General features: G+C 38.8%; 58 protein-coding genes, 1 tRNA gene, 1 pseudogene and 1 riboswitch (2 of these 61 running past the window's edge). Of the genes and pseudogenes, 20 read left to right on the forward strand and 40 right to left on the reverse strand.

Going from position 1 to position 57,671, the window contains the following annotated elements:
- Both B7E07_RS16760 and B7E07_RS16765 read right to left on the reverse strand, forming a co-directional pair.
- Positions 1–373, reverse strand: partial view of a HelD family protein gene (locus tag B7E07_RS16760; RefSeq protein WP_080847676.1) — the start only. Its footprint begins 1,898 nt before the window's first position; the window shows 373 of its 2,271 coding nt (coding positions 1–373); its start codon is at positions 371–373; its stop codon lies beyond the left edge, outside the window.
- A 575-nt stretch (positions 374–948) separates the two neighbouring features.
- Positions 949–2,004: a cytochrome-c peroxidase gene (locus B7E07_RS16765; RefSeq protein ID WP_257391476.1), complete on the reverse strand. Its 1,056-nt coding sequence runs from the start codon at positions 2,002–2,004 to the stop codon at positions 949–951.
- Positions 2,005–2,353: 349 nt separating this feature from the next.
- Between B7E07_RS16765 and B7E07_RS16770 the strand changes: the two genes are divergently transcribed.
- A complete protein-coding gene (locus B7E07_RS16770) occupies positions 2,354–3,610 on the forward strand; it encodes a DUF5068 domain-containing protein (RefSeq protein ID WP_257391477.1) in 1,257 nt (418 codons plus the stop codon).
- 563 nt (positions 3,611–4,173) lie between these two features.
- Positions 4,174–5,988, forward strand: a complete 1,815-nt coding sequence (locus B7E07_RS16775) for a dihydroorotate dehydrogenase (RefSeq protein ID WP_080847680.1) — start codon at positions 4,174–4,176, stop codon at positions 5,986–5,988.
- A 4-nt stretch (positions 5,989–5,992) separates the two neighbouring features.
- Here the strand turns inward: B7E07_RS16775 and B7E07_RS16780 are convergent, their stop codons facing one another.
- Positions 5,993–7,648, reverse strand: coding sequence for a M20/M25/M40 family metallo-hydrolase (locus tag B7E07_RS16780; RefSeq protein ID WP_080847682.1), 1,656 nt, complete (start codon positions 7,646–7,648; stop codon positions 5,993–5,995).
- A gap of 296 nt (positions 7,649–7,944) precedes the next feature.
- Between B7E07_RS16780 and B7E07_RS16785 the strand changes: the two genes are divergently transcribed.
- Positions 7,945–9,246: an NCS2 family permease gene (locus B7E07_RS16785; RefSeq protein ID WP_080847685.1), complete on the forward strand. Its 1,302-nt coding sequence runs from the start codon at positions 7,945–7,947 to the stop codon at positions 9,244–9,246.
- Between the two features lie 297 nt (positions 9,247–9,543).
- On the opposite strand, the gene B7E07_RS16790 is transcribed toward B7E07_RS16785, so the two are convergent.
- Together B7E07_RS16790 and proC are read right to left on the reverse strand one after the other, a co-directional pair.
- Positions 9,544–10,932: an L-cystine transporter gene (locus B7E07_RS16790; RefSeq protein WP_080847687.1), complete on the reverse strand. Its 1,389-nt coding sequence runs from the start codon at positions 10,930–10,932 to the stop codon at positions 9,544–9,546.
- Between the two features lie 177 nt (positions 10,933–11,109).
- On the reverse strand, positions 11,110–11,913 hold the full coding sequence (proC, locus tag B7E07_RS16795; protein ID WP_080847689.1) for a pyrroline-5-carboxylate reductase: 804 nt from the start codon (positions 11,911–11,913) through the stop codon (positions 11,110–11,112).
- Between the two features lie 242 nt (positions 11,914–12,155).
- Between proC and B7E07_RS16800 the strand changes: the two genes are divergently transcribed.
- Positions 12,156–12,371 carry a hypothetical protein gene (locus B7E07_RS16800; RefSeq protein WP_257391478.1) on the forward strand — a complete coding sequence of 72 codons (216 nt, stop codon included), beginning with the start codon at positions 12,156–12,158 and terminating at the stop codon, positions 12,369–12,371.
- A gap of 442 nt (positions 12,372–12,813) precedes the next feature.
- Here B7E07_RS16800 and B7E07_RS16805 read toward each other — a convergent pair whose 3' ends face one another.
- Together B7E07_RS16805 and B7E07_RS16810 are read right to left on the reverse strand one after the other, a co-directional pair.
- Positions 12,814–13,437 (reverse strand): NUDIX hydrolase, encoded by a 624-nt coding sequence (locus tag B7E07_RS16805; RefSeq protein WP_080847692.1) that lies wholly within the window; start codon positions 13,435–13,437, stop codon positions 12,814–12,816.
- 98 nt (positions 13,438–13,535) lie between these two features.
- Entirely contained in the window at positions 13,536–14,495 is a 960-nt protein-coding gene (locus B7E07_RS16810) for an MBL fold metallo-hydrolase (protein ID WP_080847694.1), read from the reverse strand.
- Between the two features lie 300 nt (positions 14,496–14,795).
- Here B7E07_RS16810 and B7E07_RS16815 point away from each other — a divergent pair, with 300 nt between their 5' ends.
- The 9 genes from B7E07_RS16815 to B7E07_RS16855 all read left to right on the forward strand — a co-directional run bounded on the left by B7E07_RS16815 (position 14,796) and on the right by B7E07_RS16855 (position 20,817).
- Positions 14,796–14,969, forward strand: coding sequence for a YjfB family protein (locus B7E07_RS16815; protein WP_080847697.1), 174 nt, complete (start codon positions 14,796–14,798; stop codon positions 14,967–14,969).
- Between the two features lie 187 nt (positions 14,970–15,156).
- Positions 15,157–15,606, forward strand: a complete 450-nt coding sequence (locus B7E07_RS16820; protein WP_080847699.1) for a YrvL family regulatory protein — start codon at positions 15,157–15,159, stop codon at positions 15,604–15,606.
- Between the two features lie 189 nt (positions 15,607–15,795).
- Positions 15,796–16,704, forward strand: coding sequence for an EamA family transporter (locus B7E07_RS16825; protein ID WP_080847702.1), 909 nt, complete (start codon positions 15,796–15,798; stop codon positions 16,702–16,704).
- A gap of 76 nt (positions 16,705–16,780) precedes the next feature.
- Positions 16,781–17,242, forward strand: coding sequence for a GNAT family N-acetyltransferase (locus B7E07_RS16830; protein WP_080847704.1), 462 nt, complete (start codon positions 16,781–16,783; stop codon positions 17,240–17,242).
- Positions 17,243–17,300: 58 nt separating this feature from the next.
- A complete protein-coding gene (locus tag B7E07_RS16835; RefSeq protein WP_080847706.1) occupies positions 17,301–17,975 on the forward strand; it encodes an SOS response-associated peptidase in 675 nt (224 codons plus the stop codon).
- A 127-nt stretch (positions 17,976–18,102) separates the two neighbouring features.
- Positions 18,103–18,188, forward strand: a riboswitch (cyclic di-GMP riboswitch).
- Between the two features lie 35 nt (positions 18,189–18,223).
- Positions 18,224–18,589 carry a response regulator gene (locus B7E07_RS16840; RefSeq protein ID WP_080847708.1) on the forward strand — a complete coding sequence of 122 codons (366 nt, stop codon included), beginning with the start codon at positions 18,224–18,226 and terminating at the stop codon, positions 18,587–18,589.
- 59 nt (positions 18,590–18,648) lie between these two features.
- The gene (locus tag B7E07_RS16845; protein WP_176215230.1) at positions 18,649–18,948 is read left to right on the forward strand and encodes a DUF2642 domain-containing protein; all 300 of its coding nucleotides are present in this window, start codon (positions 18,649–18,651) and stop codon (positions 18,946–18,948) included.
- Between the two features lie 118 nt (positions 18,949–19,066).
- Complete coding sequence (locus tag B7E07_RS16850; protein WP_080847713.1) at positions 19,067–19,420, forward strand: hypothetical protein; 354 nt, start codon at positions 19,067–19,069, stop codon at positions 19,418–19,420.
- Between the two features lie 359 nt (positions 19,421–19,779).
- Positions 19,780–20,817 (forward strand): DUF3231 family protein, encoded by a 1,038-nt coding sequence (locus B7E07_RS16855; protein ID WP_257391479.1) that lies wholly within the window; start codon positions 19,780–19,782, stop codon positions 20,815–20,817.
- A 122-nt stretch (positions 20,818–20,939) separates the two neighbouring features.
- Here the strand turns inward: B7E07_RS16855 and B7E07_RS16860 are convergent, their stop codons facing one another.
- From B7E07_RS16860 to queG, 8 genes are all read right to left on the reverse strand, one after another.
- On the reverse strand, positions 20,940–21,455 hold the full coding sequence (locus B7E07_RS16860) for a DUF421 domain-containing protein (RefSeq protein ID WP_080847716.1): 516 nt from the start codon (positions 21,453–21,455) through the stop codon (positions 20,940–20,942).
- Positions 21,456–21,631: 176 nt separating this feature from the next.
- Entirely contained in the window at positions 21,632–22,804 is a 1,173-nt protein-coding gene (gene yhbH, locus B7E07_RS16865; RefSeq protein ID WP_080847720.1) for a sporulation protein YhbH, read from the reverse strand.
- Positions 22,805–23,138: 334 nt separating this feature from the next.
- Positions 23,139–23,327: a hypothetical protein gene (locus tag B7E07_RS16870; protein WP_080847725.1), complete on the reverse strand. Its 189-nt coding sequence runs from the start codon at positions 23,325–23,327 to the stop codon at positions 23,139–23,141.
- A 55-nt stretch (positions 23,328–23,382) separates the two neighbouring features.
- Entirely contained in the window at positions 23,383–25,278 is a 1,896-nt protein-coding gene (locus B7E07_RS16875; RefSeq protein ID WP_080847727.1) for a PrkA family serine protein kinase, read from the reverse strand.
- 964 nt (positions 25,279–26,242) lie between these two features.
- Positions 26,243–26,992: an oxygen-insensitive NADPH nitroreductase gene (gene nfsA / locus B7E07_RS16880; RefSeq protein WP_080847730.1), complete on the reverse strand. Its 750-nt coding sequence runs from the start codon at positions 26,990–26,992 to the stop codon at positions 26,243–26,245.
- A 76-nt stretch (positions 26,993–27,068) separates the two neighbouring features.
- Positions 27,069–27,542 (reverse strand): tRNA (uridine(34)/cytosine(34)/5-carboxymethylaminomethyluridine(34)-2'-O)-methyltransferase TrmL, encoded by a 474-nt coding sequence (trmL, locus tag B7E07_RS16885; RefSeq protein WP_080847732.1) that lies wholly within the window; start codon positions 27,540–27,542, stop codon positions 27,069–27,071.
- 69 nt (positions 27,543–27,611) lie between these two features.
- Complete coding sequence (locus B7E07_RS16890) at positions 27,612–28,484, reverse strand: amidase domain-containing protein (RefSeq protein ID WP_080847735.1); 873 nt, start codon at positions 28,482–28,484, stop codon at positions 27,612–27,614.
- A gap of 146 nt (positions 28,485–28,630) precedes the next feature.
- Positions 28,631–29,758 carry a tRNA epoxyqueuosine(34) reductase QueG gene (queG, locus tag B7E07_RS16895; RefSeq protein ID WP_080847738.1) on the reverse strand — a complete coding sequence of 376 codons (1,128 nt, stop codon included), beginning with the start codon at positions 29,756–29,758 and terminating at the stop codon, positions 28,631–28,633.
- An 86-nt stretch (positions 29,759–29,844) separates the two neighbouring features.
- Between queG and B7E07_RS16900 the strand changes: the two genes are divergently transcribed.
- Positions 29,845–30,510, forward strand: coding sequence for a B3/B4 domain-containing protein (locus tag B7E07_RS16900; RefSeq protein ID WP_080847740.1), 666 nt, complete (start codon positions 29,845–29,847; stop codon positions 30,508–30,510).
- A gap of 363 nt (positions 30,511–30,873) precedes the next feature.
- Here B7E07_RS16900 and B7E07_RS16905 read toward each other — a convergent pair.
- Positions 30,874–30,947: transfer RNA gene (locus B7E07_RS16905), tRNA-Gly, on the reverse strand.
- 565 nt (positions 30,948–31,512) lie between these two features.
- Here B7E07_RS16905 and B7E07_RS16910 point away from each other — a divergent pair.
- Positions 31,513–31,761 (forward strand): annotated as a pseudogene (locus B7E07_RS16910) (DUF5050 domain-containing protein); the annotation flags it as partial.
- A gap of 47 nt (positions 31,762–31,808) precedes the next feature.
- On the opposite strand, the gene B7E07_RS16915 reads toward B7E07_RS16910, so the two are convergent.
- The 7 genes from B7E07_RS16915 to B7E07_RS16945 form a co-directional block, all read right to left on the reverse strand.
- Entirely contained in the window at positions 31,809–32,912 is a 1,104-nt protein-coding gene (locus tag B7E07_RS16915) for an ABC transporter permease (protein WP_257391480.1), read from the reverse strand.
- The gene (locus B7E07_RS16920; RefSeq protein WP_080847743.1) at positions 32,909–34,183 is read right to left on the reverse strand and encodes an ABC transporter permease; all 1,275 of its coding nucleotides are present in this window, start codon (positions 34,181–34,183) and stop codon (positions 32,909–32,911) included. The genes B7E07_RS16915 and B7E07_RS16920 overlap by 4 nt, the downstream gene beginning before the upstream one ends.
- A 14-nt stretch (positions 34,184–34,197) precedes the next feature.
- Positions 34,198–35,130, reverse strand: a complete 933-nt coding sequence (locus tag B7E07_RS16925) for an ABC transporter ATP-binding protein (RefSeq protein WP_080847745.1) — start codon at positions 35,128–35,130, stop codon at positions 34,198–34,200.
- Between the two features lie 566 nt (positions 35,131–35,696).
- Positions 35,697–36,329, reverse strand: a complete 633-nt coding sequence (locus B7E07_RS16930; protein WP_080847746.1) for a response regulator — start codon at positions 36,327–36,329, stop codon at positions 35,697–35,699.
- Positions 36,322–37,461, reverse strand: a complete 1,140-nt coding sequence (locus tag B7E07_RS16935; RefSeq protein ID WP_080847748.1) for a sensor histidine kinase — start codon at positions 37,459–37,461, stop codon at positions 36,322–36,324. The genes B7E07_RS16930 and B7E07_RS16935 overlap by 8 nt, the downstream gene beginning before the upstream one ends.
- A gap of 151 nt (positions 37,462–37,612) precedes the next feature.
- Entirely contained in the window at positions 37,613–38,296 is a 684-nt protein-coding gene (locus B7E07_RS16940) for an LrgB family protein (RefSeq protein ID WP_080847750.1), read from the reverse strand.
- Complete coding sequence (locus tag B7E07_RS16945) at positions 38,274–38,678, reverse strand: CidA/LrgA family protein (RefSeq protein WP_080847753.1); 405 nt, start codon at positions 38,676–38,678, stop codon at positions 38,274–38,276. The genes B7E07_RS16940 and B7E07_RS16945 overlap by 23 nt, the downstream gene beginning before the upstream one ends.
- A gap of 279 nt (positions 38,679–38,957) precedes the next feature.
- On the opposite strand from B7E07_RS16945, the gene B7E07_RS16950 reads away from it, so the two are divergent.
- Positions 38,958–39,215 carry a YuzF family protein gene (locus B7E07_RS16950; RefSeq protein ID WP_257391481.1) on the forward strand — a complete coding sequence of 86 codons (258 nt, stop codon included), beginning with the start codon at positions 38,958–38,960 and terminating at the stop codon, positions 39,213–39,215.
- A 212-nt stretch (positions 39,216–39,427) separates the two neighbouring features.
- The gene (locus B7E07_RS16955) at positions 39,428–39,679 is read left to right on the forward strand and encodes a YuzF family protein (RefSeq protein ID WP_257391482.1); all 252 of its coding nucleotides are present in this window, start codon (positions 39,428–39,430) and stop codon (positions 39,677–39,679) included.
- A 65-nt stretch (positions 39,680–39,744) separates the two neighbouring features.
- Here B7E07_RS16955 and B7E07_RS16960 read toward each other — a convergent pair whose 3' ends face one another.
- From B7E07_RS16960 to B7E07_RS17010, 11 genes are all read right to left on the reverse strand, one after another.
- On the reverse strand, positions 39,745–40,206 hold the full coding sequence (locus B7E07_RS16960; protein ID WP_080847754.1) for an SMI1/KNR4 family protein: 462 nt from the start codon (positions 40,204–40,206) through the stop codon (positions 39,745–39,747).
- A gap of 53 nt (positions 40,207–40,259) precedes the next feature.
- The gene (locus B7E07_RS16965) at positions 40,260–41,249 is read right to left on the reverse strand and encodes an HNH endonuclease (RefSeq protein ID WP_080847755.1); all 990 of its coding nucleotides are present in this window, start codon (positions 41,247–41,249) and stop codon (positions 40,260–40,262) included.
- A gap of 69 nt (positions 41,250–41,318) precedes the next feature.
- Positions 41,319–41,642, reverse strand: coding sequence for a nucleoside triphosphate pyrophosphohydrolase (locus B7E07_RS16970; RefSeq protein ID WP_066448293.1), 324 nt, complete (start codon positions 41,640–41,642; stop codon positions 41,319–41,321).
- A gap of 145 nt (positions 41,643–41,787) precedes the next feature.
- Positions 41,788–42,654, reverse strand: a complete 867-nt coding sequence (locus B7E07_RS16975; RefSeq protein WP_139785651.1) for a M23 family metallopeptidase — start codon at positions 42,652–42,654, stop codon at positions 41,788–41,790.
- 234 nt (positions 42,655–42,888) lie between these two features.
- Positions 42,889–44,784, reverse strand: coding sequence for an ABC transporter permease (locus B7E07_RS16980; protein WP_080847759.1), 1,896 nt, complete (start codon positions 44,782–44,784; stop codon positions 42,889–42,891).
- On the reverse strand, positions 44,759–45,523 hold the full coding sequence (locus B7E07_RS16985) for an ABC transporter ATP-binding protein (protein WP_080847762.1): 765 nt from the start codon (positions 45,521–45,523) through the stop codon (positions 44,759–44,761). Before B7E07_RS16985 ends, B7E07_RS16980 begins: the two co-directional genes overlap by 26 nt.
- Positions 45,524–45,606: 83 nt before the next feature.
- A complete protein-coding gene (locus B7E07_RS16990) occupies positions 45,607–46,608 on the reverse strand; it encodes a sensor histidine kinase (RefSeq protein WP_080847764.1) in 1,002 nt (333 codons plus the stop codon).
- Positions 46,605–47,309 carry a response regulator transcription factor gene (locus tag B7E07_RS16995; RefSeq protein WP_080847767.1) on the reverse strand — a complete coding sequence of 235 codons (705 nt, stop codon included), beginning with the start codon at positions 47,307–47,309 and terminating at the stop codon, positions 46,605–46,607. The genes B7E07_RS16990 and B7E07_RS16995 overlap by 4 nt, the downstream gene beginning before the upstream one ends.
- 347 nt (positions 47,310–47,656) lie before the next feature.
- On the reverse strand, positions 47,657–48,301 hold the full coding sequence (locus tag B7E07_RS17000; RefSeq protein WP_139785652.1) for a DUF3885 domain-containing protein: 645 nt from the start codon (positions 48,299–48,301) through the stop codon (positions 47,657–47,659).
- Between the two features lie 27 nt (positions 48,302–48,328).
- Positions 48,329–49,096 carry an alpha/beta fold hydrolase gene (locus tag B7E07_RS17005; protein WP_080847770.1) on the reverse strand — a complete coding sequence of 256 codons (768 nt, stop codon included), beginning with the start codon at positions 49,094–49,096 and terminating at the stop codon, positions 48,329–48,331.
- A gap of 57 nt (positions 49,097–49,153) precedes the next feature.
- Positions 49,154–49,669: a hypothetical protein gene (locus B7E07_RS17010; RefSeq protein ID WP_080849245.1), complete on the reverse strand. Its 516-nt coding sequence runs from the start codon at positions 49,667–49,669 to the stop codon at positions 49,154–49,156.
- Between the two features lie 336 nt (positions 49,670–50,005).
- Between B7E07_RS17010 and B7E07_RS17015 the strand changes: the two genes are divergently transcribed.
- Complete coding sequence (locus B7E07_RS17015; protein WP_373886077.1) at positions 50,006–50,377, forward strand: GNAT family N-acetyltransferase; 372 nt, start codon at positions 50,006–50,008, stop codon at positions 50,375–50,377.
- Between the two features lie 52 nt (positions 50,378–50,429).
- Here the strand turns inward: B7E07_RS17015 and B7E07_RS17020 are convergent, their stop codons facing one another.
- On the reverse strand, positions 50,430–50,792 hold the full coding sequence (locus B7E07_RS17020) for a group I truncated hemoglobin (RefSeq protein ID WP_080847778.1): 363 nt from the start codon (positions 50,790–50,792) through the stop codon (positions 50,430–50,432).
- A gap of 372 nt (positions 50,793–51,164) precedes the next feature.
- Entirely contained in the window at positions 51,165–52,493 is a 1,329-nt protein-coding gene (locus B7E07_RS17025; RefSeq protein WP_080847780.1) for an FAD-dependent oxidoreductase, read from the reverse strand.
- A gap of 381 nt (positions 52,494–52,874) precedes the next feature.
- On the opposite strand from B7E07_RS17025, the gene B7E07_RS17030 reads away from it, so the two are divergent.
- Entirely contained in the window at positions 52,875–53,996 is a 1,122-nt protein-coding gene (locus tag B7E07_RS17030; protein ID WP_080847783.1) for an NADH-dependent flavin oxidoreductase, read from the forward strand.
- 152 nt (positions 53,997–54,148) lie between these two features.
- A complete protein-coding gene (locus tag B7E07_RS17035; RefSeq protein WP_080847785.1) occupies positions 54,149–54,652 on the forward strand; it encodes a spore coat protein in 504 nt (167 codons plus the stop codon).
- Between the two features lie 377 nt (positions 54,653–55,029).
- On the opposite strand, the gene B7E07_RS17040 is transcribed toward B7E07_RS17035, so the two are convergent.
- The 4 genes from B7E07_RS17040 to B7E07_RS17055 all read right to left on the reverse strand — a co-directional run.
- A complete protein-coding gene (locus B7E07_RS17040; protein ID WP_080847787.1) occupies positions 55,030–55,869 on the reverse strand; it encodes an aldo/keto reductase in 840 nt (279 codons plus the stop codon).
- A gap of 276 nt (positions 55,870–56,145) precedes the next feature.
- Positions 56,146–56,775, reverse strand: coding sequence for a lysozyme inhibitor LprI family protein (locus tag B7E07_RS17045; RefSeq protein WP_080847791.1), 630 nt, complete (start codon positions 56,773–56,775; stop codon positions 56,146–56,148).
- A gap of 100 nt (positions 56,776–56,875) precedes the next feature.
- Entirely contained in the window at positions 56,876–57,124 is a 249-nt protein-coding gene (locus B7E07_RS17050) for a hypothetical protein (RefSeq protein ID WP_080847794.1), read from the reverse strand.
- A 25-nt stretch (positions 57,125–57,149) separates the two neighbouring features.
- Positions 57,150–57,671: the 3' portion of an alpha/beta fold hydrolase gene (locus B7E07_RS17055; protein WP_080847796.1), read on the reverse strand. It continues 405 nt past the right edge of the window; the window shows 522 of its 927 coding nt (coding positions 406–927); the start codon falls outside the window, past its right edge; the stop codon is at positions 57,150–57,152.

Here is a 57,671-nt window from a genome sequence, read left to right on the forward strand (position 1 = left end):
GTGAACGCCAATCTACTATGATTTGCTCCTGGCTTTCTCGAGAATACAAAGAAGTTTTGCCAAGATAGAGAACTTCTTTTTCTCCTGCACCATCACGGTTAAAATCAATTCTTGCAAAATAAGGAGTTCTTCTGGCTTTTTTTAAAGACTTTAACTCATCTTTAGACATTTCAAAAAACCTTGCATTCGTAAGCAAAGAAGAATAGCTTAAACTCGATTCAAGCCAATCGGCATCCGAAAAGGCTTCTTTCATATTTTCCTGAAATTGTTCCTTACTGGATTCAGCTGTTTTCACAACAGCTTCAATATACCGTTTAGTAAATTCTAATCGCTGCAGTTCTGTTTCGTAATCGGGGTGGTTCTGAAGAGACATTCTTTTTACCTCCAAAGATTAATTTCAGCCGCAATGGAGAAAGAAAAAGCAAAGTGCACTTTGTTTAGAGATTTCTAAGCCCCTAAGTCTTAAATGCAAATGCTTTTAAGTGTAGCAAAAAGCGTGAGAAGAAGAATATATTATCAGAAAAATCTGCAACAAGCAATGTTTTATGATAAAAAAGCAGCGATACATCTTGCTCGGCAATGAACTACCTTAAAGATAACTCTCCAATAAAAAAGAGGCTGGACAAAACGAAATTAATCTTTCTAAAACACGAATATTCACTATCTTGGTTTGGGTGTTTAAACAAGTCCGTTCCACCTGCGCTGCGGCCCCTCGCTTTCCCTGGGGAGGAAGCTGAACCTCCTCGAAGCAAAGCTTCTGCGGGGTCTCACCTTTTCCTCTATTGCCCACAGGAGTCGAGGGTCCTCCGCTCCATTTCACTCATGTTAATAGAATATATTTTATAATCATAAATAAAAAACCGAATGATTAGAAAGATAACTTCCTAACCATTCGGTTCTATGAGTGTGTTAAATATTTATGTCCCAGCCTCTTCCAACTAACAATATTTAAGGAATCTCAGGTGTCTCAACTTCAGGTAATTCACCGCTTAAGCTTTCCATAAAAGCAACGAGCTGCTGCACTTCTTTATCTGTTAAGCCTAATGGATTGATCAGATCACTTTTGTTCTCATGATCTCCTCCGCCGTCGTTATAATATTGGACCACATCTTCTAAAGTGGCAAAGCTGCCATCATGCATAAATGGTGCCGTATGAGCAACACCTCTTAAACCTGTTGTACGGAATTTCCCTTTATCTTCTTCGTTTTTGGTTACCTCGTATCTTCCTTCATCACCTGTCATTCCAAGATTGTGATAGTTATAATCTGAGAGCATCGGGCCGGCATGGCAGGTAATACAGCTTGCTTTCCCGGCAAAAAGCTTCATACCTTCTTTAGCATCCGCACTAATTGCATCCTCCTGACCCTGTAAATAGCGATCAAATGCTGTATCTGAAATGACAATGGTTCGTTCAAATGCAGCGATTGCCTTCGCGATATTATTCGCACTGATCGGATCGTTGAAAACAGTGTTAAATTGTTCTACATATGTTGGCACACCATTAAGCTCAATGACAAGTTCATCAAGGTCCTGATTCATTTCCACTTCAGATTGTATCGGTCCGAGTGCTTGTTCCTCCAGACTTCCTGCTCTGCCGTCCCAAAAGTATTCAGGATAATAGCCCGAATTGATAATAGTGGGACTATTTCTGCTCCCTTGTGCGCCTTCAAATCCAATAAATGTTTCAAGTCCATCTCCATAACCTGCACCTGGAGCATGACATGTCATACAGCTTAATTTATTATTTCCAGACAATCTAGGATCAAAATAAAGTGTTTTTCCTAATTCAGCCTTTTCATCCGTCATTTCATTATCCGCAGGTACCGGCATTTCACCTAATGATTCAAACATCGCTTTTGCATTTTTTAATTCTTCATCGACACCAGCTGTTTCAGTTTCAGACTGCTCATTTTCCAGAGTAGCAGCGTCCTCATTTGCATTGCTGCTGCAGCCGCCAAGCGCTATGAGTATCATCATCATAAATAACAGATTTTTTAATTTCACCAGTTATTCCCCCTCTTTTCCACTCTGCAATGATAACGCTATCTTTCTTTTTCAGTTTGAGTATATAACTAAAATAAGGATCAATAAGCAATCATTTCCGAAAAGTTTGTGACAATTATCACAAATAAACTTATGCCTTGTAATCAACCTATTTACGTTATTAAGATTGCAAATTCATTTTCATAATATACTATTATCTATCACTTCTTTTTACCTATTCTCACTATAAATTTGTTCGTAAACCACTTATTGTTATAGTAATAATTTACTATTTATGTATTTTAATTGAAAAAAGTGTATTAATTCCCTTATAATGAACAGGAAAAAATTACATAACGAGGTGTAGACAGTGAAAACGAAAATTTTGGCAGTTTCTATGTTATCAACATCGCTATTATTAGCTGCATGTGGAAATGACAGCAATGAGGAAACATCCGCAGCAAACGAAACGGAGGAAACAATAAAGTCTGAACAAACAGAGGAAGTTGAACCAGCAGAACAAGAAGAAACAGAGGAAAGCAGTCAGACAAGTGAATTTTTAAATCCGTTTTTAGAAGAAACGGAAGGAACGATTGAGAGTATCTATAAAAATGAATCACCACAGTATACCCATAGTGTAGATGGTTTAAGCATCTCCGTAAATCAATATGAAATTACTAAAATCACAGATATGAATCAGGATTATGCTTCTTATTTTGATGATCAAGTAACTGGGTATGTTGTTTCCGCAGAAGTGACACTTGAAAATACAACAGATAAGAACCTATACTATAATAACTTCCATAAAATCCAACTGGAAAATGAATTAGATTATATTAATTCCGAGAGCAAAAATCTGATACCTGAAGACCAGCAAATTCAAAAGCTCAGAAAGAATCAAGATGAAATCAGCTTATATGAAGCTGGCGAAAAGGTAACCGGTTTGGTAACGTTTATTTTAACAGAAGCTGAATTTGATAAACTGCAAACCGTAACACCTAAATATATTATTGAGGGCGGAGTAGCTGATAATAAGGATTACTCTGGCAGCAACCTTGAAAATTCACCTGCCTACGATTTCGTCTATGCTGGTGAACAGGCTGCTGCTGTTGCTGATCAGCCTTCCCTTTATCAGGATCGCCTAACAACAGACAACTGGGCGGATAAAACCGTTATTTTTGAAGAAGAGGGAATAAATGAGACAAAGGAAATCGGTGACGTTACGGTCACGCTTGCTGGTGTCCAATACACTGATGTTGTCCCGACAGATGCGAATGCATCCATGTTCTCTGAATTTGGCGATAGCGGAATTGTTGCCTTAACCGTTAAATTGAACATTGATAATCAGTCTGGTTCTGCTGTTAATATTTCTAATTTAGGAACGATGCTTGATGTCGATGACAGCAGAGCAAGATATTTAAATGTCGCACAAGCTGAGCCTCGAGATCCGCGAGAAATTGCTGCAGGAGAAGCTGGTGAAAAATATCATGTCTTTTTATTTAGAAAAGATGAATTTTCCATTTACAAAAAGTTCACGCTGGAATTTGGTCCATTTTACCTTGAAAGCGGCGAAAAAGCATTCAAAGGCGAGCAAGCCATCTTTGAACTTCCAAACCCGCACCAATAATGTGCTAACAAGAGGCTGGGACATAAGATTTAACACACTCATGGAACCGAATGGTTAGGAAGTTACTTTCTAATCATTCGGTTTTTTTTATGATTAAAAATTTTATTATCATGAGTGAAATGGAGCGGAGGACCCTCGACTCCTGTGGGCAATAGAGGAAAAGGTGAGACCCCACAGAAGCTTTGCTTCGAGGAGGCTCAGCTTCCTCCCCACGGAAAGCGAGGGGCCGCAGCGCAATGGAACGGACTTGTTTAGACACCCTACCCAAAATAGTGAATATTCGTGTTTTAGAAAGATTAATTTCGTTTGGGCCCAGCCTCTTTTCTGTTTTATCCAATCCCCCGCTCAAGCTTTCCAGGCATATGTTCATGAGGGTTATTTTAAAAGTCTTGCACACTCATAGTGAAAACCCTGCACTGCTTCAAGTGAAGATATTTAATTATAAAGCTTTCTCCTTTAATGCTCTATAATTTACTATTCCCACCATGATAAAATATTTATAGTTTCATAAACTTTTAAAGCAGTTACAAATATAACGTCAATTGTAAGAATGAGGTGATCATATGCCTGATTGGTCTTATCATACAATTTTTAAATCTATATTATCTCGCCTTCCTGCTCAAACTGGCAGAGCTTTCATTCACAAGGCAATGAATACGATGGTTCATCTTCCGTTCGGCAGCAGGCTTGTTGAATTTTTAGGACATTTAAGGCCATCACTTTCTCTAGAGCAGCCATTTTTTAAATACCAGCTGAAAAGCAGAGTCGGATTAAGCGGAAAAATTGATCCACATTTAATTGGCACATCGGCATTTAATCAGCTTGGTTTTGGCTTCCTAGAAATTGGCCCGGTTTCCCTTCATCAGGATGTAGCCGAAGAAATGCCTTTATTTTCAGAAGATCGAACTTCCTTATATTTACCATCACAAACCTATTCAATTGGCTTAAGTCAAACCATTACACAGTTAAAAAAGCATACAATGGATATTCCATTATTAATCCGGCTTCGTCCTTCCATGGGAAATGCAATTGAAAAGCAAAACGAGCTCCGCGAAATGGCTCATAGATTAGAAGAGTTTGCAGCAGCTTTTGTGATCGAGGCAGATGGGAATGGATGGAATCTCGAGGAAATAAGCAGGATGAATGCATCTCTTCCATGTACCGTTATTCCCGCATTAAAGGCTGAAGAAATTAGCATGATAGAATGGGAGCACTTAAAAATACATGAAATGATTTTGATTGATACCGATCATCATGGTTCAACTGAATCTCTTCTGGCAGATATTCGAAAATTAAAGCACTATACAAACATCATCGTTTCAGGTGGCATCGATGAGCCCGGTGACGCTGTAAAACTTTATCATGCCGGCTGTAAATTTATGATGCTTGCAGAAGGATATGTTATATCAGGGCCAGGACTTCCCAAACGCATTAACGAGGCACTTGCAGATGAAAGCAAAGAAGACATTTTTGAAGAGAAGCAATCTGGCTGGTTCTATTATTGGCTTTTTGGATTATGCATTTTAATTGGCGGACTTTTTGCTTTGCTGTTCAGTATGAGCACAGTGATTTTACCTTATGATGAACACTTTTTGGGCATGACAAGAGAACAGCTTTTGCTCGTTAATCCGAAAATCATCCAATTCATGGCACATGATCGGATGACACTTGCCGGAACCATGATTTCTGGAGGATTTCTTTATATGCAGCTGGCAAAACACGCTGTCAGAAACAACATCCATTGGGCGCGAAAGGCTGTCATTATTGCAGGCACCGCAGGTTTTCTTGGTATTCTCTTATTCATTGGATTCGGGTACTTCGATTGGCTGCATGGATTACTTTGGCTGATCCTCTTGCCTTTTTTTATCCTTGGGTCAAAAAAAACGAAGGAAGCACGACAATCTCCCTTGTCTAAAAACAGAAAAAATACAGCAGCATGGAAAACAGCCCTCTGGGGGCAGCTATGCTTTGTTGTACTCGGATTTTCATTTGTCATAGGGGGAATTGTGATCTCGGTCATTGGCGTATCAAATGTTTTTGTAAGCACAGATTTAACTTTTATCTGTATGACACCAGAACAGCTCAGCATGTTAAATGAACAGCTGATTCCTGTCATAGCACATGACCGCGCCGGGTTTGGCAGCGCCTTGTTTAGCGTTGGCCTGCTCGTACTGATGATTTCATTGTGGGGGTTTCATGAAGGAGCAAGCTGGGTATGGAACACACTTTTGATTGGGGGAATCCCTGCTTTTGCTGCAGGGATTTCAACCCATTTTATCATCGGCTATACTTCTTTTTTCCACTTGCTTCCTGCCTATTTTGCTCTATTTTTATTTGTGGCCGGACTGCTGCTATCTAGGAAATTTTTAAGAAAATAAACACCTACAAAATGCTATTCGTAAAATCACGAATCAGTTTAGGTAAAGTATAAAACGTATATGGCTTATATACGCGTTCGGTCCATTTATGACCGCCTTTGCCGAATACACCTAGATTAATAGAAGGGATATTCAGCTGTGTCATTGTTTTAAGAGGCAGAGGAAAGAGAGCATCCATAGCGGGGAAGTTTTTCCGCAATGTGCTTATATCTTCCTCGCTCCCTTGAAAGGACATAAAACTTCCGTCGGCTAAATAGGGGAAATATTTTCTTATTTTAAAGGTTTCCCCTGTTTCTTCTGCTGTTTGCTCCAGGATATTCATTAAAATGGATCTTAAGCTGCTGCCTTTTGATTCTGACTCAGGCAATGAATTAGACGGTAAAAAAGGTGTTCCATAGAACAAGATGACTCGGGGCTTCTTTTCTGGATCGGCGTGCTGCAATGCTTCCACGATTTCAAAAGCAGTCATTCTGGCATCCATCTCTGCCAACTGGCATAAATGGAGTGTCTCGCTTATGATCTCTTCTGTTTTAATTCCTTCCCTTTTGAGTCTGTCCAATAAATCTTTGAGCGTTAGAACCTCAATTGCCCAATTGACATCTCTTTTCGGAAGATTATTTGTCTTTCTGTATAACTCAAACGTATTTCCAAGCCGCTTTTCAATCGCTGTACATGCTTCGACTGCTATATTTACTAGCTCATCCGTTACGGTTTGAAGGGGTTTTTCGTATATAAAATAATGAAAAAAGATCCTGCTTGTTACTGCTGTCTGGACATCATACCTCTTTTTTTCATCTCTCATATATAAACAGCTTGGCGGCAGAACAAGCTCATCAGACAGTTTTTCAGTAAGATGAAAATTTTGATTGATTCTTGTATTCAATTCTGCTGCAATTAAAGTTGAATCTACTCCAAGAAGACTTTCACCTACATGTGACTCTCTTCCAAAGACCGCAAAGCTCGGAAGTAATTTCCCAGCTGCCCCTGTATAAATATATTTCGTCTCATCTCCATCTGCTAAAGGAGATATAAAATCATTGTTTATAGCAGCCACATAATGCAGACCTTTTTTCTCCTTTAATGTGATTAACTCTGAAAGCGCTGAGCGAATGCCCGCATGTTCTCCCTCTTCATCAGGATTAAACATAACCAGCAGATTCCCAGGCAATTCTTCTCTATTTTCACAATAGTACAGCAGATTAACGAGGTGAACAGCGATGCCGCTTTGCATATCCAAAGCTCCTCTTCCGAATAACCATTGTTCTGAAGCCGCATCTTCTTCAAGCTCCGGGTCATTGGGTGAAGATGAAAAGAATTCTTTTAACCCTTGAGGGTCGTGGGCAATATCCTGTATAGCTCCATAATCCTCTGTTCCGACTGTATCAATATGAGAATGATAAACGACCGTTTCTTTTACTTCTTTACTACTTGGCAAAAAAGCAAAAACATTTTTGCGTGAAAGGGAATCATCTTTGATTGCTGAAAGCCATACGTTTTCAGGATGATCACTGAAGTAGGGAAACTGCCCGATCAAATCTGCAATCCATTCAGCCTTTTCCACTTCTCCATACGTTAAAGTATAACTTTTCTGTCTTACAAGCATTTGGGTCAGGTATTCTGCCTGTTCAGGCAAGCTCAATGTCCGTAAATATGAATACATTTAATACTCCCCCTACTCTCTGTATATGACGGTGGTGCTAAAAGATAAGTCTCGCTAACACATCAGCACCCACTTAAATTAATTCCTCTTCCAATCTATTAAAGATATATATATTTCAGAATATTATATCAACTTTTACAAAGGTTTGGTTAGATTATGTTAAATTCATTAAAAATATGCAATTTAGACTTGAAAACCTCCCTTAAAACGAATATTATATTCATTGTGTCTTTTAATGTTCGTTTTTATTGAGCATACTGAGCACAAACTGTCTTTTTCCATTGGAGGATTATCTTATGTTTAAATTAAAGGAAAATGGAACATCTACTAGAACCGAATTGATGGCTGGAATTACGACGTTCCTGACCATGGTTTATATTGTCGTCGTCAACCCTGGAATCTTAGCAGATGCTGGTGTTCCTTTTGAACAGGTCTTTATAGCTACGATTATCGCCGCAGCGGCAGGTACCATTTGGATGGCTTTATTTGCAAATTATCCAATTGCCATTGCACCTGGTATGGGATTAAATGCATACTTTGCTTATTCCGTTGTCGGTACTCATGGAAATATTGATTATGCAACAGCTTTTGCAGCTGTTTTTGTAGCTGGGATTATTTTTATCATCTTATCGTTAACACCGTTTCGCAGTAAATTAATTGAAGCAATTCCTGATAATCTAAAGCACGGAATCACTGCAGGAATTGGCTTATTCATTGCTTTTATCGGATTGCGTTTAACCGGCTTGATCACAAGTCATCCTACAAACTTAGTGGCATTAGGAGATCTTACTTCAGCTTCATCAGTCCTTGCATTGGTAGGTTTGGCCATTACATTGATTTTAATGGCATTAAACGTGAACGGTGCTTTATTCTTTGGAATGATTGCAACTGGATTAATCGCCTACTTTACTGGACAGCTTTCATTTGAGCAGGGAATTATGGCACTGCCTTCTCTTCCTGAGGGCATCATTGTTTTCAACCCGATCGATGCAATCGGAGAAGTCGTTCAGCATGGATTATATGCTGTTGTCTTTTCTTTCTTGCTAGTAACGATTTTTGATACAACTGGAACGATGGTTGGCGTTGCCCAGCAGGCTGGCCTTATGAAAAATAATAATCTGCCGCGAGCAAGACAGGCCTTGTTATCAGATTCTGTCGCTACGACTATTGGTTCGATGTTTGGAACGAGTCCAACTACAGCTTATATTGAATCAACTTCAGGTGTTGCTGCTGGCGGCCGGACAGGTCTTACTTCATTAACCGTCGGTGTTCTGTTTATTTTAGCAGCGTTTTTTGGACCGCTTGTCAGTGCCGTTTCTGGTATTTCTGCTATTACAGCACCAGCATTAATTATAGTTGGAAGCCTTATGATGGGCAGTATCGCTCATATAAAATGGGGAGAAATTGATGAGGCATTCCCTGCGTTTATCATAATTTTGAGCATGCCGCTTACTTCAAGCATCGCTACAGGGATTGCTCTTGGATTTATCAGCTATCCGATATTAAAAGTAGCAAGAGGTAAATGGAAAGAAGTTCATCCGCTTGTTTACGTCTTTGCAGTGTTGTTTTTATATCAATTGGCGTTTCTTCCGCATTAATTTGACGGGCCTGATGAGATTCAGGCCTGTTTTTTTGTTATTTGCAGATGATTTTTTTGTTTCTTATGTGGATTTTGATTAGTTTTAGGATAGTAAGATCTCGATATCCGCCGTCCTGGATAAATATCCGCCGTTAAAACGGTTTTATCCGCAGTAAAAAAAATATATCCGCCGTTATTTTCATATTCCTGCTAAAAACACCGATATATCCGCCAAACTCAAAACTCCGATGTGCAAGCTTACTGAAAACACCAGAAAAAAACGCCCCAGATTAGGCTGGGACGTTTTCGTTATTTTTTATGCTTCAGCTTCTATTTTTGCATTCATATCGTTGTATGTGCCGCTGTCAATGTCACCTGTAATTCGGCTTGTAAGGATGCCTGATGTCATTGATCCGCTTACGTTTACAGCTGTACGGCCCATGTCGATTAGAGGTTCAATTGAAATAAGAAGACCTGCTAAAGCAACTGGCAAGTCTAGTGCTGAAAGGACGAGGATGGCTGCAAAAGTTGCTCCGCCGCCGACACCCGCAACACCAAACGAACATAATGCCACGATTAGAATAACTGTAAAAATAAATCCTGGTGTAAATGGATCGATTCCAACTGTTGGCGCAATCATAATGGCAAGCATCGCTGGATAAATTCCAGCACAGCCATTTTGACCGATCGTTAACCCGAATGAACCGGCAAAGTTGGCAATCCCTTCAGAAACACCTAAAGATTTTTGTGTCTTAATATTTAATGGAAGTGCACCAGCACTTGTTCTTGAAGTGAAGGCAAATGTTAAAACCGGAAATGCTTTCTTTAAATATGTCATAGGGTTTAAACCCGCAAACGTGATTAACAATAAATGAATAATAAACATAACCGCTAAAGCAACATATGAAGCAATCACAAATTTGCCTAGGCTGACGATGGCATCAATGTTACTTGTTGCAACCGTTCTGGTCATGATCGCAAGCACGCCATATGGAGTCAACCGTAGAATCAATGTAACTACTCGCATTATCACCGCATAAAACGCATCTACAATTTTAGCAAATAGCTCTGCATGCTCAGGTGTTTTTCTTCTTACCCCTAAATAAGCCACTCCTAAAAACGCTGCGAAGATAACAACGCCGATGGTTGAAGTGGATCTTGCTCCAGTTAAATCAGAAAACGGGTTAGCCGGAAGCAATTCTAGAATCTGCTGCGGAAGCGTATTTCCTTCCATTTCCACTGAGCGTTCTTCCAGCATTGTTCCACGTGCTGTTTCAGCATCACCAGCTGTAATTTGACCTGCCTCAAGTCCGAATCCAAATGCGGATCCAATACCGACTGCTGCAGCAACTGCTGTTGTACCAACTAGTAATCCAAGGATTAGCACACTGATTTTCCCTATGTTATTGGTCAGCTTTAATTTTGTGAAAGCAGCCAAAATGGAGATAAATACAAGCGGCATAACAATCATTTGCAGGAATTTCACATAACCATTACCAACAATATTAAACCACTCTGCACTTTGAGCAATAATATCTGATCCTGCTCCATAAGCAAATTGTAAAATGAATCCAAATAGAATCCCTAAACCTAAAGCGGTAAAGACTCTCTTAGAGAAAGAAACATGTTTCTTTTGCATGTAATATAAACCGAAAAGAAGCAATAGCATAATAGCAATATTCAAAATTAGCAAACCTGTTTCCATCTTCACACCTCCTGTTAATATGTATCCCAAATACTGATTAACTATAAAACATGTAATCTGATCAGTCAAGTCGGAATTACAAGAATGAGCAAATCATGCAGCCAGAAAACTGACCAGATTCGCTACTGATCCAACTTTACTGTATTGTATTAATTAAAATGCAAATACATTCTCCTTTTATTCTGACATCTCTTTTGTCTTATTCATACATGCTTCCATCGCAGATAGCACTGCACCCTTGAAATGTCGCTTCTCCAGCTCTGCTACCGCTTCGATCGTTGCTCCCCCAGGTGTACAAACCTGGTCCTTAAGCTGGCCTGGATGCATTCCTGTTTCCAAAACCATTTTAGCTGCACCAAGTACCGATTGTGCTGCCATTTTATATGCCTGGTCTCTTGGCAAACCGCCTCGAACACCTCCATCTGCCAATGCTTCAATAAACATATAAACATATGCTGGAGAAGAACCGCTGATTGCAGGTACTGTGTCCATTAAGATTTCATCGATCTCTTCTACCAGGCCAAATGAAGAAAGCAGCATTTTCACTTCGGCAGCTTCATCATCATTTACATACTCATTGCGCGTCATTGCTGTCATTCCTTCTCCAACCATGGATGGTGTGTTTGGCATAGTTCGTACTGCCTTTACGTTAAATCCAAATGCTTCCCGTATAAAAGGCATTGTAATTCCTGCTGCCATTGTTACAATGATGGTATTAGGTCGAATGACATCCTTCACTTCTTCAATAATACTCCCATGCAGATCAGGTTTGATGGCAAGAAAGAGAATGTCTGACTGTGCAGCAACTTCTTTGTTCTCCCTCGCCACAATCTTATAGATGTCATGTACATGCTCTTTTGTCTTATGTGACTTTGCACTAAATAGGATTTGTTTGTGGTCAGCACCGTCAGCTGACAGAATTCCCCCTATTATGGCCTGGGCCATTTTGCCGCAACCTATAAAACCAATTACTTTACTCATTTGAAAATCTCCCTCTCTGACTACACTTTCAAACATTTTTCAACAAATTGCATTACGCTTCTACATATAGTGTTTTTAGGATCATTATTTCCTACAGTTTTGTCAAAATATTGTCGATAAAAAAACCAGGCAGTTAGCTGGACTTTTTTTAAATATAAGTTTATTTTACTATAAACAGGAAATATTTCTTGTATAAGAATATTGCTGTTATTTATTTTACCCTTACTTTATAAACTCATAGAATGGATGGTGCGATGATGACAAACAGCAAATTAAATAAATCCGAAAAGAAAAATGTAAACATTGGAACAAATGTATCATTAAATGGGTTAGTGACTGCTGTTTTTGATAACATGGTCCACGTCCAAATTGGCGCTAAAATTGTAACCGTACAAATGAAGGATTTATTAAACGGTACAATTCTTCAAACACAGCAGACAAAGACACCATCTCAATAAGACTAACAGATTTAATTTGAGGTGCTGAACGCTACAACACAGACAGATCAGATTGCCAATCACATAAGGTTCAAATAATTGCACCATCAAAAGGCTTAGAGACTTCACTAAGCCTTTTTTTCATGGGTGCTTTTAGATTAGAAACATTAAGCGGCTTATGAGGAAATAAGCGGAGAAATTCCTCTTATTTGCTAAAAAGCATTGAAAACAGCAAATATAGAAGGAGAAATTCCGACTATTTCCCCAAAAACCAAGAAAATGGAGAGTTTTTTTAAGCATAGTCGGAAATACTCCCCTTATTTAACCCATAATGGGTATCAATCTGCATTTTTACCGGAAATTCTCCGTTTATTTATGAAGAGAAGCTGTCTCATTCAATACCTAATTTTCGCGTCACCTCAAAAAAATCTAGGGGGAAGCATATCACTCCCCCTCTCTTTTTCTAGCTCTTTTGAATGATTTCCAGAAAATGATGCAATATTCTCGCAGTTAATCCCCAAATCACTTTATCGTCCCAATAATAAAAATACTCATCCATTGCCCGAGTTTGCCAGTCATAATTTTCTCCGCCTGCTATGGAAGAGAAGGGAAAGCTGGCTTCGGGCTCCACTCGGAAATTCACTTTATATACCTTAGGCTCGAGGTCCTTCAGCTTTTGCAAGGGTACAGTAAAAACTTCTTCCACCTCAAGATGATTGGGACTTAAAGCAGTTGAAGTGAGATCAATAAAACCAGCGTACGGGTAAATAATGGTCCCAAAAGGAGAGATCATATAGTCCAGGGGAAAGACATGTGAAATTGCATTTTCTTTAATCCCCAGCTCTTCAGATGTTTCCCGAATCGCTGTATAGGCTTCATCACGATCAGTGGCATCCGCTTTACCGCCTGGAAAACAAATTTCTCCCGGCTGCCTTCTCATTTTTAAGGAGCGCACCTCAAATAAAATATGCAAACCATCCTCTTTTTTCACTAAAGGCAGCAGAACGGAATATTTATAGAATTTTTCACTGCCAAGAATAACAGGCGTTCTTTTCCGCAAATGATTTAGAATATCATCAATTTCCATCATCTCACCTCCGCGAATGGAAAACCTGCACTATAAGGATTTTACTTAAGTATACTCATACTTTCTGCTTACTAGCCATTTATCTGTTCAGTGTCCTACTATTCTGCTAGACTCAATCGCTCAATGATCCCCATAGCACTTACATTCATGTCTAATTTTAATAAATGCAGAGCTTCAGGCTGTATTGAAACCCCGTAGCGTGTTATTTCATCCATCACGAGCTTCATCATTTTTTCAGAGAGCAGAGTAGTTTTTTCTTGGAAATCTGCTTCAGGACTTTCCGTCATTACCCTTCTCCCTAAGTCCATAAACTGCGGCAGCCAATAGCTTATTTGCTGGAACACATTTTGCGGCTTTTCTGTCATGCTATAGTGTCCAAAATAAATCCGTTCTGGTTTAAGTGCCTCTAGACGCTCTGCCGAACGCATCATGTCTTCTTCATTAAATTGGCTAGGCGATGTCGATGGCAAATATATCTCCAACCCTTTTTCCAATAGCTGAGGATAACATACACCAATTGTATCTCCAGTAAAAATTCCATTACTGCGGGAATCATGGATTGAAAAATGGTGCTTGGCATGTCCTGGTGTATCGTAAAACGTCAGTGTACGGCTATTGCCAATATCCAATATTTCACCATCATTTTTACTGATTAACCTTTGCTCATCAATCGGTATAATCGGGTCGAATAGGCGATCAAAGTCGTCACCATAGACTGCTCTTGCACCCTTCATCAGACGTTCTGGATTTGCTAAATGACGGTTGCCGCGCGGATGCACATACACTCTAGCATTGGGGCAGCTCTGTAAAAAGAGACCTGTTCCACCGGCATGATCTAAATGAATATGTGTGACAATAATATGCTTTACGTCTTCAAGTTCAATTCCTAATTCCTTTAAACCCTGTTTTAAATACGGGATTGAAGGGCTCGCACTTGTTTCAATAATCGTGATGTCACCGCCAGTTAATACATATGCTCCTGTTCTTCCCCACTGGTCTAAATCATGTAAGTCTATTATATATACTCCATTGCCCAAGTCTTCTGTACGTTTTTCCAAATCCAGTACCTCCTCCTGCTCTAAACCTTTCAACTATTTCGTTAATCAGCAGAGATTTCCTGCTATAAAGAAGTCTATTTAAAGTAAATAACTAATATAGGAGAAATATTGAACACCCTTTTCTTTTTTCGAGACAAAACACTACTTTCTGTAAATATTTTCATTATAGTTTAAGTATAAGATTTGATTAGCAAGCAATTCTCATTCCTATACACAAAGTCTTGTTGACACTGTGCTTTTTTGCATTTTTCCCTTCACTTTCCTTCTCCCTATCCGATACTAGAAAAAGGGGTGAAAATTTTGGATATCGCAGCATTATCAATGGCCTTAAGTCAAACATCTGCTTCTCAGTCAGCAAGCATTGCTTTAACCAAAAAGGCATTAGACACGGCTGAAGGCAATAGCGCCCAGCTGCTGAAAATGATTGAAGCCCCGCATCCGAATCTCGGCGGCACAATCGACGTAAAAGCATAAGTGTTTTTCGGCCATTCAATCTGCGCGGGTTGGATGGTTCTTTTCTTTGAGTAGATTTTGAGAGTACATAGTTAACCATAAAGGGACTTTTAGCAGCATATGGTATAACAATTATAGTCCATGAAACTATTTTATATCTTCTTCCGTATATTAAATAAATTCCGTTCTTAACAAAAAGGATGTTTCGATGACAAAACCAAACCGTCCCTTTAAAGAAGAATCATTTTCCTCGAAATTTTTTATAATCGTCACGATGAGTTTATTAGTACTTGGTGCCGTTGGTTTTGTGGTTGCTGTCTATTATTTTGGCATTTTAGGGCTCTTTAGTATTTTAGGAATTCAGTATGAATCTCTTTTTTCACTATTGCTTTTCGTTATCTTTTATTTCCTGCTAGGCATAATTGGTGATATTGTTCTTAAGGCTTTTATTATTCTAATGAAAGCGGCAGGAATAACGGCGAAACTTTCTTTCCATGCCGGTCTTTTACTTTTTTCTTTTCTCATCAACTGGGCAATTATTTCTGCCATAAACCTATTAATGGATTCTATTGAAATCGCTGCTTTGACAGGAATCATCCTTGCACTTATTATTTCCGTTATTGAAATGGTGTTAGACAGTCTTGATGATCAAGAATAGGTATAAAAAAAATAGATTCATAGCTACTTGAATTCAAGTTAAAATTGCGCTATGATGTTTAACGGTAATTGCATACTAAAATTTTTTCTATGTGGATTTTTCTGGAGACTGCTCTATTTTTCGCCACACAATTGTCTATACGGGCAATTGTGTGGCTTTTTTATTTTTATTGGAAAGAAGGAGATTTATATGAAAAGCTGGCATTATGCTTTACTCGTTTTCCTGGGAGGCTGCAGCTTCGGTATACTGTCTACATTTGTTAAACTTGCCTATGCAGCAGGCTTTACGATGCCTCAGGTGTCCGGAAGCCAAGTATTCTTTGGTACAGTCATCATTTGGTCCATTGCATTATTTGCAAAAAAAATAAAAATCACCTTACTTCAAGCAGGTAAAATCATGGGCGCTGGCATCCCGACTGGATTAACAGGCGTTTTTTATTATCAATGCCTGCAAACGGTTAATGCTTCACTCGCTATTATTTTCTTATTCCAATTTATATGGATTGGTACACTAATTGAATGGATCGTGTATAACCGGAAACCTTCAAAATTAAAAGTTATATCGATCATGATCCTGCTTGCCGGCTCACTTCTAGCGGCTGGACTAATCTCAGGCAATATTCAGTCCATTTCTGGTGAAGGTGCCATGTGGGGACTGTTATCAGCCGTAACCTTCTCGTTATTCATCTTTCTTAGCGGAGTCGTTGGCAAGGAATTGCCTGCCATTCAGAAAAGCGCATTATTGGCGACAGGCAGTATGATCACAGTTTTCATTCTGTTTCCGCCGCTCTTTTTATTCGATGGAGCCGTTTTATCAAACTTAGCTCCATACGGACTTTTACTCGGCATTTTTGGTGTCGTCCTGCCGCCGCTGCTATTTTCTATTGGCATGCCGCATGTCGGACCGGGTCTCGGAACCATTTTAACAGCATCCGAGCTGCCGGTAGCGGTTGTGTTATCCGCTGCCGTCTTGTCAGAACACGTCAATATCCTTCAATGGACGGGTGTATTGATCATTTTAGCCGGAATTATGATCGGCAATAAAAGCAGTTTACAGCCCAAAATCATGCCTCCATATGAACTAAACAGCCAAGGTTAATTCCCTTGGCTGTTTTTCTTTAAAGGATATCAACCCAATTTGTAGAATAAAATTTTAAACGAGAAAGGAGAATAAAATGATCATCAGACTTGCTAAAGCAAACGATATCAAACAGTTAATACAAATGAGATGGGACTTTACTATTGAACATGATGAAAGCAAAAAAAGGGCATCCTTTCAGGAGTTTGAGATGGAATGCCGCTCCTTTTTAGAAGGAGCACTCCAAAATCAGCAATGGTTTATTTGGGTTGCAGAGAATCAGGGGAAAATTGTTTCACACATTTATATTGAATGTATCCATAAGGTTCCACGTCCAGGGAGAATCACGTACCCTTTCGCCTTTATGACGAATGTTTATACACTTCCAGAATATCGGCAAAAGGGGATTGGCAGCAAACTTTTACATGCAATACATGATTGGACCAAGGAAAATAAATATGAGTTTGTGCTTGTGTGGCCAAGTGATGAAGCGATCAAATTTTATAAACGAAACGAATACGAAGAACTTACAGAGCCTCTCATTTATTATCCAAAATAAAGAATCAATCATACAACCCTTAAAATGGCTAATTTAACGATTAGGAGCGTGGATATACATGTGCGGCAGATTCACCTTATTTTCCGATTATGAGGAAATCATCGAGCGCTTTGATATTGAAGCAGCCATTGATGAAGAACAGTACATACAAAGCTATAATATTGCCCCATCTCAGGAAGTGCTGGCTGTTATTAACGACGGGGAAAAAAATCGGCTGGGCTATTTAAAATGGGGACTGATTCCTCCTTGGGCAAAAGATAAGAAAATTGGCTATAAAATGATGAACGCCCGCGCCGAAACCCTGACAGAGAAACAAAGCTTTCGAACGGCTTACGAAAAACGCCGCTGCCTTATCATTGCCGATTCCTTTTATGAATGGAAAAAAACGAACACGGCAAAAGTACCCATGAGAATAAAATTAAAGTCAGATAACTTATTTGCCATGTGTGGCCTTTGGGAACGCTGGATCTCTCCTGAAGGAACGCCTATTTTTTCTTGCACCATCATTACTACAGCCTCAAATCCTTTTATGAAGGAGATTCATGAACGGATGCCTGTTATTCTTAAGCCTGAAAATGAAAAGACATGGCTAAACCCACGTAACAGGAATACCGCTGAACTAAACAAGCTGCTTGTCTCTTATGATGAAAAGGATATGGATGCTTTTAAAGTATCAGAAGAAGTGAACTCCCCGAAGAATAATTCTATTGAAATCACCAAAGCTTTATGCTGAACATGAATGGCTGTCGAAAGACGCCATTTTTTATGACCGTCACTATTAACCATATAAAAAATTCTGTGCAAATTTTCTTAATAAGGAAAAAGTCGCAAATTGTCGAAACAGTAAACACATGATAAAATACCTATAATGGCAAATTTTACGAAAGTAAAAGACGCAAAGCCACGGACCTAAGGCACTATGTGCTAAGGCAGCCGGGTTACCAAGATGACTGATCTTGTAAAAAAGGAGTAAGAGAAAAGATGCATTATAAAGTATTAATTGCTGACGACTCAATGTTTATGCGCCAGCTTCTCAAAAAAACGATCTCAAGTGATCGTTTCACTGTTATTGGAGAAGCTGCAAATGGAAAAGAAGCCATTACGTTATTTAAAAAGATGTCACCTGATATTGTGCTGCTCGACTTAACAATGGATGGGATAAACGGAATGACTGCGTTAAAAGAGATCAAACAAATTGATTCTCGTGCGAATGTAATCATTTGTTCGGCAATGGGCCAATCCAAAATTATTATTGAAGCTTTGCAAAATGGAGCTAAAGACTTTATCGTCAAACCTTTTTTTAATGAACTTCTGCCAGCATTAGATAAAGTAATAAAATTAGAGTGACTTCCAGGCACAGTACATCCTCCTCTTTTCATAAAGTAATGAAAAAGGAGGAATCCAATTTGAATCCTTATGTGTTCAGAAATCAAACTGAAAGCGTTCCGCCCGGTCATTATAAATATTCGAGCAACCTTCCAGCCATTATGAATCAGTTATCCCCTAACTCAACGATGAGTACAGAACCTGTTTTTTTAGATCACTTGCTTATGAATATGGGGAAAAAAATTAAGGTAGTAACAATTAACGAAAAGTTGGAAGGCACATTAACTGGAGTTGCCATTGATCACATTCAACTGACCATTAATAATTTGAACTATCATATACGGTTTCAGCATATCACTTATTTTGTCGGAAAACCGTAATAGCTGTATGAGAGAGTCTGCAAGGGCTCTTTTTTTGTGTGTATTTTTACAAAATCTAAACATATCTGCTTAGTTCCATGTGGTAAAATTTACATATTACTATTAGCGAGGTGATTAAATGACTTATTTTTATAACTTTCTTCTAGCGATCTTTCTTACTGCTTCATCCTATTTTATTGGAAGCTTGCTTCTAAATAACGGTATCACAATTATAGCAGCAATCATCATTGGTGCTTCCGTCGTTTCACTAGGCTCTATAACCGAAGCACTTGGCGCACCCATTTGGTTAATCGTACTTGTTCCTTTTCCAGTGGGTATGACTCTGCTTTTTCTATTTCTTAGAGAGCCCATTCATGTTTGGCTCATTACATACATGACAACCTTGGCGCTATACACGGTTATCCATGTGGTTATGAGCTACTTCTTTAAGTTCCATTCGCTAATACCAGCTTGGAAGCTTGGGGGATCATAAGGATAAAGCGAGCAAGATAAAACTTAAATTTTTTTACAAGATCGTTCTATTGCGCATCAGACACTCGCTTTCCGCAGGGAGCAAGACTTCAGCCTCACGGAAATTCGTCGGGTCTCCCCCCCTCTTCGCACTTGAGTCGAGTGTCCTGTGCTCCATTTCACTATGTTCCAAAAATAAGAAAAACCGTTATCTCTTCCTCCACTTCATTCCTGTTTAACAGTCCTTCTTCTATTCATTTCTTATACAAAATCACAAGCCAATTTTGCCAGCATAAGCGAGTAGAAAAACTAAATAATACACAGGCATAAATAAACATTTCAAGGTAATCCTAAAAAAAAATGTACAAAAGGTGATTACTGATGGATTTAAATCCAATGGATGTATTAAAACCTATTCAATTAAGTTCAGACTCTTTAAATGAAAATCAACCTTTAACAGCCGTTGAATTGGGAAAACTTTGGGCTACATACACAGGCAACAGCATGTCTCAGCAGATCCTTACTTATTTTCTTCAGCATTGTGACGATGAACATATAAAAATTCTGCTGGAAAATGGAATTGCTTTGACGAAGGATTTCATGGAGCGGATCGAATATTTTTTTAAGAAAAGTCATTTTCCAATCCCGCGAGGATTTACAGAAGAAGATGTTAACCTCGGTGCACCGAGGCTATATGATGACACTTTTTATGTACACTACCTGAAATATGCTATCAAAGCCGGAATGAGCATTTATGCTGTAGCGATCCCTTTAATCATGAGGAAAGATATAAATGAATTTTTTACTTATTGCAATAAATGTGCCATGGTACTTGTAGATCAGATTAATACGGTATTATCTGAAAAAAAGTTAATAGCAAAGCCGCCTATTATTCCCATTCCGGATAGCAACGACTTTATTCAGAAACAAAATTACTTAGCAGGTTTTATAGGTGATGTTCGGCCCCTTCATGCGTTAGAAATCGCTCATCTTTACGATAATATTGAAAATAACACAACAAGCAAGACACTATTACTAGGTTTCTACCAGGTGGTCAGAGATGATAAAATTAAAGCTTTGTTTAAACGCGGGTTAGACATGACCGAAAAATCTGTAAAACAGTTTATGGAGAAACTGCATGTTGAAAGCCTGCAGTCACCAGCCCATCTTGATCATCTTGTTGCCCCATCAACCTATCCGCCTTTTTCTGATAAAATTATGCTATTTCATAAGGTGGACATGTTCTCAATTAAACTGAGATCATTTGCAAACTCCATAGCTGTTAACGGACGTAGAGATATTGCCCTTATGTATGGAAGAAATTTAATGAATGTTGGATTATTTGTCGATGATGGCGCGAACATTCTCATTGATCATGGCTGGATGGAATCACCGCCTAAGGCTTATGATCGAACATGACGTTCAATCATTTAATCTATACAGCATTCTCATTATACCTATGCACATACTTTAACGAGAAAAACTTTAACAGCCTTCCACATTTCATCAAGGAAGGCTGCTTGTTATATAAATCAAGGAGATTAGCCTTTCCGGTCTTTTACATTCTCAAGCGTAGACTCTCCAGCTTGATCTGTTTTTTGGATAACGGAAATGCTTCCATCCGTTTCTAGCACGACCGCTTCAACTTGACCCATCGAACGAATACCGTTTGACCTGGCTGCCTGAAGAATTTCTACTTTAAGCACCCTTTTCCGCTTCATAACATCATAGAAATAGCAGCCTTCACGGTATAAAAATTGGGGATTAGACTTAATCATATTGCTTACTCTGCCTGAGCGCACCGAAAAGAAAGCAATAAAATACTGCAGTGCAATTAATATAAAGAACGCCGTAAGTCCCTCCGCTAAAGCGACATCCTTGCTTAAAAGGATCGTTGCTAATGTTGATCCAAGTGCCACCGTAACAACCAAGTCAAAAGCGTTCATTTTTGAAAGTGTGCGTTTTCCTGAAACTCTTAAGAACAAGACGAGCCCGGCATATGCTAATACACCAATTAAAATCGTCCGTCCAATCGTTGCCCAATCATCAAAAAACATCGTATCCCCCTTAAATCTATAAATGTCAAAAGTTTGTCCAGTAAAATGTCCTTCTCCTTTATTTTCTGTACCCTATTTTAAGCGAGGTATTTCATGACTGAAAAAAAAGAATACGAAACCCGGCAGACTGTAGATCTGCCGGGTTTATTATTTATGAGACTTCACTTCGAGTCTTCCTAAGCGTACTTCTTATTTTCATCATTATTACTAAAGAATGCCTTCATCGCATGAAACACATCCGCTTTTTGCTTTAAAATATAATGGCGAAAATGTTCGTTTTTAATGTTTTTGTAGGCGGACATAAGGGTGGAATGACGATTATATTGGTTGACTTCCCCATAGCCGAACATATTGGATTTCTTGATGAGTTCTTCGACGAGTTTGACGCAGCGGGCATTGTCTGAGGTAAGATTGTCACCGTCTGAGAAGTGAAAAGGATAGATGTTGAATTGTGCTGGATCATATTTAGTGTCAATAAGTTCAAGTGCTTTTCGATAAACAGATGAACAAATGGTTCCCCCGCTTTCCCCTTTCGAGAAAAAGTCTTCCTCGGAGACCACTTTTGCCTCTGTATGGTGGGCGATAAATTCGATTTCAACTGTTTCATATTTTGTGCGCAGAAAACGGGTCATCCAGAAAAAGAAGCTTCTCGCCATATACTTCTCCCAGATGCCCATCGATCCGCTCGTATCCATCATCGCGAGCACAACGGCCTTTGATTCTGGTTTGACAACCTCATTCCAGGTTTTGAACTTTAAATCTTCCTGATATATTGGGTGGAAGGATGCTTTACCTGCCATCGCATTTCGTTTGAAGGCCGTCATCATCGTTCTTTTTTTATCAATATTGCCCATTAAACCGGTTTTGCGGATATCATTAAATTCAATGTTTTCAACTAGCTGTTCTTGGTTTTGCTTTTTCTTCAAGTTAGGCAGTTCTAAATGCTGGAACAGGGCCTCTTCAATTTCCATCATGGAAACTTCTGCTTCAAAATAATCCTCTCCCGCCTGGTCTCCTGCACCTTGACCTTTGCCTGGACCTTTTTGTCTCTGAGATCCATCACGGGCCACAACATCGCCAATTTTGCTTTCACCGTCACCTTGACCAACATGCTTATTCTTATCATAGTTATAGCGGATTTTATATTCGTCCAAAGATCTAATCGGGATTTTGACGACTTCCCTTCCATTCGACATGACAATATTTTCTTCGGTGATCAAATCAGGTAAGTTATTGCGAATCGCATCCTGGACTCTGTCCTGATGTCGCTGCTGATCATCATGGCCTTTGCGATGGAGGGTCCAATCTTCCTGGGAAATCACAAACTGATGTTTATTTGTCTCGTTCACGTATACTCCCTCCTTATAAACTAGCCTAAAAATAATAAGCTTCACAGATCTTCTTACTCACATTTGTTATTGCAAGACTGAAAAATTTCTTTATTGTTCATGCACATTTCGTATCTGCTGACATACTATATTCCGAGTGTCAATTTGGAAATATCTTTTCAAGGGATGAAGTAATAACGGCTCTAGTTTTTTTCCATTTAAAAAATGGTGTATTACTTTATCATATGCAATGAGACAAAATAATTTACAAATTATTTCGACAATAGTACATGAAAATTTGTTTTGGACAAGCCTAATTTCAGCTCAATTATTTTAGGGAAAATAAAACCTTCGCTTACGATCGGCGAAGGTTTTTATCTGTATCTTTATATTGGACAGGGTCAGGAATCTTTTGATCTTCCTTTAATTCTTTATTTGTGCGCAGATTCTCCATTTGATTTCCGAGGTTTTTCATTTCTTCCACATTTTCAGCCATTGAACTATTGCGGGGTTTAAAGTTTTTATCAAGCTCATACTTTTTCATGCTATCACCTCAGGTTTTCTTTACCCTTGTGGCGGACAGCCTCAAACATGAGCGTTTATCGATTTAATAAGCTCCCCACATATTTGAGAAGTTCATTTGCAGAAGATGAATTATAGCCATGTTCATCAATAAGGCGGGCTACAACCTCATTTACCTTTTTCAGCTGCTGTTCATCAGGCGTTTTTGAAGAGGTCGTAATCTTAACGACATCTTTAAGATCAGCGAAGAGCTTTTTCTGGATCGCTTCCCGAAGACGATCATGTGAATTATAATCAAATCGCTTTCCTTTGCGGGCATAAGCCGAGATTCTGATAAGAATTTCTTCTCGGAATGCCTTCTTCGCATTTTCCGAAATGCCAATTTGCTCTTCAATCGACCGCATCAGTTTTTCGTCTGGATTAATTTCTTCTCCAGTCAGCGGGTCACGGAGCTTTACCTTATTGCAATATGCTTCCACATTATCAAGGTAGTTTTCCATCAATGTTTTTGCAGATTCTTCATATGAATACACAAATGCTTTCTGAACTTCCTTCTTCGCAATATCATCATATTCTTTTCTGGCAAGCGAAATAAAGTTTAAGTACCTTTCCTTTTGCTCTGCTGTAATCGAAGGGTGCTGATCAAGTCCTTCTTTTAAAGAGCGAAGGACATCAAGAGCATTAATAGACGTAATATTTTTCCGGATGATAGTAGAAGAGATTCGATTGATCACATAACGCGGATCAATGCCGCTCATTCCTTCATCATTATGTTCTTTTTTCAATTCCTCGACATCTGCAGTGTTATAGCCTTCCACATTTTCACCATCATAGAGTCGCATCTTTTTAACTAAATCAATGTCCCCTTTTTTCGGGTCCTTTAGTCTCGTTAAAATCGTAAACATAGCAGCGACCTTTAAAGTATGCGGCGCAATATGCACATCAGCTACATCACTTTCCCGGATCATCTTTTCATATATTTTTTCTTCTTCCGTTACCTTTAAGTTATATGGAATCGGCATAACGATAATTCTTGAATGCAATGCCTCGTTCTTTTTATTAGAGATAAATGAGCGATATTCCGTTTCATTTGTATGTGCCACGATTAACTCGTCAGCAGAAATGAGGGCAAATCGTCCCGCCTTGAAGTTTCCTTCTTGCGTGAGTGATAATAGATGCCACAGGAATTTTTCGTCACATTTCAGCATCTCCTGGAATTCCATCATGCCTCGGTTTGCTTTATTCAGTTCTCCATCAAAACGGTACGCACGCGGATCAGATTCAGATCCATATTCTGCAATCGTCGAAAAATCAATGCTGCCTGTTAAATCAGCGATATCCTGTGATTTTGGATCTGATGGGCTGAATGTTCCAATTCCAACACGACGATCTTCTGAAAAGATGACTCTTTCAATCATAACATCTTCAATTTTCCCGCCATACTCTTCCTCAAGCCTCATCATATTAAGAGGCGATAAGTTTCCTTCAATACGGATTCCATATTCATCAAGGAAATCCTTGCGTAAATGATGCGGAATTAAATGCAGGGGATCTTCGTGCATTGGGCACCCTTTAATAGCAAAGACTGCTCCCCGCTCTGAATGGGAATAGGCTTCTAAACCCCGCTTTAGCATAGTCACTAAAGTCGATTTACCGCCGCTTACAGGTCCCATCAGCAATAGAATCCGTTTGCGGACATCCAGCCGTTTGGCAGCAGGATGGAAATATTCTTCTACAAGCCTTTCCAGCGATTCCTCAAGTCCAAACAACTGGTCACTGAAAAATTGATATTTTTTCTGCCCTTTTACATCGTCAATTCCCGCGTCTTTAATCATATTATAAACACGTGAATGTGCGGACTGGGCAACCCATGGCTTTTCTTTTATAATTTCTAAATACTCACCGAAAGTCCCTTCCCATTTCAGCTTTTCCTCTTCGTGGCGATACATCTCAATTTTTTTTAGAATATCCATATGGACCTCCCCCTGTCACATTATCAGAGACGATTAATATACTCTATGCTCCATGTTTATCGAACATGCGCGAACAAGGGATAGTTTCAGAAGGTAATTTTTACAATATTCACATAATGGTGCTATTTATAAAGAATGATAACTTCTTCTTGAAGATCAAGTAAACACTTACAATTTTTTCACTCATGACATTCACAGTTTTCTTACAATAGGATATAATAAGCTTATATGCTTGTGGAATGTTTCAGAAAAAGGAGGATACATAACATGGGTACAATTATTATTCTTGGTGTCATGGCTGCTTTCCTTGTTGCTATTTTCACAGCAGGCTACGACGATAAACCAGGCATTAATAAAAAATAAAAAACTGCTGGCGTGCTGCCAGCAGTTTTTTATTTTGAGTTTCGGTACTCATTTTTTTGGATTATACAAGTACGGTGGTAGCAGTTTGATTGTACTTCATTTACGGATTACTGGATCACAGGGGTGTGTTTTCGCTGCTTTTGTTACACCATTTACCAGATTCCGGATTTCAGACGTGTGTTTCAGCTGGTTTCACGACAACATTTACCATATGCTGGATTTTAGTGGGGGGTTCCTTTCTTTTCGCGACACTATTTACCAATTACTGGTTTTTAGTGGGGTGTTTCCTCTCTTTTCACCACACTACTTGCCAATTACTGGTTTTTAGTGGGGTGTTTCCACTGTTTTTGCGACTCTATTTACCATTTCCTGGATTTAAGTGGGGTGTTTCTGCTGTTTCCGCGACTCTATATACCTATCACTGGATTTCAAAGGTGTATTTAAGCTATTCCCCCCCCTCCATCTACCAACAAGTTACTCTATTTTCTTTGTTATGTTTTACCAAGCGCGATTATACCATTTTCAAACACCTTCACATTCCAGTTACCGAAATCAAAAGACCTGATTCCGCATGTCACAGGCTCAGGTCTCCGAATATACACTATTTCAAATCAAACCCCTGCTTTTTCACAAATTCCTTCATATACATTCTTGTTTGTTTTTCAAGCATTTGAGCCATCTGGCCTGTCCACGTGTCAGATCTATTTCCATCTGTCCGCTCCTGATAGTATTTAGAAATGATCTCATCATATAAAGAAAGCTGTTTTTTATAGGCTTCAGTGTCTTGGTTATATTCATTTTCATGGTAAATGTGTTCAAAAGGAAGACGCGGCTTCTGCTCATTTTCTTTTTGCGGATAGCCTACCGTCAGGCCGAATAGCGGAATAACGCGTTTTGGTGTTTTCAAGAGTGCTGATACAGCTTCCAAATTATTGCGGATGCCGCCAATATAGCAGATGCCAAGACCCATGGACTCGGCTGCAATCGCAGCATTTTGTGCTGCTAAAGCTGCATCAATCAGAGCAACCATGAATTTTTCCGTGCTTTCAATAGATGGCAAAACATCCTTCTTTTCGAGCTCCCCAATGAGCTCATGCCGATGTAGATCAGCGCAAAACACAAAAAAGTGACCATTTTTTGCTACATATTCCTGGCCGCCAGCTAGAGCAGCAAGCTGGTCTTTCTTCTCTTGATCTGTTACTCCAATGATGGAATACGCCTGAATAAAACTGGAAGTTGAAGCTGCCTGTGCAGATGCAACAATGGCTTTAATTTGTTCGTCAGATAATGGCTTGTCTTCAAAAAAGCGAACAGAGCTGTGATTTTGAAGTAATTTAATTGTTTCATTCATGGGTCATGTTCCTCTCTTTTTTAGTAAGAATTTCCGCGAAAAAGGATAAAACAAGACCTGAACAAATTGCTCAGGTCTATTTTAAATGAATATAGTCTTGCTGTCTTAGCGCTTCATAAATAAGAATCGCAGCTGTATTCGATAAATTCAGCGAGCGGACATTATTATTCATCGGAATGCGCAGGGCACGATCTTTGTTGCTTTCGATAACATCCTTTGGAAGACCTGTTGTTTCCTTGCCGAAAATAAAAAAGTAATCTTTGTTTTGATCACTATAATCAAATGTCGAATGTGGCTGTGTGCCAAACTTAGTTAAATAAAAGAACTCTCCGCCCTCATTTTGTTTATAAAAGTCATCTAATGAATCATGATAAATAATATTCACAAATTCCCAGTAATCAAGTCCTGCACGCTTCAGCATTTTATCGTCAGTTGAAAAGCCAAGTGGACGAATTAGATGCAGTGTTGTGTCAGTTGCTGCACAAGTACGGGCAATATTGCCGGTGTTTGCGGGGATTTCTGGCTGATAGAGTACAATATGTAGTGCCATGTCTTTCACCTCTAAAAATATGTCTGATTCATTATATCACTTTGAATGAAAAATTTTAAACTTCTAGTTCTAATCGTTTATGGAAAAAAACTTATATTTTATGTTCGGTGTATAAGCAGTGGAATCCTCATATGCCCAATAGCGCATACGGCTATTTGTGGTATGAGCATTAACGAGCGGCATTCCATCAGCGTCTTTTTCTGTCACAATGGTAGTATGATCAAAACGGCCATCTCCCTGAAAGTCATAACAGATGACATCTCCAGGAAGCAGTTGCTCTGGCGATGCTACTTCCTTCGCCTGAAGACCTGCATTTGAGCCAGGTAAATGCCAGCGCATGGCATTTGCTACCGTCCAGCTGTAGCTCCAATTATTGTTTTGCATCCACCAGCCTTTTCCTCTATTCGGATAGCCTCTCATCGGCGCACCGCCCGCATGCAGACATTGGGAAATATAATTTGTACAATCAACATCGAAGCTTTTAAACGCGGGATTATAGCTGTTCCACCAGGTTTCAGCGTATTGAACGGCCTTCAAACGATTATAATGAAATTTTAGTCTTACTTCAGCTTCTCCGATCTCTTGAAGATCATTCAGCATGCTTTGCTTTTGATAATCCGGCTCAATTTCTTTATCATCAACAAGCACACCTTTATAAAACTCAGCCTCCCGCTCTTCTATCTCTTCTTCTATATATAAGGAGGATTTTTGTTTAATTAAGTATTGGAAATGAGCACGATATCGCACAAGCTCTGTTTCATTTTCTCCTTGTTCTTTTTTTATAATCGCTCCTGTTGCTTTCGCTTTAACGATTTCAGCATTCCGTAGCTGCAGGCCGCCTATCTTACGTTCAACTTTTGAATCGGATGAATTAGAGAGCCTTTCAGATGATACATATAACCCAACCATATTCTCTAAATGTTTCTTTAATTGGTCTCTCACTGCGCATCTCTCCCTTCCCCTTATACTTATGAAGGAAAAGTCATTTTCACAATAAAAAAATGAGAGGACAAGCCTCTCATCCCAATTAAAATATTTAAAAGCCTGCAGCTCCATGACCTTTAGAAGCTAAACACTATCAAAAAATTTTATAAGAAAGAAAGTCCTTTTTGGATTTCTTCCAAAGCTTCCGGATCCTGCTCGGTTGTTAGGGCCTTCTCTAATTCCTGCTTCGCCTTTTCTCCGCCAATCTTTCCTAGCGCCCATGCACTTGTGCCGCGTATGACAGGACGTGGATCTGTAAACATCAAGTCACTCAGATCATCAACGGCTGTTTCATCTTTAAAATGAGCTAAGGCAAGAATGGCATTACGCTGAATTGGTTTCTTTCCGCGCCATGAGCCGGACATGCGGCCAAACCTCTGCTTAAACTCCTTGTTGCTCATTTTTAAAATGGGCTTTAACAGTGGCTTCACGTCTTCTGAATTAGGCTCCATTTCAGGGTGAAAATGAAAATCTTTGCCTTTATTTTCAGGACAAACGGTTTGGCATGTATCACAGCCATAGATGCGATTGCCCAATTCTTCCCGAAATTCATCCGGCATAAAGCCTTTTGTTTGTGTTAAAAAAGCAATGCAGCGCTGAGCATTAAGCTGACCGGGATTCACCAAGGCTCCAGTCGGACAGGCATCCATACATTTCGTGCACGTACCGCAGCGATCCTCAATCGGCTTATCCGGTGCAAATGGAATGTTTGAAATGATTTCCCCTAAATATACATAGGAGCCGAATTCTGGTGTAATGATGGAACAATTCTTCCCAGTCCAGCCGATTCCCGCTCTTTCAGCAACTGCCCGATCGACAAGCTCACCCGTGTCGACCATAAATTTAAATCGTGCATCCGGCACTTTTTCAGCGATATAGTTCTGCAGCTGCTGAAGACGATTGCGTAAAATATGGTGATAATCTTCTCCCCAAGACGCGCGGCAGAAGATGCCCCTTCTTTCCCCTTTTTTCCCTGCAACCCGTTCCCTCATTTTTGAAGGATAAGCGAGAGCAATGGAAATGATCGATTGGGGTTGATCCAAAAGCAATGCCGGTGTAACTCTTTTATCCAGATCAGGCTCTTCAAAGCCGGAGTGATAATTCAGTTCAATTTGCTTCATTAATATATTTTTTAGACCAGTAAAGGTATCGGCTGTTGTAAAGCCGATTTTATCAATCCCGATTGACTTGCTGTATTGAATAATATCTTGTTTTAATTCTTCTACTTTCATGCAGTACACCAACTCACTAACCTTTTAATGAAAAAATCATTATTCTTATGATAAACTATTTCTAATCTATTTTGGAGGTGGAAACATTGGAAATTAACATTTCACCTGAATTGAGCACATTAATTCCTCAATTTAAAATCGGCGTGATTACATACCATGATATTCAAGTTGACCAATCTCCGCAAATGGTAAAGGGCCGTTTGCAATTATTTCAGGAGTCTCTTTATTTTGATTATGAGGATAAAAAAGTCACCGAGATCGAAGCAATTCAGGAATGGCGTCAGATTTTTAAAGCTTGCGGAAAGGATCCTAACCGCTATCGGCATTCCGCTGAAGCACTTTACAGACGAGTACTAAAGCAAAATTATCTGCAGTCTGTACATAGTGCGATTGATTTGAATAATTTCTTTTCGTTAAAATATCAAGTACCAATCGGAATTTATGATGCAGACAAGCTTTCTGGTCCAGTCCAAATTCGACTTGGTGAAGAGAATGAATCCTATATCGGTTTAAACGGAAGAGAAAACTCTGTCCACCGGTTACTTGTCGCAGCCGATGAATCTGGTCCATTTGGCAGCCCATTCGTGGATTCAGAACGCACGGCTGTCACAGAAGAAACCGTGAATGCGCTGCAGATTGTCTTTCATCGCCCATCTATTGCGATGGAAGAAGCCGAAGAAATGACTGTCTCTTTGAAGGATATGTTTCTTCAAGTGCATGGGGGTACTGGTAAGGTCCGCATGATTGATTAGTATGGAAGATGCGCGTCCGTCTGCTGCTTGTTGTGCAGGCGGGCGTTTTTTCTGTGTGCGGAGAGATGAAATAAGTGATGGTTTTGTGTTTGGCGGATAAATGGGGGTTTTTGGCGGATATATTTTTTAACGGCGGATAAAAAATTTTAACGGCGGATAAATGCCTGAAAATGGCGGATATATTTTTCTGACGGCGGATAACTTTCTTTTGACAGCACATTTCCGCAGCTTCTGAGCATATATCGCCTAAAACAGAACCCTTCTCCAGCCAAAATGGCCTCACATTAAATGAAAACACTTTTTGAACATGAAAAAACGCAACATTTCGTTCTTATAGAAACGGAACACTGCGTTGGCTATGTATGGAGCGGGTGAAGGGAATCGAACCCTCATCATCAGCTTGGAAGGCTGAGGTTTTACCACTAAACTACACCCGCATTATAATAAATTTTGATAATCGAACTTCGATCTCACGAAAAGTCATGCCTCTTTCTCTGCCAGCTTATTCGAGAAGCTAATGCGTCGAGGCAACTCGTAGTTGTTTCATGGATGCTTCGCTCGTGGCTGAGGTTTTACCACTAAACTACACCCGCATTACTATAAAAATATGCATTAAACTGATTAACAGAACTGCAAAATCTATCGAATTTTGTCGAATATTCCCGCTGACTACTTTTATTATTCTAGTATATTTATCCTCTATCGTCAACAGGTTTTTCATTTTTCTTTAACAAATGTTTAATTAAATCTTAATAAACCCACAACAATTTATAAAAGTTTTACAATAACAACTTCCATCAGCCTGGTGTTTTCAACCTATTACTCCCCTTAATTACTACTAATAATAGACTGTAATACTCATTATTTTGTTTTAGTACAGCTTATGACTGGACAAAGTATCAGAATGGAACGGTTTCTGACAGCCCGTATACACCTCATGCAAGAAACAGGAGACTATTTCTATTACTCTAACAGTAAAGATCAGGACAGGACAAGCTCTACCGCATGAAAAAGGATGGTACAGGCAAAACGAAGCTGATCATTGCAAGAGCACCTTATTTTGTCATCACGCACAACAAGATTTACTTCAGCAACTATTCAAATGGCGGATATTTGCATAAAGCAACACTAGCAGGCAATCACGCTAAACCTTTTAATAAAGTACATTCAATTGATCTTTTCATCGATCAAAACAAGCTATACTATACGAATAAAAAAACAAATAAACAAGCTTCCTTTAAAACGAATTAAATAGAAAACGGGATGGCACATAATGCCCTCCCGATTTTTTCAATAAATCACCTGCTTCTCCGCTCAACCAAATTAATCCCTAATCCCATTCCGACAATCCCGATTAAAAGCATGATTAGCAATGACATCGTTATGTCAGCTAACCCAGCATCATAAAAGATTACATTCATGATGGCATCCATTGCATGGGCCATCGGGAATAGATCCGCGACAAACAGCAGTACTGGATTAGAAATCGTTCCTGGCATCATGTAGGATCCACTAATCAGAGGAATTAGCGGTATGATGGATGGATAAATCGCATAAAACTGTTCTGGTGTTTTTACAAAGCCAGTAATCAGCATAGCAATGCTGATCATGCTGAATACAAACAGAGCAGATGCGAGTATGATCAGCCAAAACTGATTTCCAAGATCATACTTCAGCACGTATTTAAACAATAATAGTACGGCAACAATCTGAAACATGGAGATAAAGAAACTATATAAGATGTACCCTGTATACATTTTGGTTTTGCTGATCGGTGCAAGAATCATACGGTCCCAAACACCGGATACTTTATCATGTGTTACATTATTTACTCTAAAGCCAAGGATAAAGGTGGCAATTAGAAGAGTAAAAGCAAACATTAACTGTGTTCTCATGTTATAGTCTGTCATCTCTTCATTATTAAGCCCGACCTTTTCCATTTGAACCGGGCCTGCTTGCAAGTACTTTTCTATATCATCTCTTGTCAGTTCATTTCCTTCTAAGTCTGTAATTGCACTGATCTCCGCTTCTCTCTGAAACACGGAATGAACATGCTGCTGCATATATGAAACATCTGTTATTTCATCACTCGTGATGATCTTATAGTCATTCTCCATTAACTTTACAGCAGATTCAATATTACCTTCTTCCAAATCTGCTTTTACCAGCACCGAATCGGCAATGGTGAATTCCAAAGAGCCGTCAGTATTCAACAGCTTCTCCCATTTCTTTTCGATTTGATCAGCATTTGCTTCTTCACTATAAATGACAAAAGAAGAGGGGGAGTTAGCACCGCCTGTAAAAATGATGGTGGCCAATACACTGCCTGCTATTAATAAAATTAAGAATAAGGGCACTCGCCGATCCTTTGCAAATTGCGCCCATATAACAGATCTCATCATTTCGCATTCCCCCTTTTCGGATACAGCAGGATTCCAATAATGACAAGCAAAAGAAAGAATCCTATAAGCAGCAGACCAGGGAGTAAAATAGAAGATACTGATTCATTTTGCACCCAATCTGTATAGATGACTAGCGCGAGGCCATTTGGTGTCCATTCCCCAATTTGCTGAAGCCAGTTTGGCAGAATATAGACTGGAACAAAGCCGCCCCCAATTGCTCCTAATACGATCACCACAAACATAAATAAACCATTTGCAGCATCAATATTTTTCACTCTTAATGAAACGGAAGTAAAAGCGGCAGATAGGCCGGCAATGGACAAAGCTATTAACGTAATGATGAACATTAAACCTGCCCAAAATGAAGCAGAACGGTCAGGAAACACATCTAATAGGAAATTGGAGGTGAGAAGCACGAATAATAGCTGAATCCAAGCTAAACAAAAGGTTGAGACCATCTTCCCCATTAAAAATTGTGTTGGATGTGCATTCGATATATATATTCGATTCACAACCTGCTGTCTGATTTCTTCACCCGTTTTGATCGCGACTGTTGCTGCTAAAAACAAAGCAAAAAGCGCCCCCATGGTTACTGCATAATATTGTGCAACAGTAAGTGTAAAGGGTGTATGAGTCTCAACTGTCTCAACCCCTCCTTGCGGCGCATGCACAATGGCGTTTTCAGACCCTTCAACCTTTGATAGTGCAAACTGATAATTCAGTTGATCGATAAACCCATCAATTACATTAAATAAAATGTTATTTTCATTTGTATTGTTTTCCAGTTTATAACGCAATTGGGCTGCCGGAGCTTCGCCTGTGATCGAAGAATATAGTGTTTCTGCTGTATACCCGTCAGGTATCACAAGAATACCGTCCAGTTCGCCATCCTCAACTCTTTGATTGGCTTCATCCTCATCCAATTTCTGAACAGTCACAAAGTCTTTTATTTCTTCACTATTAAAATAGGTAAACAATTGATCCACAGGCTGCAATGCATACATATTTTCTGAAACAGCTAGAGCATTCGCTTCTGTAAAAGATGCCTCATTGACCAGCTTTTCCTGTAAAACCGTCATGGCTTCCTCTTGTTCGTCCTGATTCACAATTCCCAATTGTAAATCCAATTGATTATCTTCATCGTCACTCATAACCCCAGAAAGAGCAAAATTCAACACGATAATAAGTAAAATCGGGAGCAGCAGTGCAATAAGTGTTTCCTTGCGATCACGCCAGAAAATTAACAAATCTTTTTTAATAAAATGACTCATTATGCCCCTCCCTCCTAGTCTCTTAAAGTGCGCCCAGTTAAATGTAAAAAGACATCCTCAAGGCTTGGTGTTTCTGTATGGAAATTAACGATCTGCAGATGATGTTTCTCAGCGAGATGAACGAGATTGCTAATAAGGTTGGTGCCCTTTTTCGCAATAATTTTCAATTGCAGATTTGAGGCTTCGACCTTGCTGATTCCTTCCATTTCCTTTACTTCCTCAATAAACGATTCATCTAAATGGTTCAACTCTACTTTGTTTGTATCCTCTGAAGATAAAATACTGAGTAACTCAAGTTTTGTTCCAGCAGCAATGACGGCACCATGATCCATAATGTACAGTCGGTCACAGAGCTGTTCAACTTCCTCCATGTAATGACTTGTATATAGAATAGTAGTGCCCTTCTCTTTATTCAGATTTTTGACCGTTTCTAAGATGTGGTTCCGTGATTGAGGGTCAATTCCTACGGTTGGTTCATCAAGAATGAGAATTTCCGGCTCATGCAGAAGTGCCGCCGCAATGTTAATTCTGCGCTTCATGCCGCCCGAAAAAGTTTTGACGATTCCTTTTTGGCGATCCTTCAGCCCAACCATTTCAAGAGCATCCTGAATTCGATTCTCCAGCTTCTGCCCTTTCAAATTATAAATGGAGCCGAAAAAGCGTAAATTTTCATAAGCGGAAAGCTCCTGATATAAGGCAATTTCCTGTGGAACAACGCCTAATACCTTGCGAAGTTCATCTGGTTTACCAAGCGTATTGACCCCATTTAATTTAATCTCACCGCTGGTCGGCTTTAATAATGTAGACATCATTGAAATAGTTGTTGACTTCCCGGCTCCGTTTGGACCTAATAAACCGACTGATTCACCCTGATCTAAATATAAATTAACGTTTTGCACGGCTTTATTTCCTTTAAATGATTTGCTTAAATCAACCGTCTCAAGCATCTAACTTCCTCCTTTTTTTGGCTCTGAAAAGTACTGGCACCAATTGGCACAGCAGCCTTACTGCTCTTGATATTTCTAAGTATAAAATAAAAAAACCAGCGTCAATACTGACCCTAGTCATTCAAGGAAAAGGACATTGTTACTTTAGTCATTTTTTCTTTTTCGCAACTCGTTTTGCCGAAGTGCAGAGTATAATTTTGTGTTTTCCAGCCAAAAATTTTGTTAATCATAGGCTTTTTATAAAATTCGTCCGATTTTCTGGTTTTCAGTCGAGTATTAATTGGTTTCTAATAAAAATTTTTCGCTTCCGAGCAAACAAATTCGGTTTCCTATCAAACAATTTGCGTTTCCTATCAAACAAATTTAGTTTCCTATCAGAAATTTTCAGTTTCCTATCAAACAAAACCGCCTTCCTATTAAAAATTTTCATTTCCTATCAATCAAACCCGCTTTCCTATCAAAATTTTTCATTTTCCTATCAAACAAACCCGCTTTCCTATCAAAAATCTTCAGTTTCCTATCAAACACACCCCTACAAGCACCTAACTCACCAAAATACAACTAACTCATACAAGCCTGCTTCGAATCGCATAAATCGCCAGCTGTGTCCGGTCTCTTAGTTCTAATTTATCCAATATATGACTGATCTGATTTTTAACCGTGCCAACAGATAATCCTAAACGATCGGCAATCTCCTTATTGTTTAAGCCTTCGCCAATGCATTTTAAGATGCCTCTTTCTCTTGGTGTTAAATCCGGATGTACGGATTGATCCTGTTCATTCTGCAGCAGTGCAGGCACGACTTTGGCCGCAACCTGCCCTTCCAGTGAAAGGGCGCCTTTTACTGAGTCTTTAATGGCTCTCAGCAGTGATTCTGTATCTCCATTTTTAAGCATATAGCCGCTGACGCCTAGTTTTAAGGCATCCATTACATACTGTTCGTCATCAAAAGTTGTGAGCATTAAAATTTTCATATGCGGGAATCTCATCCTAAGAATTTTTGCTGCCTCAATTCCATCCATCTCAGGCATGCGGATATCCAGGATCGCTACATCAAAATGATGTTTTTCGCATAACTCGACTGCTTCCTTCCCGTTCCCAGCTTCTCCTTTTACTTTCACTTCCGGATCCGTTTCAATCATGGCCTTTAACCCTTGCCGAACCATCACTTGATCTTCTGCCAACATTACTTTAATCATTTCTCCCACTCCGATCAGTCAATCGAATAACGCCTCTTATCATAAATTCTCTTTCATTGTTTACTACTTCTAATATACCTCCGACTTTCTCAAGACGGTCTCTCATGGCCTTTAAGCCATAGCCTTCTTCAAAATACACTTTCTCTGCAGTGGCATTTGATACCTCAAAGCGGAAAATGCTTCCGCCTGGTGATTCAAATAACACCTGTGCATCCTTTGTATGTGCATGCTTCATAATATTTGTAAGACCTTCCTGCACAGCCCGGTATATGGCAAAGGATTGTTCTCCTGTTAGCGGAGCAGCAAAGGCGCCATGTTTTACAATGAAATTTATTTTCATAAAGCTTTCTAATTCCAATTTGCGGATCAGCCGAATGACACCTTGCAGCCCTCCGACTTCTCTGTCTTTGAAGGATCGGACAGCTCTTCTCGTCTCTTCCAGACTCTGCTGTGCAAGCTCCTTTAATGCGGCAATTTTCTCTTTATCCTTTTCTTCCGCACTTAACCGAAACACTTCAAATTGCATGACAAGCGCTGTTAGTTTATGCCCAACTGAATCATGAATTTCATGACCAATTTGCATTCTCTCATCTTTTCTTGTCTGCTCTTCCTCTGTAACAAGCAGTCTTTTCATTCTGCGATATTCATGCTGCAGGGCATCGTTTCTCTCCTGCACTTCCGAAACTTTTCTATGTAATGTTTGATAATAAAGGAGAGCACAAATTACAAGCAAATAAATGAGGCCATACCAAGCAAAACTTCCTGCAGTAAGCTGTGTCTGTAAAAATGTAAAGTACTCTCCCCCGCTTATAATCGCAATAATAAGAATACTTTTTAGACGCGATAAGTAAAAGACAGCTTCAGCCATAATTAATATTTGTATTAGGAGCATATACCGGGGAAACCCATCACCATCAGGGTAGAAAATAAATACACTTAAAACACCTTGCACACAAAAAATAGCAGTCTGCAGCCATTCCCTGTCCTTAAAGAGAGGCAAAATAAATACCAGCAGCAAAAAGAAAGAAACACTGCCAATTTGCCATTCATTTAAGAACGGGTATAAGTCAATGAAGGTAAAAATCCAGACAATGCAGTGAAAGGCTAACCAAATTAAATACGTTTTTTTCATCTATAGGCTCCCAAAATTGTCATATTATTTACCATAATTATACTCGTAATGAATGGCTAAAGCACTCTCTTAATTGCAAATGAAAAAACATCTCCGTAAAAAAGCTTCCAATCCGTCAGACATATGCAGACAAATTGAAAGCTTAAAGGAATTATACAAACATACGATAAACCAGCGGCAGCAAAATGGATGTTATAATGGCAGCAACACTCATCGCCACACTCGCAGCAGCACCTTGAAGACTGCCCTCATTCAACGCCTGACTTGTTCCAATTCCATGCGAGACTGTCCCAATTCCGAGACCCCGTGCAAGCGGATCATGAATACGGAAAAAATTTAATATAGTCGAGCCCATTATAGCTCCAATGATTCCAGAAGCAACAACAAAGGTAGCCGCTAAGGTAGGATCTCCATCTAAAATTTTTACTGTATCTATCGCAACTGGCGTCGTAATGGCCTTAACAGCTGAGGCTGTTTGAATGGTCTCAGAAAGATTTAGCATCTTTGAAAGACTGACTGCAGCAAGGATAGTCGTACATGTACCGATCAGGATTCCACAGAAGACATTCCAAAACTTCTCACTGATGATCTCCCGGTGCATATACATTGGAACAGCGAGTGCTACTGTTGCTGGTCCAAGCATATAGGTTATGATGCTTTTGGATGTCCCATATTGATCATACGAAATATCAAATAATAAGAAAAAAATAATCATAAACGCAGATGCTGTTACAAGAGGAATCGTTATTGGAGATGGAAATTTCTTCGCGAATTTTCTTGCTGCTATGTATACTACAGCAGTCAGACATAAACTAAACAGCGTCAGAGTGTTCATGCTCCTTCACAACCTCCCTCTCTTTTTTTGATAAAAACTGCGATGCAGCACCTGTAGCAATCATGCCAATTAGCGTACTTGCCACAATCATAACAAGCAGCTGAATTCCGCTCGCTTTGATTAAATCTCCATAAGACATCAGCCCGATCACAAAAGGCAAAAACAAGAAGGTCAGATGTTTTGTTAAAAACAATGCACCTTTTTCAATTAATTTTAAAGAGATGATTTTCTTGGATAAAGCAAAATATAAAAGCAGCATTCCCAACACACTGCCGGGGATCGGCAAGTGCAATAACGAAACGGCATACTGAGAGCAAATATAAATCAGCCAAAGAATCAAGATTTGCCCTAAAAAAAACACTGCATTTTTCACAGTTTTCATCCTTCCATATAACTTAACGATTTTAAAAAAGTTCGCATAAACAAAGAAATACCTACAGTTAGGTATTTTAATAGAAAAGACTTCTTTCTTAAATGATACCTATTTTACAGCCTATAAATAGTTGTATCAATGACCTCCTTAAATATTTACAAGTATTTTAGTTCATTCTCCTATAAAGGTCCCTAACAAATATAGGTATATAACCAGGGCAAATACCCTTGAAGCTGAATATGTTGTCAATGTATTCATAATAAATAAGACGATGATGGAGGATCCCAAGTGAACAACCCTTATACACAGATGGTTTACCCAAGACAGATGGAAGCATCAATGCAGCCGAAGCAAGTCATTGTTGTTGAACCTTATGTTTACGCAGCGATCAGTTCTTTAGTTGGAAAACGTGCAGTTGTAGAAACATCCCGAGGCAGCGTATCAGGTACAGTTCTTGATGCAAAGCTTGATCACATCGCCATTCAAGAAGCTGAATCAACCTTCTTTATCCGCCTTTGTGAAATTGTATGGATTATGCCCGAATAAACAAGAAAAGCGGAAGCGCCTTGCTCAGCCCCGACAAGCATAAGACGAGATGGCTAGAAGGTTGTTCTTTAACCTTCTGGACAGATTGGCTTATGACCTCGAGGGGCTAGGCGCTGCAGCTAGACAGAGATTCACTTGCAATTAAATTTATTCACAGTGAATTTATCCTATTATCCCTTATAAAACAAGAAAAAATCTGAGGAGATGAAAATATGTACCGTCAAAACATGCAGCCTATGAACATGATGCAGCAGCCTGAACAAGTAATCGTAGTGGAGCCATTTGTGTATAATGCAGCAAGCTCCCTAGTTGGAAAAAGAGCTGTTATTGAAACATCTAGAGGAAGAATTTCAGGTAGTGTAATCGATGTTAAACCAGATCATATTGCCCTTCAAGAGCACGATTCAACGTTTTTTGTTCGCCTTTGTGAAGTGGTTTGGATTATGCCGGATACGACTCGTTAATAGATTTCTATTCTATAGGAAATTTATCTTATTTATAAAAAGGACCTAATTGGTCCTTTTTGCATTTACTCATTGTGTTCATAAATAAATAAACCATTAATCAATGATTCAAAATCAGAGGCGAGTTCAAGTATAAATATTTCATCTGTGTATTCTGCATCTACGTATATAATTGGTGGATTTTCTTTTGTTTCTCTATAATCCAGCGCAACCCATGAATGGCCGTCTCCGCATAACAGAACGATATGATTTGGAAGTCCCCATTCGTCTATATAGTATTGGTTGTCCAGAATCCCATCTTCATTAACGCCTCTAATGTGATCAACTGAAACATGATCGTCAGCCCAGCTTGTTGGAACAAGTGTGGGAAAGGCATCATACTCCAGATAGCCGCCATTTTGAATGCTGCATAGTTCAATATAAGATTTCGGCAATTTTACTCCTAGTTTAACTTCTGCTTCCTGCACCTTTTCCGGTGTTAACGCTGGCAAGCTTTCATTCCGGTAACTCCATACGTTTCTTATCATATTTCCTGCTCCTAATAGTCCATTTTATTGTATTGGTTCTGGGTATTTACTTATTATGATGGAGTCCAAATCGTATCAAATCCATTCTTAATCGAATAATCATAAAGCATGATCATTTTTTTCGATTTATAATTCTCCATCCAGTTTGTTACCACTTGATCTTCTTTCTTGTCATTCAGCTCAAGATTCCGCTCAATAATGAATTCAAGATAATCTCTTTTTGGCAGTTTGTCACTCTTTGAAGTGTTGCATTTATTACAGGATAGTACTAGATTCCAAATTTGATCTGATTGCACAAAAGACCAAGGTATGAAGTGATCCACATGTGTTTCTCTTGTAATCCCGGTTAACGGCTTACAACAATAAAAACAATCCGCACTAAAATACTCTAACAGGATTCTTTCAAATGGACGCAGTGAAGACCGCTTGGCAATGCTCTCAACCTTGCCTAACAGATAATTTATGCTTGGAACTTCATTCAGCTGTTCAATCATTGCTGCCAAATGATAGTTCGTCAGATTAACTATCAGCCTTTGATAATTCAGCATAAATCCATGTACAGCTGGACTTATTCTCAGGATTTCCTGCCGGTGATCAAACGAATAAAAACTTCCCCTTGTATCTCCATAAAGCGCACCGTAAACATTTTCTTTCATTGTAGACTTAATTTTGCTTACGAGTTTGATTTGCAAGTCATCGCTGATTTTATCGAAGATCATTTCATCAGGAATGGCATGATTTGTCTGTGTTTCCTTAATCAGCGTCACAACTCTGGCCGTTTTCCCTCTATTTTGGTGGATTAATTTATGTTGAACAATTAAGTTCCAATAAATCTTTGTAAAAGAATAGGCTAATTGATTGTAAGTTAACTCAAAATTGTCATTGACCATATATAAATTCTCAATTAATGCTTTAATTAGAGCATACTTATAGGTAGAAGATTTTACAGATTTCGTTGATAAGACGACAGTGAGTATTCTCCATATTTCCTCGTCGGTTATATATGTTTCTCTTAGTTCTCCTACCTTTAATTTATGACTCATTGCGTTTCCTCCAAAAAAGCCCCGGATGCCTTGCGATTTAAATATTTTTTTCTTATCTATTTACTTATCTTAATCCTCTACATCTATAAGAAAAATCCGTTCCTGAAAACTTCCCTTTTCTTCTGCCTTCTTTTGACGAATTTTTTCAATTTCGTCTATGTCAGCACCGTGAACGATCGCAAGACTATGGATGATTTCCAAAACATCTGCCAGTTCCTCTAAGGCGTCTTGATTATCCCCAGCTATTTGATATTCGCTGATTTCCTCATTTAATTTCTTTTTCAACTCAATAATGTATTCATCTTCACTTAACCGTTTTGTATGAAAATCCTTCGCTGTGTTATTAATAATAGCTGGTATTTTATCTCGGACAAGTTTGTTATATAAAGGCATGAAGAACCTTCCTTTTATTCCTTTTACAACTTATTTTAACAGTTATATTCTGGGAAGAAAACACACTCTCCATTATGTTATTAACCTTTTTAGTAAATATAGAGAAAGGGAGGATTCTTTCCTCCCCCCTACTTGGTTTAATCTATTATTCTGTTACAAAATCCCCTTGAATAGGTTCCTCACCACTCGCAAACTGAATGCGCAGTGATTTGGAGTTAAACAGATCTTGCGTATCCATCACCTGAAAATGTATATGTGCTTCTGAAGAGTTGCCTGAATTTCCGCAAAGTCCAATAACTTGACCTTGTTCCACAGCTTCTCCTTCTTTTACCAGGATGGAAGATTCTTTGAAATGAGCCAGCATACTGTACTCTTCATGCTCATGTTTTATAACGACATAATTGCCTGCTGCCTCTTTTTCATTCATTTCACCTGGAATATTATCTGCTATATTGTTAACCACTTTCACCACTGTACCATCTGCCGGCGCAGTTACCTCTTTGCCAAAGGCATAATAGTTTTCATTCCTCGCTGGATCATCCTGATATGTAACATGTTCCTTCATTATGACTAAATCATAGGCATAACGCTGAGATTCGTATAAATAGTGATAATTGATAAATTCATTCGTTCCGCCCCAGAATACAAACCATTCATCATTAATCGGCATCACATATTTATTCTTCGAGTATGTGTTATCCTTTTCTGGAAACGTATTATAAGGCTTGATTAAAAGGCTTTGAATAATATCAGAAGAGTCAAATGCAACACTTATTGCCTTTTCCTTGCGCTCATCAATCCAAACATATTGTGTGACAAACCCAAGATGAGAAGTAGATTCGAGATGAAAGCTTTCAACATTGCTATTAAATGATTCCACTAGCTCGCTAAATTGCTGGAAGCTTACTAATTCTTTAAATTCATTACTGCATTGTTCATAGATGACTTCCGGTTTTCCATTAAGAAACATTTCACCAAAACTTTCGGGAGTTACAGGTTGATCCGTTCTCATTCTATTCATCCCTTCAGTAAATTAGATTTCTATGTTATTTCACGGCTGCATGACTATTCTTACGGGTAAACGGTCAGGCAGGTTTCATTGCAGATAAAGAAAATCTACCTAACGGAAAATAACACTTATACTACATTTCGGCGAGCGTTCCACTCCGATATTCATTTATACATTTGATCGTATAAAAAAAGCTTATAACTATTGAAGGTTCAATAATTATAAGTTCCTTATTTTTTATAAGATGGTTCTTCTCACCTGTCTCACATAAATAAAACGAACAATTAAGAAATAAATCACTTGAATGACTGTAAAGCTCCCCAATACGAGGGCTGATTCAGTCGTCAGATTATAATTGAAAAGATGTGATAATGCTGTGAGTGCCACAGCTCCGTGAACGAGTGCAACCACGATCGGCGAGAAAAAGAGCAGTGCCACTTGGCGGTTGACTACCTTTTTCAGTTCCTTTTGAGTCAAACCAATTTTAGCGATAGCTTTGAATTTTCTTTTCTCCTCATCCAGGTCCGTAAACAAGCGAAAATACAGGAAACTCCCAGCAGAAACAAAGAACACGATTCCAATAAACAGGCCGATAAAAAGAATTGGTCCAAACGTTTTATTGATTTCATAAATAGAATAATCAATAGGATAGGCTTTATGCTCTAAGTGTTCGTTCAGTTTCCTTCCCGCTTCGATGATCTGTTCTTCCTGTGCATCTTTAGCTGCCCATACAGCACTTACATCACTTCTAACCGGCTCTCCCAGTTGCCCATAGATACTGTCATTAATAACATAATACGGATTGTATATATCTAACACAGCAGATTGAATAATAGAGCTTGGGATAATTTCTCGACCGTCTTGAATTCGAATCTTTTCTTTCATCATCATTTCGTCAGTTTTTGTGTCTACCGTTAAGATGGCCTCACTCTGACCAACAACAATTGCTTCTGTTTCTGCAGGATGAAGCTCTTCTTTTCCGGTTAATGCGGCAAAGCGATTGTAATCAGAGGCTTTCACAATGTGTACTGAGCTAATCTGTTCAGAGATATGAAAAATTTCCTCATCCATTGTTTCACTAACAGCCTCAATATTCTCTTCTTCCAAGATCGCATTTATTTTTTGAATATCCTGCTGAATGACGTCTTTCGTATCATCGCCCCATGGACTATACGTAACATCGTATAGTGTATGATTCTTTACATCTTTAGTAAGAATTGACTGAAAGCCATATAATGAACCGATTGCACTAAAGGCTACCGTTGAGATAATGGCTACTAAGAAGAATGTTCTTGCATTATCCTTCATGCGAAAGGACAGATCTGAAAACAGAAGCATATTTGTTTTCTTCCAAAAGATTGATTTATTCTTTTTCAATAGACGTATGATAAAAACACTTAACTGTGTAAACAAGAGATACGTTCCTATTACGACCACCAAAATTACGGGTATCATTGCATATACAACGAATATCCCTTTAACATGTACAGCTGTCACATATCCAGCAATTAAAAGAATGGCAGCTATAATGGAAAGGAAAACAGAAGCTTTCGGCTCCCCCTTAGATTTCTTATCTCCTTTGATTAAATCAACTAGTTTATTCGTACGAAGAATAAAGGAAACAAAAATCGATATAAGAAAAAAGAGTACCAGAAAGCTGCCAAATGTTACAGCAATCGCCATAGCAGGAAAGTAGAAATGAAGGGATTCTTCAATAATTAATACATTTTCTGCAATAAGCAAAATGAACTTCGCAAAGATTAATCCTCCCAGTATTCCGCCGACTGTTGCACAAAAACCAATCAGGATATTTTCCAAAAAGACCATCAGGCGAATTTGCCGATCAGAAGCCCCCATCATGATTAACAAACCAAACTCCTTCTTTCTCGACTGCAAAAAAGAACTCATCGAATACAAGACGAAAAAGAAAGAAAATACATAGATAATTCCGCCCGCAACCGCCATTCCGAAAATGATATTTCTATTAATATCTCCTGCGGAAAAGGCAGGGTGAAAAGCAAAAATAGCAAAGGTGAAAAACACCATAACCGTAAACATGCTGCTTAAGAAGTACGCAATATACAATCTCTTATTGCGAAGCACATTATTAAATGCGAACTGACGAAAAGTCATGATCATTGCCTCCCATCAGCGAAAGCATATCAATGATCTTTTGGAAAAAGGCTTGCCTGCTCTCCCCGCGGTGGATCTCTGAATGAAGTTTTCCGTCACGAATAAAAATAACCCGGTCAGAATAACTCGCAGCTTGCGGATCATGAGTTACCATTAACAAGCTTGTTTCTTGCTTTTTGTTAATGTTCCCCAGCATATTCATAACGTCCTTGGCAGCCTTTGAATCCAGGTTCCCTGTTGGCTCATCAGCCAGCAGCAGCTTAGGCTGATGAATCATTGCCCGGGCAATAGCTACACGCTGTGCCTGCCCGCCTGATATTTCATATGTCCGTTTATTCATAATCGGTGTGATCCCGAGACTTTTAGCCATTTCCTCTGCTTTTTCCTTCATTTCTTTTACAGAAGCACCGTCTAATGTGAGCGGCAGCACAATATTTTCTTCCACTGTTAAGGTATGCAAAAGGTTAAAATCCTGAAAAACAAAGCCTAATTCATTTCTGCGGAACTTTGCCAGCGCATTTTTCTTTAATCGATGCGGGTTTTTCCCCTCGATTTCTATATTGCCTGTTGTAGGTGAATCATTCGTTGAAATAATATTCAGCAGGGTCGTTTTTCCACTTCCAGACGGTCCCATAATCGCCACAAACTCGCCTTTGTCTATCTCTAAATTGATATCCGTTAAAGCACGGTACGCTACTTTTCCTTCGTAAACCTTGCCCAAATTTGTAAGTTTAAGCATAACCAATCTCCTCTCATTTTCTTTCTAGTTGAAGTATAGCCTGTATCTAGTCAGCTATACGATCGATTATGCTTTCACGAATCTTACATTGATGTAAGGTTTTGTGTTGGTGAAAAAATAATGCGAGTGACCGTCCCTTCTCCTTGAACAGATTCCAGCACAATCTCATGCTGAAGTTTTTCAGCTACTTCTTTTACTAGATACAAACCCATCCCCGTTGATTCACGATATTTTCTGCCATTTTCCCCGGTGAAAAATTTACTGAAAACCCGTTTCTGATCTGCAATAGGAATTCCAATTCCAAAATCCCTTACCTCCAGAACACATTCTCCTAACTCTTCGTAGATCGAGATCTCAATGTTTCCTGCTTGTCCAGAAGAGTACTTAACGGCATTATGTATAAGTTGTGTTAGTAAGAAGAACAGCCACTTTTCATCTGTTGCGACGGTGATGTCTGGTCTTTCTTCTTTTACTTGCGGATATACCGCATTACGAATATAAAAACGTTTGTTATCTTGATTAACCTCATGAACCAGTTTAGACAGCACAACTGGCTTTATATGAAAATCCTCTGCAATTGTACGGAGCCTTGCCATATAAAGCACCGTATTTAATCCATTCCGCATTCTGTCCGTTTCTTCGCGAATACTTGAAGATTCAGGTTCATCTAAGCTTTGGGCTGTTAACTCAATGACCGAAAGCGGTGTCTTCATCTGATGAACCCAGCGATCCATAAATAATAAATGCTCATCCTGCTGATCTTCAGCTTTTCTCAGCTTCTCTTGATATAACTGATATTGTGATAGAAGCAACTGATCAAGCGCTTCTGAAATAGGTGAACGATCGGTTGTTTCCAGCGAAGCATCCAATGTTTCCATTGAATTCTGCAGCCGCTGATAAAACTTCCTTCTGCTACCATATTGATAAATTAAATATCCTGATAAAAATACAATGGATAGAAAAATAGAATAAATGCCTACACCAATCCCACGGTAACCATCCAGCCAGAAGAGAACAGGAACGACCATACATTGAATAAGTTGAATTACAATTAAGAGCAGGTGCTCGCGCAGAAATAACTTCATGATTGCCCCTCATCCCACGTAATGCGCAGCCGGTATCCTGCCCCTCTAACCGTTTCAACTGCATCTGTAATCCCAATTTCCTCAAACTTTTTCCGAACCCTGGTGATATTGACATTGAGCGTATTTTCATCCACATAAACTTGATCATCCCATAGCTTTTCCAGCAAATCCTGCCGTCCAGCCACGCGCGGATAGCGTTCAAGCAGATGTTCAATAATATCGTTTTCCTTTTTGGTTAATGTCGTTTTCTTGCCTTTGAATTGAAGTTCCAATCGCTCGGGGTACAAATTAAGACCCGCCTCTGATAAAACTCTTTCTTCATATTTAGCCGCATACTCTCCATAGGCCCGGCGCATTTGGCTGCGGATCTTCGCCATGACAATATCCGGATGAAATGGCTTTGTAATAAAATCATCTCCGCCATTTTCAATTGCCATCACTTGATCCATCTCGCCTGTCCGTGCAGAAATAAAGATCACAGGGCAAATCGATTCCTTTCGAATCTGCCTGCACCAATAATAGCCGTCATAACTTGGCAGATTAATATCCAGCAGTAAAAGATTGGGCTTTACTTCCCGGAAAATGTCTATAATCTTTTCAAAATCTGCGGCGATATTTACTTGATAGCCGTACTTTTCTATATATGAACTTAAATATTCAGCAATTTTTTGATCATCTTCAACAATCATGATTTTTTCCATATTATGGTATCTCCTTTCCACAAGATAAATTTACCATATTAGTTTTGCCTGAAGCTATCTATTATGGCATTCCAAGAATACCTTACAAAGGCATTTTTTATTACATATATATAAATAAACGCCAGGTTAACGAATTCCAGCGTTTAAAGAGGAAGGGACAAATCGAAATTAATATTTCTAAAACACGAATATTCAATATCTTAGTTTCGGTATTTAATCAAGACCGTTCCATTTCACTCATGTAAATAAAATATATTTTATAATTATAAATAAAAAACCGAATGATTAGAAAGATGCCTTCCTTACCATTCGGTTCAATAGGTGTGTTAGTTACTTATGTCCCAGCCTCATTCTGCAAAAACTTGATCAATTTTCTCCCGGTCATAATCTAATATCCATTCATTATAGCTTTCATATATGCCCCGAATGGTTTCTGGACTTGCTGCAAGCAAATCACAGCCGCGATCATCATAAACGTGAAAGATTGTTTTTTCCGTAATGTTAATAAAATAGACGTAATGAAATATCTTTGGTTTCAATGCCATATCCTGATTACAGATCGCCTTTAACAAAGGAATGTAAGCTATATCCTCAGCTTTACATTTTAAAGTAAATCGATAGGTCTTATACTCCCTTTCTTCATCATCTTCCGGGAAAACAAAAGGAATAGCATTCTCCTTTAACTTATACAGTACAGATTTCTTTTTTATATACTTAGAAAAAGTATTTAACTTCCGCTTAAACACTTCGCCTTCAGCATAATCATGTACATCCACTACCATAAATAAATCATCTGCAGGAGCATGTACTGTCTTAAACAAGGCGATTGCTCTGTCGTACACGCTTCTTATATAGGGACAATTTTCATAAATGTTGTCAAATTCATAATCTGCCCCTAATTCAAATCGGATGCCAACATCCCAATGGTAAAAAAGCGGCGGTCTCAGTCCTAAGCCAGAAAAATTTGATTCCATGAATTGGTCAACTTGCATCTAGCATCCTCATTTCTTTTATGCTTCTTATTTAATTTCATCTATAATCGTATTGTTTTCCATCCAGTCTTCTAAAAATCTATTAAAAAGATTAGGAACAGACAAAGGAGCTGAATGGCCAACCTTAGGAAAAATAATTCCCGTAACATTCGGATTGCTGTGTGTCATCTCTTTCATTGAATCCTTCATTATTTTTTTCTCTTTTTCACCAACCGTAGCTAATATTTTGTGTGGATATGTATGGAACGATGAAGGGATCGTAAATGAGGCATTATCATTCATGACTCGCAAAAAAGCATGTTTATTAATCTGAAGTATTTCCTGGTAATACTCATTAAAATACTGATCACTTATATCAAGCGCTTTAGCTTGTGCTTTAGCAAATGTTCGATTCTTCACCAGCGGCAAAGCCATGATCATGGTTTGGTTCAGCATATTGGCAAAAGGAATTCGCTTGACCAAAGCACTATTAATCATTGCATATTGAATTAGATCTTCCTTTTTTCCCAGCATAGATATCAACACTTGTGATCCTAGAGAAAACCCCACCGCTGCCACCGTTCTTCCTTTTCTTTTTTCTTCAATCAATTCAATCAGATTGTCTGCTGCAGTATCAATCGAGAATTTCACCCCATCTCCTCTGCTTTTTCCATGCTCGGGCAGATCTGGAACCAAACAGTGATAACGCTGGGAAAAATAAGCTACCTGCTGATCCCACATCCAGCCGCTGACTCCGCCCCCGTGAATAAAAACAATCATTTTTGAATGTTCTGCGCCGTATTCCTTATAGTACAATTTGTTCTCCCCCCGGGATAGATTGGTTTCCCCTACTATTTCACCAGGGTTTCCAACTTAATATGTATACCAAAAAGTCTTATCTGCAATATCTTGGAATTGGTCTGCTTTACGAAAATGCATCAGGATATCCTTTTGATTGGTGCCAGTATATTCATCATCATCAACATTATAATATTGAAAAACTTCAACCTGGTAATCCCCATTAGGTATTTCAATCCTATATTGAGAGCAATTTCGGTCTGGCACTTTATGATTTTCAAATTGTGCTGCCATCGTAATGCAATCATAATCAACTAAGAACAGCTGCTCGTATGTCACTGTGATAAAACCCGAAGCTTTACGGAAACAAGACTGTTCAATATTCTCTTCTTCTGAGTCAATTAATACCTCAACATTCCAGGAGTGCTCAATTCCCTCTGCTGTCATTTGAAAAAAGAGGATATGTCCATTTCTCATTTCTTTGGCAATATGCTTAAAGAGTAAATCATCAACATGCCAATCTTCACTGACAAACGACTTATATTCTTCCGTATTTGCAACACCTATGAAATTCGTATCGCCAAATTTCATGACAAAATTCATAGCTAGCCCTCCTAGATATACATTTTCAGCTTTCCACTTGGAAATTGTTACTAATAATTAAATAATAACAAAATTAGGTGCTCTTGTAATTTGATACGGAAAATTCTCTATAATCAAAGAGCTGTTTCTAAATTAATGTAATTGTTAGGAAGATTCATATAGAAATACTATATAATTTTCATAAATACAGCAGCCTTTTTTAATGTAGCTAACTGCACAAAAAAACGCGCTGAGAAAAAAAGAGGTGTCCAGATGACAAATGAAAACAGTATATCCATCCGGGAACTAACCACTCAAAAAGAATGGCAGGAAGCTTATCCAGTCATGAAGCAATTAAGAACTCATTTAACAGAGGAACAATACCTTGAGTTAGTAGAGGAAGCAGCAGAAAAGGAACAGTATACATTAGCTGCCTTATACGTAAATAACAAAATCGCAGCTCTTGCAGGATTTATGCCAATGATCACTTTATACAACGGAAAATCCATCTGGGTTTGTGATTTAGTAACAGATTCTTCACACCGTTCCAAAGGGTATGGTGAAAAACTATTAAACTATGTACATGATTGGGCAAATGAAAAAGGATTTAATATCGTCTCCCTCTCTTCTGGTCTGCAAAGAGAGGATGCACATCGGTTTTATGAAAATAAGATGGAATACGATAAGGTTAGCTATGTATTTTTAAAGAGACTTTGATGTAAATTGCATAAAAAAGGCGGCGGAAATGAAATGCATCCGCCACCTTTTCCTATTTATGAACAATATCCTCTCTTAATGCCGCTACTTTCTTCAGCGCCTCATTGATATCTTCTTTCTCGACGCCAAAGTGCGCAAGTGCATCATGAAGATGTCTCACAACCGCTTCAAAATGCGCCGGCTGTATATCCATATCTTCATGCGCTTTTTCCATGGATCTTCCTGAATATTGATTTGGTCCTCCTAAGGCAAAACTGATAAACTTTGCCTGATGCTGGCGCTGCTGTTCCATATCAGTATGTTTAAAATAGTGATTGACTGACTCATCTTTAAGTACAAGCTCGTTATAAAAATAATCCACTACCTTTGAAATTGCTTCTTCTCCGCCAACTTTTTCGTATAGTGTTTTTTCCATGGTAACACTCCTATCAAAATTCTTATACTATCATTTTCCACAATGTTAAAGGTGTTATTCCTTTTTGGGAGCAATAATATGAAAAGAGTGGAAAAATAGTGAAGAAAAGAGCGAATACCATAAAGAAACGATAGAAACCAGTATGAATTATGGGATCATATTAATTGAAATAGCAGATATCCGCCGTTAATTAGGAAATATTCGCCGTAAAAAAAATATATCCGCCTTTATTATTGATTTATCCGCCGTTAAAAAATTTTATCCGCCAAAATTGCCCATTTATCTGCCAAACTCCAATCCGCTCACGCCTACACAACAAAAAAGCCAAGCACGGAATATCCATCCGCACTCGGCCTTCAAAACGAACTGCTATTAAATCACCTGCAGCCCCGCTTGATTCAAGAAGTTCCAAGGTTTGTTGTAATGAGGCTGGAAGAAGAAATCAACAAATCCAAGCTCATCCATTGTCATCTTATTCTGAATACAAACTGATAATGTGTTGATTGATTGAGTCACGTCGATTTTAGACATAACCTGTGCTCCAACAATACGCTTTGTATCTTCTTCGTACACAACCTTCAACTGTACCTCTTCATAGGTTGGCATAAATTCTGGACGGTCATGCTCAACGATTGTGACACTTTTCACATTCAATCCCATACGTTGAGCTGATGCTTCTGTTAAGCCTGTTGTTGCAATGTTTTGATCATATATTTTAATGCCTGATGTTCCTTGAGTTCCCATGTAGCGAACAGTTGGTTTTACCAGGTTTTTAGCTACAAGCGTTCCCATTCTCACCGCGTTTGTTGCAAGCGGAATATAAGCATATTCACCTGTTGGGTTATAGCGAATCGCACAGCTGTCCCCAGCAGCAAATACATCTTCATTGCTCGTGCGCATATACTCATCGACTTTAATCGCGCCATTTGCAAGCATATCAATCTGCCCTTTTAACAAGCCAGTGTTCGGCTGGAATCCGATACAAAGAATCACAAGATCTGCTTCGTATTGACCATTCGCTGTTTGAACGGCAGATACTTTGCCATCTTCCCCGACAAAACGATTAACGGTTTCACCCAGCGCTAACTGAACGCCGCGGTCAGTAAAGTCCTTTTCAACAATTCCTGTAAAAGATTCATCTAAATACTTGCTTAAGATTCTTGTTTCACCGTCAATAAGCGTTACATTTTTCCCGCTCATTTCGAATGCTTCTACAAGCTCAATGCCAATATAACCTGCCCCTACAACTACAATATTTTGTGCATCCTTCGCCTTTTCAATGATTGTGTTCGCATGATGGAAGTTTTTGCAGAGCAATACATTCTCCATATCAATGCCTTCAATCTTTGGAATAACAGGCCAAGATCCAGTCGTCATGACGAGCTTATCAAATGTGTCTGTCACTTCTTTGTCTTCTGTCAGATTTCTTGCTGTGATCTTTTTCTCTTCAACATTAATATCCACTACTTCATGCTTCATCAGCATCTTAACGCCTAGCTCCGTCAATTCTTCTGGAGAACTGTAAAATAAACCGTTTGGATCTTTCACAACGCCGCTAACATGCAGGGCAATTCCGCAAGATAAAAAGGAAATATTATCGTTTCTTTCATAAACTGTAATTTCAGCTTCTGGGTAAAGCTTCACCATATTTGATACCGCAGCAGTTCCAGCATGTGTACATCCAATAACAGCAATTTTCATTTATGTGTTCCTCCTAGAGTTTATGTTTGTTAAAAACTTCACATATTATTTGTGATTTATTTCACATTCAACCTTATGAACTCATTATAAGACATCTATGTGAAATAATCAACATATTTTGTGATTTTTATCACATACTATTCAAAAGCTTGTCATAATAAGCTTTCTAAGCATTATACTCCATTAGTTAGCCCGATTTTCATAAAAAAAACACAATATTTTGCTGCCAAAAAATCTGCTAAAGATTACACCTTCCAGTCTGCTGGTTAGCACTCGAAAGAATGGAAAAGCTAAGCAAGCAGATTCTTTTACAGTTTTACTGATTTTACATATGATTACCTCTATACCGCTTTAAATAACCAACTAAGGAGATTAAAAAGTATGACTAATAAAAACAACTCACTGTTATCTTCTTTTACCCTGCCGAATGGCATAACTCTGAAAAACCGTGTAGTAATGGCACCAATGACCAATTTTTCTTCCAATCAGGATGGAACGGTTACGGATGCTGAAGTAGAATATTATGCACGCCGCTCATCTGGCGTATCAATGGTCATTACGGCTTGTACAAATGTAACGCCAAATGGCCAAGGTTTTCCTGGGGAATTTGCTGGCTATAGTGATGATTTTATCCCAAGCTTAAAGCAACTAGCTTCAGGCATTAAAGAACAAGGCGCAAAAGCCATTCTGCAAATCTTCCATGGCGGCAGACAATGTCCTCCTGATTTAGTAAATGGAGATGTGGTAAGTGCGAGTAATATTCCTTCAGAAGGCGAAGGAAATCCAGTTCCACGCGGCCTATCTGAGGCTGAAGTGGAAGAAATGATTGAGGCTTTTGGTGAAACAACTCGCCGCGCAATTGAAGCTGGTTACGATGGGGTTGAAATTCACGGAGCAAACGGCTATCTGATTCAGCAATTCTTCTCCCCGCATTCAAACCGCAGAGAAGATCGCTTTGGCGGCAGTCTTGAAAAACGAATGACGTTCCCTCTTGCTGTCGTAGAAAAGGTAAAAAGTGTGGTAAAAGAACATGCTAAATCTCCATTCATTGTAGGCTACCGCTTCTCGCCAGAAGAGCCGGAAACACCTGGGATTACAATGGATGACACTCTTGCTCTTGTTGATAAATTATCAGATCAAGGTTTAGATTACTTGCATGTTTCACTTCAGGACTTCCACTCAACACCAAGACGCGGTGTTGATGATCTATCGAAAACACGCATCGATTACTTATTAGAAAAAATCGATAACCGTGTACCTTTAATTGGAGTTGGTTCTATTTATAGTGCAGAGGATGCAAAGAAAGCATTCGCAACAGGCGTTCCGCTTTTAGCATTAGGCAGGGAACTGATTATCGATCCAGATTGGGTACAAAAAGTAGACGCTGGAAAAGAAGATGAAATTGTGACGGAGATCGATAAAGATCGCCAGAAAGAACTTGTTGTTCCAGATCCACTGTGGAATGCAATCATCAATACACCTGGCTGGTTCCCGGGAGTATAAATCATATGGGCCGTATAAATACTTTGCGAGATGTATTTATACGGCTTTTTTATATTTAAGGATCTCTAAGCCCAAATTTTTCAGACAACTTGCAAATGTTTTCCAATTGAATAATCTATCAAAGAAAATTTCCTTTGGAGGTTAGCACAATAATGGAAAACATGTATAGTCAACAGCCTCACCTTGCATGGCATGAAACATTAGAAATTCATGAATTGACGGCTTTCCAATCAATCGGTTTAATGAAATTGAAAACAGCATATGGAAAAGTGAAAGATCCTGCATTAAAAGAATTATATGAACAAGCTATTAATGGGCTCAGCGCTAATATTAGAGAGCTATTGGAATTTTATCCTCTGGCACCAAGAGAAGACGATGAAACGGACGAAATTCGTGAAGATTTATTGCCATTCTACGCAGGCGATTTATTGGCTCTTTTTAAAACCGGTGTCCGTAATTATTCTATTGCCATCACTGAAACAGCTACACCAGCTCTCAGAACTGTATTGAAAAAGCATTTAAACAATGCGATCGATACACATGCTAAAGTGTTTACTTATATGTATGGAAAAAGTTTTTACCCTTCATACAACTTAGAAAAGTTATTGCAAAATGATGTGAATCTGGCTAATAAGGCTTTGCAAAGATCTTTATAAATTGCCTATAAAAAACGAGGAGATCTCCCCTCGTTTTTATTTTTACAGCTTAAGCTTCATGATTTTCGCTTTCCAACCTGTATAATTAGCCCATCTGTGATTTCCAGCTTTAGGGCTGGATCCTCCACTGGATGGCCCTAACACTATTATGCAGGGGATACATAGAAGGTTTTTTGCTTTTTCGGTCATTTCCCAAGATGTTTCGATCTATTTCCCGGATTTTTCGATCAATCTTCTGATACTTTCGGTCAATCACGAAGGTTTTTCAATCATTTCAAAAGACTTTTCGATCATTTCCTTTTTCGAATACAATCTCATCCCTTTTCATTTCCCCTTATCCAAGCACAAAAAAAGACAGCCGAAGCTGCCTCTTTTTGTTACACTCGATTCATTTCATCTGGATCGGATCCAACACGTTCACTTTTGTTTAGTCCGTTAAGAGTTTCCACATCTTCTTGAGATAATTCAAAGTCAAATACATCTGCGTTTGAGATGATGCGGTTTTCTTTAATGGATTTTGGAATGGTTACAACTTCATTTTGCAGGTTCCAGCGGATAATAACTTGTGCTGTTGTTTTGCCATATTTTTCAGCAATTTTCATAATTGTAGGCTCATCTAAAAGCTGACCTTGTTTAAGTGGTGACCATGATTCCAGCTGAATGTTATGCTTTTTGCAGAAATTCCGTAATTCCACTTGAGTTAAGTGCGGATGGAACTCAACCTGGTTCACCATTGGTGTAATTTCAGCATCCTTCAGCAGGTCCTCTAAATGATGCTCTTTGAAGTTACTTACACCGATCGCACGTACACGTCCATCTTTATATAGTTTTTCTAATGCTTTCCATGTTTCTTTGTATTTGTTCTGAGCTGGAACTGGCCAGTGGATTAAGTATAAATCCAAGTATTCCAAGCCTAATTTTTCTAAGCTTGTATCAAATGCTTTTAATGTTTCTTCATAGCCTTGATCACCGTTCCATACCTTTGATGTAATAAATAGTTCTTCACGTGGAACACCAGCTTCTTTAATCGCTTGGCCGACACCTTCTTCATTTTGATAAATAGCTGCTGTGTCGATGCTTTTGTATCCGTTTTTGATGGCAGCTTTAACGGATTGAATGACTTCATCTCCGTCTTGAACTTTAAATACCCCTAGGCCTAACCAAGGCATTTTGACACCATTATGTAATGTGGTTGTATCTTGCAGATTTGCTGGCATTTGTATCCTCCTCACGTATAGTTCGTGTTTCTAAATATTACCTACTAAATTATATTATCAAGATTTGGTGATGAGATGCAATTTATATTGCTCATATTTCGCATCAATTAGATATAAAAGACTATCTAGCCTGTAGGAAAACTTCCATTTCCATTGCGCTGCGGACACTATTTTTCCATGTGGAGCAACTTAATACAATATAATCAAAAATGCCCAACCGATTAGAGAATATCTATAATCGATTGGGCTGCAATTATGATTCCTTTAACACAAAAACTACTTCATATACTCATTCACAAGCTCATAGCATCGTTCTTGCGTTACATCGGCCATGACAGCTGTATATTCTACATTTTCCTGGGTGCCGCCTTCATATTTTAGGGATGCTTCCTTTGCAGTGGCGTCTCTGTATTCAATCCATTCTCTCTGTTTCACTCTCAATGCTTCCATCTCTTCAGGTGAAAGCTGTTCCTCAAGGACCGCATAAATTTCATTCAATAGTCCGTCCCAAGCTTCCCATCGATCTGAAGCTTCTTTTTTCATTTCAACCGTATTTGATGCCGTCGAGTTTTCCATCATTTCTGTCATTTCTTGATCTAGTTCATCCAGTTTTGAGAGATACTCTTGTTTTTTACTGGCAGGTTCTTCCGTGTCACCATTGCCAGGAGACTCTGATGGTTCTTCAACAGGTGTTTCCTCCGATGCATCTTCAGTAGATGCTCCTTGCTCATCCGCTTCAGAAGTTTCGGTCTCTTCCGATGAATTTTCCGTTGATTGTTCTGCTTCGCTATTTTCCTCTGATTCGCTGTTGGATGTAGAGTTTGCCTCATCTGCTGTGTCCTGGCAAGCTGCTAAAACTAATACTAACGCTGTCAGCAAAACCAGCATGATACTGTTTCTTTTCATGTTTAAAACCTCATTTGTAAAAATTTTTGTTGCCTATTCGGCTGCCGACCTGAAACATACATTATTTCTAATTCTATTATATTATATAAAATTCAAGAATTCACAGATTTTGCTGGCTATTCGTTCTTTTCCCCTTTACTTTCAACTTAATATTTAGGAACCCTTCATATCCAAAAGCAACTAATAATCCCGCCCAAAATATTAATTTGGATGATAAGGGTTCACTGCCGTCAATTAGAAAAAAACTATAGTTTATAAATAATAAAAACATATAAGTGTAAAAACCAAGAACTGCTCCTTTTCTCCAATGCATATGTTCTCTGTTAGACATCATTTTAAATAATTTCATGATTTCCTCCACAATAACAGATGTATCAAGAAAGGTTACTCTGTTTCTTCAATAATTTTATAATATGATCTATAACAACACCAGGATCCTCAAGATGAACGGAATGACCCGTATCCGTTTCAATGTGTTCAGTGTTATCAGTCAAGTTCGTTAGCAGAAGCTGGTTTTTCTTCCAGATCTCAGTTTGTTTATTTGCACTCATTACTACAACAGGCAGATCTGCCGGCAGCGGTTTTGCATTCAAGAGCTGATGTGCGGAGATTTCACTATCCCTATATTCATTATAAACTGATTGATAGGCTCCTATCGTGTATCCGACGTATTTTAGAGCTTCTTCATGTTCTTGTGTGAGGAATTTCCGCCCAATCTTCTGGTTAAGTATTCTCGGAATTCCAATCAATGAAGTGATATGCCCAAAGGTGACAAGCTTGCTAAATTGCCTGATTCGTTTTGCATTCTCTTGATTCTTTACATAGTAATTCTCATGTGCAGCATCGACGAGTACTAAACCAGCGACTTCATCGGGATACATGCTGGCAAATAAACG

This window comes from Cytobacillus gottheilii, assembly GCF_900166665.1.
Classification (GTDB): domain Bacteria; phylum Bacillota; class Bacilli; order Bacillales; family Cytobacillaceae; genus Cytobacillus; species Cytobacillus gottheilii_A.

What these genes read in the sequence shown, in the direction of transcription:
- B7E07_RS16775 (WP_080847680.1), top strand. Translation starts at nt 4,174, where the DNA reads ATGCCTGATTGGTCTTATCATACAATTTTTAAATCTATATTATCTCGC.
- B7E07_RS16780 (WP_080847682.1), bottom strand. Translation starts at nt 7,648, where the DNA reads ATGTATTCATATTTACGGACATTGAGCTTGCCTGAACAGGCAGAATAC.
- B7E07_RS16785 (WP_080847685.1), top strand. Translation starts at nt 7,945, where the DNA reads ATGTTTAAATTAAAGGAAAATGGAACATCTACTAGAACCGAATTGATG.
- B7E07_RS16790 (WP_080847687.1), bottom strand. Translation starts at nt 10,932, where the DNA reads ATGGAAACAGGTTTGCTAATTTTGAATATTGCTATTATGCTATTGCTT.
- proC (WP_080847689.1), bottom strand. Translation starts at nt 11,913, where the DNA reads ATGAGTAAAGTAATTGGTTTTATAGGTTGCGGCAAAATGGCCCAGGCC.
- B7E07_RS16800 (WP_257391478.1), top strand. Translation starts at nt 12,156, where the DNA reads ATGGATGGTGCGATGATGACAAACAGCAAATTAAATAAATCCGAAAAG.
- B7E07_RS16805 (WP_080847692.1), bottom strand. Translation starts at nt 13,437, where the DNA reads ATGGAAATTGATGATATTCTAAATCATTTGCGGAAAAGAACGCCTGTT.
- B7E07_RS16820 (WP_080847699.1), top strand. Translation starts at nt 15,157, where the DNA reads ATGACAAAACCAAACCGTCCCTTTAAAGAAGAATCATTTTCCTCGAAA.
- B7E07_RS16825 (WP_080847702.1), top strand. Translation starts at nt 15,796, where the DNA reads ATGAAAAGCTGGCATTATGCTTTACTCGTTTTCCTGGGAGGCTGCAGC.
- B7E07_RS16830 (WP_080847704.1), top strand. Translation starts at nt 16,781, where the DNA reads ATGATCATCAGACTTGCTAAAGCAAACGATATCAAACAGTTAATACAA.
- B7E07_RS16835 (WP_080847706.1), top strand. Translation starts at nt 17,301, where the DNA reads ATGTGCGGCAGATTCACCTTATTTTCCGATTATGAGGAAATCATCGAG.
- B7E07_RS16840 (WP_080847708.1), top strand. Translation starts at nt 18,224, where the DNA reads ATGCATTATAAAGTATTAATTGCTGACGACTCAATGTTTATGCGCCAG.
- B7E07_RS16850 (WP_080847713.1), top strand. Translation starts at nt 19,067, where the DNA reads ATGACTTATTTTTATAACTTTCTTCTAGCGATCTTTCTTACTGCTTCA.
- B7E07_RS16855 (WP_257391479.1), top strand. Translation starts at nt 19,780, where the DNA reads ATGGATTTAAATCCAATGGATGTATTAAAACCTATTCAATTAAGTTCA.
- B7E07_RS16860 (WP_080847716.1), bottom strand. Translation starts at nt 21,455, where the DNA reads ATGTTTTTTGATGATTGGGCAACGATTGGACGGACGATTTTAATTGGT.
- B7E07_RS16870 (WP_080847725.1), bottom strand. Translation starts at nt 23,327, where the DNA reads ATGAAAAAGTATGAGCTTGATAAAAACTTTAAACCCCGCAATAGTTCA.
- B7E07_RS16875 (WP_080847727.1), bottom strand. Translation starts at nt 25,278, where the DNA reads ATGGATATTCTAAAAAAAATTGAGATGTATCGCCACGAAGAGGAAAAG.
- nfsA (WP_080847730.1), bottom strand. Translation starts at nt 26,992, where the DNA reads ATGAATGAAACAATTAAATTACTTCAAAATCACAGCTCTGTTCGCTTT.
- trmL (WP_080847732.1), bottom strand. Translation starts at nt 27,542, where the DNA reads ATGGCACTACATATTGTACTCTATCAGCCAGAAATCCCCGCAAACACC.
- queG (WP_080847738.1), bottom strand. Translation starts at nt 29,758, where the DNA reads ATGAAAGTAGAAGAATTAAAACAAGATATTATTCAATACAGCAAGTCA.
- B7E07_RS16915 (WP_257391480.1), bottom strand. Translation starts at nt 32,912, where the DNA reads ATGATGAGATCTGTTATATGGGCGCAATTTGCAAAGGATCGGCGAGTG.
- B7E07_RS16920 (WP_080847743.1), bottom strand. Translation starts at nt 34,183, where the DNA reads ATGAGTCATTTTATTAAAAAAGATTTGTTAATTTTCTGGCGTGATCGC.
- B7E07_RS16925 (WP_080847745.1), bottom strand. Translation starts at nt 35,130, where the DNA reads ATGCTTGAGACGGTTGATTTAAGCAAATCATTTAAAGGAAATAAAGCC.
- B7E07_RS16930 (WP_080847746.1), bottom strand. Translation starts at nt 36,329, where the DNA reads ATGATTAAAGTAATGTTGGCAGAAGATCAAGTGATGGTTCGGCAAGGG.
- B7E07_RS16935 (WP_080847748.1), bottom strand. Translation starts at nt 37,461, where the DNA reads ATGAAAAAAACGTATTTAATTTGGTTAGCCTTTCACTGCATTGTCTGG.
- B7E07_RS16940 (WP_080847750.1), bottom strand. Translation starts at nt 38,296, where the DNA reads ATGAACACTCTGACGCTGTTTAGTTTATGTCTGACTGCTGTAGTATAC.
- B7E07_RS16945 (WP_080847753.1), bottom strand. Translation starts at nt 38,678, where the DNA reads ATGAAAACTGTGAAAAATGCAGTGTTTTTTTTAGGGCAAATCTTGATT.
- B7E07_RS16955 (WP_257391482.1), top strand. Translation starts at nt 39,428, where the DNA reads ATGTACCGTCAAAACATGCAGCCTATGAACATGATGCAGCAGCCTGAA.
- B7E07_RS16960 (WP_080847754.1), bottom strand. Translation starts at nt 40,206, where the DNA reads ATGATAAGAAACGTATGGAGTTACCGGAATGAAAGCTTGCCAGCGTTA.
- B7E07_RS16965 (WP_080847755.1), bottom strand. Translation starts at nt 41,249, where the DNA reads ATGAGTCATAAATTAAAGGTAGGAGAACTAAGAGAAACATATATAACC.
- B7E07_RS16970 (WP_066448293.1), bottom strand. Translation starts at nt 41,642, where the DNA reads ATGCCTTTATATAACAAACTTGTCCGAGATAAAATACCAGCTATTATT.
- B7E07_RS16975 (WP_139785651.1), bottom strand. Translation starts at nt 42,654, where the DNA reads ATGAGAACGGATCAACCTGTAACTCCCGAAAGTTTTGGTGAAATGTTT.
- B7E07_RS16980 (WP_080847759.1), bottom strand. Translation starts at nt 44,784, where the DNA reads ATGACTTTTCGTCAGTTCGCATTTAATAATGTGCTTCGCAATAAGAGA.
- B7E07_RS16985 (WP_080847762.1), bottom strand. Translation starts at nt 45,523, where the DNA reads ATGCTTAAACTTACAAATTTGGGCAAGGTTTACGAAGGAAAAGTAGCG.
- B7E07_RS16990 (WP_080847764.1), bottom strand. Translation starts at nt 46,608, where the DNA reads ATGAAGTTATTTCTGCGCGAGCACCTGCTCTTAATTGTAATTCAACTT.
- B7E07_RS16995 (WP_080847767.1), bottom strand. Translation starts at nt 47,309, where the DNA reads ATGGAAAAAATCATGATTGTTGAAGATGATCAAAAAATTGCTGAATAT.
- B7E07_RS17000 (WP_139785652.1), bottom strand. Translation starts at nt 48,301, where the DNA reads ATGCAAGTTGACCAATTCATGGAATCAAATTTTTCTGGCTTAGGACTG.
- B7E07_RS17010 (WP_080849245.1), bottom strand. Translation starts at nt 49,669, where the DNA reads ATGAAATTTGGCGATACGAATTTCATAGGTGTTGCAAATACGGAAGAA.
- B7E07_RS17015 (WP_373886077.1), top strand. Translation starts at nt 50,006, where the DNA reads ATGAAGCAATTAAGAACTCATTTAACAGAGGAACAATACCTTGAGTTA.
- B7E07_RS17020 (WP_080847778.1), bottom strand. Translation starts at nt 50,792, where the DNA reads ATGGAAAAAACACTATACGAAAAAGTTGGCGGAGAAGAAGCAATTTCA.
- B7E07_RS17025 (WP_080847780.1), bottom strand. Translation starts at nt 52,493, where the DNA reads ATGAAAATTGCTGTTATTGGATGTACACATGCTGGAACTGCTGCGGTA.
- B7E07_RS17030 (WP_080847783.1), top strand. Translation starts at nt 52,875, where the DNA reads ATGACTAATAAAAACAACTCACTGTTATCTTCTTTTACCCTGCCGAAT.
- B7E07_RS17035 (WP_080847785.1), top strand. Translation starts at nt 54,149, where the DNA reads ATGGAAAACATGTATAGTCAACAGCCTCACCTTGCATGGCATGAAACA.
- B7E07_RS17040 (WP_080847787.1), bottom strand. Translation starts at nt 55,869, where the DNA reads ATGCCAGCAAATCTGCAAGATACAACCACATTACATAATGGTGTCAAA.
- B7E07_RS17045 (WP_080847791.1), bottom strand. Translation starts at nt 56,775, where the DNA reads ATGAAAAGAAACAGTATCATGCTGGTTTTGCTGACAGCGTTAGTATTA.
- B7E07_RS17050 (WP_080847794.1), bottom strand. Translation starts at nt 57,124, where the DNA reads ATGAAATTATTTAAAATGATGTCTAACAGAGAACATATGCATTGGAGA.